General features: G+C 72.5%; 47 protein-coding genes and 3 pseudogenes (1 of these 50 only partly in view). 29 read left to right on the top strand and 21 right to left on the bottom strand.

Annotated elements, in window-relative coordinates:
- The first annotated feature begins 229 nt into the window (after positions 1-229).
- From V2W30_RS03305 to V2W30_RS03275, 7 genes are all read left to right on the top strand, one after another.
- Entirely contained in the window at positions 230-892 is a 663-nt protein-coding gene (locus tag V2W30_RS03305; protein ID WP_338693523.1) for a 4'-phosphopantetheinyl transferase family protein, read from the top strand.
- Positions 893-1,241: 349 nt separating this feature from the next.
- Positions 1,242-2,177 (top strand): 3-hydroxyacyl-CoA dehydrogenase NAD-binding domain-containing protein, encoded by a 936-nt coding sequence (locus V2W30_RS03300; protein WP_338693521.1) that lies wholly within the window; start codon positions 1,242-1,244, stop codon positions 2,175-2,177.
- Positions 2,174-3,025 (top strand): DUF1684 domain-containing protein, encoded by an 852-nt coding sequence (locus V2W30_RS03295; RefSeq protein WP_338693519.1) that lies wholly within the window; start codon positions 2,174-2,176, stop codon positions 3,023-3,025. The genes V2W30_RS03300 and V2W30_RS03295 overlap by 4 nt, the downstream gene beginning before the upstream one ends.
- Positions 3,026-3,071: 46 nt before the next feature.
- Complete coding sequence (locus tag V2W30_RS03290; RefSeq protein ID WP_338693517.1) at positions 3,072-4,646, top strand: ABC transporter substrate-binding protein; 1,575 nt, start codon at positions 3,072-3,074, stop codon at positions 4,644-4,646.
- A 3-nt stretch (positions 4,647-4,649) separates the two neighbouring features.
- Positions 4,650-5,627, top strand: a complete 978-nt coding sequence (locus V2W30_RS03285; protein WP_338693515.1) for an ABC transporter permease — start codon at positions 4,650-4,652, stop codon at positions 5,625-5,627.
- Entirely contained in the window at positions 5,624-6,505 is an 882-nt protein-coding gene (locus tag V2W30_RS03280; protein WP_338693513.1) for an ABC transporter permease, read from the top strand. The genes V2W30_RS03285 and V2W30_RS03280 overlap by 4 nt, the downstream gene beginning before the upstream one ends.
- On the top strand, positions 6,486-8,054 hold the full coding sequence (locus tag V2W30_RS03275) for an ABC transporter ATP-binding protein (protein WP_338693511.1): 1,569 nt from the start codon (positions 6,486-6,488) through the stop codon (positions 8,052-8,054). The genes V2W30_RS03280 and V2W30_RS03275 overlap by 20 nt, the downstream gene beginning before the upstream one ends.
- On the opposite strand, the gene V2W30_RS03270 is transcribed toward V2W30_RS03275, so the two are convergent.
- Positions 8,036-8,431 (bottom strand): helix-turn-helix domain-containing protein, encoded by a 396-nt coding sequence (locus V2W30_RS03270; RefSeq protein WP_338693509.1) that lies wholly within the window; start codon positions 8,429-8,431, stop codon positions 8,036-8,038. The genes V2W30_RS03275 and V2W30_RS03270 overlap by 19 nt on opposite strands.
- Positions 8,432-8,494: 63 nt before the next feature.
- On the opposite strand from V2W30_RS03270, the gene V2W30_RS03265 reads away from it, so the two are divergent.
- The 4 genes and pseudogenes from V2W30_RS03265 to V2W30_RS03255 all read left to right on the top strand — a co-directional run bounded on the left by V2W30_RS03265 (position 8,495) and on the right by V2W30_RS03255 (position 11,611).
- Positions 8,495-9,139, top strand: coding sequence for a DsbA family oxidoreductase (locus V2W30_RS03265; protein ID WP_338693507.1), 645 nt, complete (start codon positions 8,495-8,497; stop codon positions 9,137-9,139).
- Positions 9,136-10,587 carry an MFS transporter gene (locus V2W30_RS03260; protein ID WP_338693505.1) on the top strand — a complete coding sequence of 484 codons (1,452 nt, stop codon included), beginning with the start codon at positions 9,136-9,138 and terminating at the stop codon, positions 10,585-10,587. The genes V2W30_RS03265 and V2W30_RS03260 overlap by 4 nt, the downstream gene beginning before the upstream one ends.
- A gap of 202 nt (positions 10,588-10,789) precedes the next feature.
- Positions 10,790-11,011 (top strand): annotated as a pseudogene (locus tag V2W30_RS41495) (AfsR/SARP family transcriptional regulator); the annotation flags it as partial.
- 45 nt (positions 11,012-11,056) lie between these two features.
- Entirely contained in the window at positions 11,057-11,611 is a 555-nt protein-coding gene (locus V2W30_RS03255; protein WP_425244659.1) for an AfsR/SARP family transcriptional regulator, read from the top strand.
- A 16-nt stretch (positions 11,612-11,627) separates the two neighbouring features.
- Here the strand turns inward: V2W30_RS03255 and V2W30_RS03250 are convergent, their stop codons facing one another.
- Positions 11,628-12,152 (bottom strand): flavin reductase family protein, encoded by a 525-nt coding sequence (locus V2W30_RS03250; protein ID WP_425244474.1) that lies wholly within the window; start codon positions 12,150-12,152, stop codon positions 11,628-11,630.
- Entirely contained in the window at positions 12,149-13,153 is a 1,005-nt protein-coding gene (locus tag V2W30_RS03245) for a beta-ketoacyl-ACP synthase 3 (protein WP_338693502.1), read from the bottom strand. The genes V2W30_RS03250 and V2W30_RS03245 overlap by 4 nt, the downstream gene beginning before the upstream one ends.
- Positions 13,154-13,360: 207 nt before the next feature.
- Between V2W30_RS03245 and V2W30_RS03240 the strand changes: the two genes are divergently transcribed.
- Positions 13,361-13,621: an acyl carrier protein gene (locus V2W30_RS03240; protein WP_338693500.1), complete on the top strand. Its 261-nt coding sequence runs from the start codon at positions 13,361-13,363 to the stop codon at positions 13,619-13,621.
- On the opposite strand, the gene V2W30_RS03235 is transcribed toward V2W30_RS03240, so the two are convergent.
- Positions 13,585-14,661, bottom strand: coding sequence for an acyltransferase domain-containing protein (locus tag V2W30_RS03235; protein ID WP_338693499.1), 1,077 nt, complete (start codon positions 14,659-14,661; stop codon positions 13,585-13,587). The two genes, V2W30_RS03240 and V2W30_RS03235, sit on opposite strands and share 37 nt — an antisense overlap.
- Before the next feature lie 152 nt (positions 14,662-14,813).
- Between V2W30_RS03235 and V2W30_RS41490 the strand changes: the two are divergent.
- The 4 genes and pseudogenes from V2W30_RS41490 to V2W30_RS03220 all read left to right on the top strand — a co-directional run.
- Positions 14,814-15,512: pseudogene (locus V2W30_RS41490) on the top strand (AfsR/SARP family transcriptional regulator); the annotation flags it as partial.
- 211 nt (positions 15,513-15,723) lie between these two features.
- Positions 15,724-16,998, top strand: a complete 1,275-nt coding sequence (locus tag V2W30_RS03230; RefSeq protein ID WP_338693497.1) for a beta-ketoacyl-[acyl-carrier-protein] synthase family protein — start codon at positions 15,724-15,726, stop codon at positions 16,996-16,998.
- Positions 16,995-18,257: a ketosynthase chain-length factor gene (locus tag V2W30_RS03225; RefSeq protein ID WP_338693495.1), complete on the top strand. Its 1,263-nt coding sequence runs from the start codon at positions 16,995-16,997 to the stop codon at positions 18,255-18,257. Before V2W30_RS03230 ends, V2W30_RS03225 begins: the two co-directional genes overlap by 4 nt.
- Before the next feature lie 34 nt (positions 18,258-18,291).
- A complete protein-coding gene (locus V2W30_RS03220; protein ID WP_338693493.1) occupies positions 18,292-18,549 on the top strand; it encodes an acyl carrier protein in 258 nt (85 codons plus the stop codon).
- A gap of 69 nt (positions 18,550-18,618) precedes the next feature.
- On the opposite strand, the gene V2W30_RS03215 is transcribed toward V2W30_RS03220, so the two are convergent.
- The gene (locus V2W30_RS03215) at positions 18,619-19,071 is read right to left on the bottom strand and encodes a nuclear transport factor 2 family protein (protein ID WP_338693491.1); all 453 of its coding nucleotides are present in this window, start codon (positions 19,069-19,071) and stop codon (positions 18,619-18,621) included.
- Positions 19,072-19,211: 140 nt separating this feature from the next.
- Here V2W30_RS03215 and V2W30_RS03210 point away from each other — a divergent pair, with 140 nt between their 5' ends.
- The 3 genes from V2W30_RS03210 to V2W30_RS03200 are packed head-to-tail and all read left to right on the top strand — an operon-like array spanning position 19,212 to position 21,975.
- Complete coding sequence (locus tag V2W30_RS03210; RefSeq protein ID WP_338693489.1) at positions 19,212-20,036, top strand: SDR family NAD(P)-dependent oxidoreductase; 825 nt, start codon at positions 19,212-19,214, stop codon at positions 20,034-20,036.
- Positions 20,036-21,028, top strand: a complete 993-nt coding sequence (locus tag V2W30_RS03205; RefSeq protein WP_338693487.1) for an aromatase/cyclase — start codon at positions 20,036-20,038, stop codon at positions 21,026-21,028. Before V2W30_RS03210 ends, V2W30_RS03205 begins: the two co-directional genes overlap by 1 nt.
- Positions 21,025-21,975, top strand: coding sequence for an MBL fold metallo-hydrolase (locus tag V2W30_RS03200; protein ID WP_338693485.1), 951 nt, complete (start codon positions 21,025-21,027; stop codon positions 21,973-21,975). The genes V2W30_RS03205 and V2W30_RS03200 overlap by 4 nt, the downstream gene beginning before the upstream one ends.
- A 66-nt stretch (positions 21,976-22,041) precedes the next feature.
- Here the strand turns inward: V2W30_RS03200 and V2W30_RS03195 are convergent, their stop codons facing one another.
- From V2W30_RS03195 to V2W30_RS03170, 6 genes are all read right to left on the bottom strand, one after another.
- Positions 22,042-22,896 carry an NmrA family NAD(P)-binding protein gene (locus tag V2W30_RS03195; RefSeq protein ID WP_338693484.1) on the bottom strand — a complete coding sequence of 285 codons (855 nt, stop codon included), beginning with the start codon at positions 22,894-22,896 and terminating at the stop codon, positions 22,042-22,044.
- The gene (locus V2W30_RS03190; protein ID WP_338693482.1) at positions 22,893-23,738 is read right to left on the bottom strand and encodes an acyl-CoA dehydrogenase family protein; all 846 of its coding nucleotides are present in this window, start codon (positions 23,736-23,738) and stop codon (positions 22,893-22,895) included. The genes V2W30_RS03195 and V2W30_RS03190 overlap by 4 nt, the downstream gene beginning before the upstream one ends.
- Before the next feature lie 396 nt (positions 23,739-24,134).
- A complete protein-coding gene (locus V2W30_RS03185; RefSeq protein WP_338693480.1) occupies positions 24,135-24,419 on the bottom strand; it encodes an antibiotic biosynthesis monooxygenase family protein in 285 nt (94 codons plus the stop codon).
- 48 nt (positions 24,420-24,467) lie between these two features.
- Positions 24,468-25,799: an NAD(P)/FAD-dependent oxidoreductase gene (locus V2W30_RS03180; RefSeq protein ID WP_338693479.1), complete on the bottom strand. Its 1,332-nt coding sequence runs from the start codon at positions 25,797-25,799 to the stop codon at positions 24,468-24,470.
- A gap of 73 nt (positions 25,800-25,872) precedes the next feature.
- Positions 25,873-28,881, bottom strand: a complete 3,009-nt coding sequence (locus V2W30_RS03175) for an aminotransferase (RefSeq protein WP_338693478.1) — start codon at positions 28,879-28,881, stop codon at positions 25,873-25,875.
- A gap of 72 nt (positions 28,882-28,953) precedes the next feature.
- The gene (locus tag V2W30_RS03170) at positions 28,954-29,394 is read right to left on the bottom strand and encodes an Lrp/AsnC family transcriptional regulator (protein ID WP_338693476.1); all 441 of its coding nucleotides are present in this window, start codon (positions 29,392-29,394) and stop codon (positions 28,954-28,956) included.
- 378 nt (positions 29,395-29,772) lie between these two features.
- Here V2W30_RS03170 and V2W30_RS03165 point away from each other — a divergent pair.
- Positions 29,773-31,568: pseudogene (locus V2W30_RS03165) on the top strand (serine/threonine-protein kinase).
- Between the two features lie 80 nt (positions 31,569-31,648).
- Positions 31,649-31,825 (top strand): hypothetical protein, encoded by a 177-nt coding sequence (locus tag V2W30_RS03155; RefSeq protein WP_338693470.1) that lies wholly within the window; start codon positions 31,649-31,651, stop codon positions 31,823-31,825.
- Here V2W30_RS03155 and V2W30_RS41485 read toward each other — a convergent pair.
- The 5 genes from V2W30_RS41485 to V2W30_RS03130 all read right to left on the bottom strand — a co-directional run bounded on the left by V2W30_RS41485 (position 31,740) and on the right by V2W30_RS03130 (position 42,074).
- Positions 31,740-32,099, bottom strand: a complete 360-nt coding sequence (locus V2W30_RS41485; protein WP_425244473.1) for a lytic polysaccharide monooxygenase — start codon at positions 32,097-32,099, stop codon at positions 31,740-31,742. The two genes, V2W30_RS03155 and V2W30_RS41485, sit on opposite strands and share 86 nt — an antisense overlap.
- A 38-nt stretch (positions 32,100-32,137) precedes the next feature.
- The gene (locus V2W30_RS03145) at positions 32,138-35,146 is read right to left on the bottom strand and encodes a family 16 glycoside hydrolase (RefSeq protein ID WP_338693469.1); all 3,009 of its coding nucleotides are present in this window, start codon (positions 35,144-35,146) and stop codon (positions 32,138-32,140) included.
- 187 nt (positions 35,147-35,333) lie between these two features.
- Positions 35,334-36,743, bottom strand: a complete 1,410-nt coding sequence (locus V2W30_RS03140; protein ID WP_338693467.1) for a DEAD/DEAH box helicase — start codon at positions 36,741-36,743, stop codon at positions 35,334-35,336.
- Positions 36,744-36,880: 137 nt separating this feature from the next.
- Positions 36,881-39,832, bottom strand: a complete 2,952-nt coding sequence (locus V2W30_RS03135) for a CARDB domain-containing protein (RefSeq protein WP_338693466.1) — start codon at positions 39,830-39,832, stop codon at positions 36,881-36,883.
- 37 nt (positions 39,833-39,869) lie between these two features.
- Positions 39,870-42,074: a discoidin domain-containing protein gene (locus V2W30_RS03130; protein ID WP_338693464.1), complete on the bottom strand. Its 2,205-nt coding sequence runs from the start codon at positions 42,072-42,074 to the stop codon at positions 39,870-39,872.
- A 283-nt stretch (positions 42,075-42,357) separates the two neighbouring features.
- On the opposite strand from V2W30_RS03130, the gene V2W30_RS03125 reads away from it, so the two are divergent.
- The 5 genes from V2W30_RS03125 to V2W30_RS03105 all read left to right on the top strand — a co-directional run bounded on the left by V2W30_RS03125 (position 42,358) and on the right by V2W30_RS03105 (position 48,443).
- Positions 42,358-43,686, top strand: a complete 1,329-nt coding sequence (locus V2W30_RS03125) for an ABC transporter substrate-binding protein (protein ID WP_338693462.1) — start codon at positions 42,358-42,360, stop codon at positions 43,684-43,686.
- Positions 43,687-43,786: 100 nt separating this feature from the next.
- Positions 43,787-44,725 carry a sugar ABC transporter permease gene (locus V2W30_RS03120; protein ID WP_338693460.1) on the top strand — a complete coding sequence of 313 codons (939 nt, stop codon included), beginning with the start codon at positions 43,787-43,789 and terminating at the stop codon, positions 44,723-44,725.
- Positions 44,726-44,729: 4 nt separating this feature from the next.
- Positions 44,730-45,641 carry a carbohydrate ABC transporter permease gene (locus V2W30_RS03115; RefSeq protein ID WP_338693458.1) on the top strand — a complete coding sequence of 304 codons (912 nt, stop codon included), beginning with the start codon at positions 44,730-44,732 and terminating at the stop codon, positions 45,639-45,641.
- 97 nt (positions 45,642-45,738) lie between these two features.
- Positions 45,739-47,343, top strand: coding sequence for a glycoside hydrolase family 13 protein (locus V2W30_RS03110; protein ID WP_338693456.1), 1,605 nt, complete (start codon positions 45,739-45,741; stop codon positions 47,341-47,343).
- Positions 47,340-48,443, top strand: coding sequence for a LacI family DNA-binding transcriptional regulator (locus V2W30_RS03105; protein ID WP_338693455.1), 1,104 nt, complete (start codon positions 47,340-47,342; stop codon positions 48,441-48,443). Before V2W30_RS03110 ends, V2W30_RS03105 begins: the two co-directional genes overlap by 4 nt.
- A 30-nt stretch (positions 48,444-48,473) precedes the next feature.
- Here V2W30_RS03105 and V2W30_RS03100 read toward each other — a convergent pair whose 3' ends face one another.
- The 3 genes from V2W30_RS03100 to V2W30_RS03090 form a co-directional block, all read right to left on the bottom strand.
- Positions 48,474-48,758 carry a DUF4190 domain-containing protein gene (locus tag V2W30_RS03100; RefSeq protein WP_338693454.1) on the bottom strand — a complete coding sequence of 95 codons (285 nt, stop codon included), beginning with the start codon at positions 48,756-48,758 and terminating at the stop codon, positions 48,474-48,476.
- A 135-nt stretch (positions 48,759-48,893) separates the two neighbouring features.
- Complete coding sequence (locus tag V2W30_RS03095; RefSeq protein ID WP_338693453.1) at positions 48,894-50,123, bottom strand: FHA domain-containing serine/threonine-protein kinase; 1,230 nt, start codon at positions 50,121-50,123, stop codon at positions 48,894-48,896.
- Between the two features lie 7 nt (positions 50,124-50,130).
- The gene (locus V2W30_RS03090; RefSeq protein ID WP_338693452.1) at positions 50,131-50,817 is read right to left on the bottom strand and encodes a DUF7019 family protein; all 687 of its coding nucleotides are present in this window, start codon (positions 50,815-50,817) and stop codon (positions 50,131-50,133) included.
- Positions 50,818-50,995: 178 nt separating this feature from the next.
- On the opposite strand from V2W30_RS03090, the gene V2W30_RS03085 reads away from it, so the two are divergent.
- The 3 genes from V2W30_RS03085 to V2W30_RS03075 are packed head-to-tail and all read left to right on the top strand — an operon-like array spanning position 50,996 to position 55,983.
- Positions 50,996-51,583 carry a hypothetical protein gene (locus V2W30_RS03085; RefSeq protein WP_338693450.1) on the top strand — a complete coding sequence of 196 codons (588 nt, stop codon included), beginning with the start codon at positions 50,996-50,998 and terminating at the stop codon, positions 51,581-51,583.
- Complete coding sequence (locus V2W30_RS03080) at positions 51,580-55,080, top strand: protein kinase domain-containing protein (protein ID WP_338693448.1); 3,501 nt, start codon at positions 51,580-51,582, stop codon at positions 55,078-55,080. Before V2W30_RS03085 ends, V2W30_RS03080 begins: the two co-directional genes overlap by 4 nt.
- A gap of 60 nt (positions 55,081-55,140) precedes the next feature.
- Entirely contained in the window at positions 55,141-55,983 is an 843-nt protein-coding gene (locus V2W30_RS03075; protein WP_338693446.1) for a tetratricopeptide repeat protein, read from the top strand.
- Positions 55,984-55,986: 3 nt separating this feature from the next.
- On the opposite strand, the gene V2W30_RS03070 is transcribed toward V2W30_RS03075, so the two are convergent.
- Both V2W30_RS03070 and V2W30_RS03065 read right to left on the bottom strand, forming a co-directional pair.
- Complete coding sequence (locus V2W30_RS03070) at positions 55,987-56,262, bottom strand: hypothetical protein (protein WP_338693444.1); 276 nt, start codon at positions 56,260-56,262, stop codon at positions 55,987-55,989.
- A 62-nt stretch (positions 56,263-56,324) separates the two neighbouring features.
- Positions 56,325-57,671 carry the 3' portion of an MFS transporter gene (locus V2W30_RS03065; RefSeq protein WP_338693442.1) on the bottom strand. Its footprint extends 3 nt past the window's final position, so 1,347 of the gene's 1,350 nt are visible here — the last part of the coding sequence; the start codon falls outside the window, past its right edge — the gene reads right to left on this strand; its stop codon occupies positions 56,325-56,327.

Below are 57,671 nucleotides of genomic sequence, written 5' to 3'. Positions count from 1 at the left end.
CGGATCCGTGACGCACGCCGTCCCGGTCGGGCAGCTCGCGCGAAGTCAACTGGACTATGACGCCGTGCTGTTGATGCGCTGTCCGGCGGCCAGGGAGTCGCCGCGGGCGAATCGGCGCATCGGCGAAGTGGACCCCGCCGGATCGGTCGGCCGGCGGGTGACGTCATGCTGTCGACGGTCACCACGCCGTGGCGCGAGCTCGGCCACGACCCGACCAGAAGAGGTGCGCATGATCCGGGAGTTGCTGCCCCCGTGGGCCTGTGCCGCGGAGTCGTTCGGTGACGTTCAGGGCGTCCGGCTGCATGCGGAGGAGGAGGCCGCCGTCGCACGGGCGGTGCCCGCCCGGCGGAGGGAGTTCGCGACGGTGCGGCACTGCGCCCGGACCGCCCTGCGCCAACTCGGCTTCGCCGAACAGCCGTTGGTGCCCGGTGCGCACGGTGCGCCCGGCTGGCCGGACGGTGTCGTCGGCAGCATGACGCACTGTGCCGGATATCGCGCCGCGGCGGTCTGCCGGGACGGCGACGCGGCCGGGATCGGGATCGACGCCGAACCCGACGCACCGCTGCCCGCCGGAGTCCTCGACGCGGTGGCGCTGCCCGAGGAGCGCGCACACGTGAGCCGGCTGGGGCGCGGGCCGGGCTCCGACGTGAGCTGGGACCGGCTCCTGTTCAGCGCCAAGGAGGCGCTCTACAAGGCGTGGTTCCCGCTGGCGCACCGCCCGCTCGGGTTCTCCTCGGCATCGGTGGTGTTCGACCCGGAGGACCACACGTTCCAAGCCCGGGTGCGGGTGCCGGGCCCGGTCGTCGCGGACCGGGAGATCAGCGTGTTCCGGGGGCGGTGGGCTCAGGGCGCCGGACTGCTCGTCACGGCCGTCGTCGTGCCCCGGCGGTGATCGGGGGCCGGGGCCGCGGGCTCACCCGGGTCCAGGCCGAGCAGGTGCCGGATCGTCCCGAGGTCCGCGCCGGCGATCAGGGCGTGTGCGGCCCGTAGGCCCAACTCGCCGTGTCCGGAGTGCTGTTGCCGTTCCCTGGCAGGCATGGGGGAGCCCTTTCGTCGCGTAGGGGGCGGGACGGCTCGGTGGTCGCACACCGCCGGTCCCCACGGTCCGCAGCGTGCCTACAGGCCGCCTCGAATCCGTCTCGAACGAGCCGCCGCACGCCGCCCCGAGCCCGTCTCCATCCCCTCTCGAGCAGCCCTCGAGTCACGGCGCCGAGCCTGGTCCCCGGACGAGAGGAGCACCGGTGAGCGTGGAACGACAGCGGACCGCGGCGGTGATCGGCACCGGCACCATCGCACTCGGGTGGATCGCCCTGTTCGCCGCGCGCGGACTGGACGTACGGGTGAGCAGCACCCGGTCGGACGCCGAGGCGCATGTGCGGGCGGAACTGGTGCGGTACGCGGCCACCCTGCCCGAAGGGCCGCTGGATCCCGAGGAGTTGTTCGCCCGCCTGGAGTTCACGGCGAGCGTCGACGCGGCCGTCGAGGGCGCCGACGTCGTGCAGGAGAACGCCCTGGAGGACCTCGCCCTCAAGCAGAAGCTGTTCGCCCGGATCGCCGCCGCCGCCCCGCGGGACGCGCTGCTGCTCTCCTCCACCTCCACCCTGCTGCCCGACGACCTCGGAGCCGAACTCCCCACGCCCGGCCGGGTCGTCGTCGGGCACCCGTTCAACCCGCCGCACATCGTGCCCCTGGTCGAGGTCGTCGCCTCCGAGCGGGCGGAACCCGGCCTGGTCGACCGGGCCGTCGGCTTCTACCGGGAGCTCGGCAAGACCCCGGTGGTGCTGCGCCGAGCCGTCCCCGGGTTCGTGGCCAACCGGCTCCAGTCAGCGCTGCTGCGCGAGAGCATCCACCTGGTGCGCGAGGGCGTGGTCACCGTCGACGAACTGGACGCCGTGGTCACCGCGTCGATCGGGTCGCGCTGGGCCGTGGTCGGCCCCTTCCAGGCGTTCCACCTGGGCGGCGGCGCGGGCGGGCTGCGGCACTGGTTCGCCCACCTGGGAGACGGCCTCGAACGCAGCTGGGACGGCCTGGGCCGGCCGCCCGTCGACGCGGACACCGTCGCGCTGCTCCTGGAGCAGGCCGAGGCATCCTTCGGCCAGGAGTCCTACGACGCACTCGCCACCCGGCGCGACCAGGGCCAGAACGCCGTCATCGCCGCGCTCACGGAGCTGTCGTGACGGCCGGGCCGACGGCCGAGGCAGCCGGCTTCCTGGCCTCCTGGCAGGAGTGGCGGACCGCCCGGCTCGCGCAACTGCGGGAGCCGTACGGGATCCTCTCCCCGGTCGCCCTGCACTGGCTCGACGCCAAGGCGCAGCGGTTCGACGACGTCCCCGGCAGCTGGCAGGCCGACGACTCCGGCGTACGGGTGCGGGCCGCCGCCGACGAAGGGCTGCGCGTCGACGGGGTCGTCGTCGACGGCGACCGGACCGTACGGCAGGGCGGCGTCGTCCCGCCCCACGGCGGCGCGGTCCAGGTCACCTTCCGCGACCTGCGCGTCGACGTGCTCGGCTTCGAGGACGCGGACCGCCCCCGGCGGATCCGCTGGGCGATCAGGGTCCGCTCGCCCCAGGCACCCACGCTGCTCCGGTTCACCGACGTGCCCGTCCACCCGCCGCGCCCCGAGTGGGTGACCCGCGCGGTCTACGAGCCGTACAAGCACCCGCGTCGCATCGTCCTGGACACCGCGCTCGACACGGTCCGACGGGAGTTCACCCTCTCGGGGCGGCTGCGCTTCACCCTCGCGGGACGCGATCTGACCCTGGAGCCCTACGGCGGCAGGGACGGCGTCCTCAACATTCCCTTCCGGGACCTGACCAGCGGGGCGACCTCGTACGGCGCCGCCCGCGTGCTCTACGCCTGTCGGCCCGAAGGTGATCTGCTCGACGGACGGAGCGTCGTCCTCGACTTCAACCGCGCCATCAACCCGCCCTGTGCGTTCACCCCGTTCGCCACCTGCGCCCTGCCGCCCACGGGCAACACCCTGCCGATCGCCGTCGAGGCGGGGGAGCTCGCCCCGTACGGCTGAGGGCCGCCGGCGTTCCGCCGTAGGAGCCGAAGGAGTACCACCCGCGATGCACCCGCACCCCCGTTCCACCGCCGTGGCTCTCGCCCTGGTCCTCGCCGCGGGCGCGAGCGCCTGTTCGGGAGCCACGAGCGACGCCGGATACTCCGGGCCGCCCCGGTCCGGCGGCACCTTGCGACTCGCCCTGGACTTCGACCCCGTCTGCCTCGATCCGCAGCAGTCCGCGCTCGGCCAGAGCCTCAACATCGGCCGTCAGGTGGTGGATTCACTCACCGACCAGGATCCGAGGACGGGCCGGCTCGTGCCGTGGCTCGCGACGTCCTGGACCACCGACGCCAAGGCCACGCGCTTCACCTTCCGGCTGCGCGACGGCGCCACCTTCAGCGACGGCGGAGCCGTCGACGCGACCGCGGTCAAGAAGAACCTCGACGCCCTCCACGACCTCGGCGCCGCGTCCTCGCGCGGAGCCGTCTACCTGTCCGGGTACCGCAGGACCGTCGTCGAGGACGCGCACACGGCGACCGTGGTCTTCGACCGGCCCAACGCCCAGTTCCTCAGGGCGACCTCGACCACCTCGCTCGGACTGCTCTCGCCCAAGACCCTGACCCGCACGCCCCAGGAACGCTGCCGGGGCGAGATCGCCGGATCCGGGCCCTTCACCGTCGGCGCCTACCGCCCCAACACCTCGGTCACCCTCGCCCGCAGGAGCGGCTACCACTGGGGCTCGACGCGCTGGCGGCACGAGGGCGGCGCCTACCTCAAGCGGGTCGAGTACCGGATCGTGCCGGAGAGCACGACCCGCTCCGGCAGCCTCTCCGCCGGACGGCTCGACGCCGTCACACCCGTCGCCCCGCAGGACGCCGAGCGGTTCACCCAGGGCGACTTCCGGCTCCTGACACGGACCGACCCCGGTGTCGTCCTGAGTCTCTACGTGAATGCCGAGCGCCCGGAGCTGCGTGACGTCCGCGTGCGGCGCGCACTCCAGAAGGGCATCGACCGCACCGCCGTCGCCACCGCCTTCCTCGGCTCCGCGGACGCGGCCGCCACCGGCGTGCTCTCCTCCACCACCCCCGGCTACCGCGACCTCACCGCGGACCTCGCCCACGACGCGGCCGGCGCCGAGCGGCTCCTCGACGACGCGGGGTGGCACAAGGGCGGCGACGGCGTCCGCACCAGGAACGGCAAGCGCCTGGTCGTGGACGCGATCTTCGTACGGCAGCAGAGCCTGGAGCTGGTCCAGCAGCAGTACAAGGAGATCGGCGTGGAACTGAGACTGCGCCAGCTGACCATCAACCAGTTCCCGCAGACCCTGAAGTCCAAGGACTACGACCTCACCCTCCAGAACGCCGGCCGGGCCGACCCCGACGTCCTCACTACCGTCTTCGCCGACCAGAGCCCCGTCGCCGCACCAGACCTCAGGGACCGGCTGCACGCGGCGTCGGCGTCCCCCGACGAGAAGACCCGCACCGCCGACTTCACCGCCGTCCAGAGCGCTCTCGTACGGGACGGCTTCGTGCTGCCGGTCAGCGAGACCCGCACGACCGTGGCGTACACCCACCGCGTGCGAGGGCTGCGGCTCGACGCCTCGAACCGGCTCTCGCTGTACGACACCTGGCTGGCCTGAGCCATGGCCCGTGCCGTGTTCGTCCGCTACCTGGCGCGCCGTCTCGCCCGGGTCGTCCTCGTCGTGTGGGCCGCGTACACGCTCTCGTTCGCCGTGCTGTACCTGCTGCCGAGCGACCCCGTGGAGACGATGCTCGCGGGGGAGTCCGGCGCGGACGCCGCGGCGGTCGACCCCGCGCAGGTCGCCGCGCTGCGGCACCGGCTCGGGTTCGACCGGTCGGCCGCCGAACAGTACGTCTCGTCGCTCGGCCGTGCCCTCCACGGCGACCTGGGGCTCTCGGTCCGCAGCGGCGCGTCGGTCGGCCGGACCCTCTGGGAGGCGCTCCCGCCGACGCTCGCCGTCGCCGCCCTGGCCCTGCCGCTCGCCGCCACCGTCGCCATCTGCCTCGCCGTGGGCGGGAGTTGGCCGCGTTCGGCGCCGCTGCGCAGACTCGCCGGTTCGCTGCCCGCGCTCGGGGCGGGCCTGCCGAGCTTCTGGATCGGCCTGCTGCTCATGCAGTGGATCTCCTTCCGCTGGGGACTGCTCCCCGCGACCGGGGGCCAGGGGCTCGAAGGGGCGCTGCTTCCGGCCGTGACCCTGGCGCTGCCCGTCGGCTGCGTCCTCGCCCAGGTCCTCGGCCGTGGCATGCGGCACGCCCTGGCCCAGCCGTACGCCGACGCGGCGCGCGCCCGCGGCGTGGGCAGGGCCCGGCTGCACCTGGCGCACGCCCTGCGCAACGCGTCGGTCCCGGTGCTCGCGCTGCTCGGCGTGATCAGCGGACAACTGCTGTCGGGTGCCGTGCTGGTCGAGACGGTGTTCGCCCGCGACGGACTGGGGCGGGTCGCGGTGGAGGCGGTCACCGACCAGGACCTGCCCCTGGTGCAGGGCGTCGTCGTCCTGACCGCCGCGTTCACCGCGACGGCGAGCCTCCTGGTGGACCTGGTGGTGCCGCTGCTCGATCCGCGGGCGGCCGCGGCCGGAACGGGGGTGAAGCAGGGATGACAGCTGTCGTCGACCAAGAGGTGGCGGCGCCCGCGGCCGCACCCCGGAGCCGACGGGTGCCGGTGGTGCTGCGCAGACCCGGCCTCGTCCTGTCGCTGCTCGTCCTGCTCCTCGTGCTGCTGTGGGCGGTGCGCCCGGCCTGGTTCGCCGGACACGACCCGTTCGCGGCCGATCCACTGCGCCGCCTGCTGCCGCCGAGCGGCGGGCACTGGTTCGGGACCGACCATCTCGGCCGGGACGTCTTCGCGCGCGTGGTGTACGGGACCAGCGCCTCGCTGCGGGCCGCGCTGCTGGCCGTCGCGGTCGGCCTGCTGGCCGGGACGGTGCTGGGCGCGGTCGCGGGGACGGTGGGCGGATGGCTCGACGGCGTGGTGATGCGGCTGGTCGACGTCCTGCTCGCCCTGCCGGGCCTGCTGCTCTCCCTGGCCGTCGTCTCGGCCCTCGGCTTCGGCACCGTCCAGGTGGCGGTGGCGGTCGGGGTGAGCGGCGTGGCGGGCATCGCCCGGGTGGCGCGGGCCGAGGTGCTGCGCGTACGGTCCGCCGACTACGTGGCGGCGGCGCGCCTGGCCGGGGTGCGTCCGGCCGCCGTCCTGCTGCGGCACATCCTGCCCAACGCGGCCGCCCCCGTCCTGGTCCTCGCGGCACTGGAGTTCGGTACGGCCGTGCTGAACGTGGCCGCGCTCGACTTCCTGGGCTTCGGCGCACCGCCGCCCGAGCCGGAGTGGGGCGCGCTGATCGCGGCGGGCCGTGACTATCTCGCCACGGCCTGGTGGCTGACGACACTGCCGGGCCTGGTCCTCGCCGGCGTGATCCTCGCGGCGAACCGGGCGGGCCGGGCGCTGGAACGGGAGGAGAGGGATGACCACGGTGACCGGTGAACCGGTGCTCGACGTACGGGGGCTGACCGTCTCCTACGGTGCCGAACCCGCCCTGCGAGGCGTGGATCTGACGGTCGGCGCGGGGGAGGTCGTCGCCGTCGTCGGTGAATCGGGCTCGGGCAAGAGCACGCTCGCGCACGCCCTGATCGGACTGCTCCCGCCCGGCGGCCGGATCGGCTCCGGGCGAGCGCTCGTCGCGGGCCGGGACACGGCGGCCCTGTCGGAGCGGGAGCTGCGCGAACTGCGCGGCGCCGTGGTGGGGTTCGTGCCGCAGGACCCGACGGCTTCCCTCGACCCGGTCCAGCGGGTCGGCGCCCAGGTCGCGGAGGCGCTGCGCGTCCACGCACGCGCCGGGCGGGACCTCGCCCGGCGGCGGGCCGTGGAACTGATGGCCGAGGCGGGCCTGGACGACCCGGAGCGCTGCGCCCGCGCCTACCCGCACGAACTCTCCGGCGGACAGCGGCAGCGCGCCCTCGTCGCGGCCGCCCTCGCCTGCCGGCCCAAGCTGCTCATCGCCGACGAGCCCACGAGCGCCCTCGACGTCACCGTGCAGCGCCGCATCCTGGACCGCCTCGGCGAACTGGTGGCCGAACGGGGCATCGGGGTCCTGTTCATCACCCACGACCTGGCCGTCGCCGCCGGGCGCGCCGACCGGATCGCGGTGATGTCGGGCGGCCGGATCGTCGAGTGCGGCCCCGCCCGTGAGGTCCTGGAACGGCCCCGGCACGCCTACACCGCGCGCCTCGTCGCGGCCGCACGCCGCGCCCCGGGACCGGCGCACCACCGCCCGTCCGGCGACCCGGCCGCGCCGCTGCTGGTCGTCGACGCCGTGACCAAGGAGTACGGGCGGCGGCACCGAGCGGTCGACGGGGTGTCGTTCACCGTCGGGCACGGCGAGGTCTTCGGTCTCGTGGGGGAGTCGGGCAGCGGGAAGTCCACCACCGCCCGGCTGGTGACCGGCCTCGACCGGCCCCATTCGGGATCCGTCCGCCTGTCGGTGGAACGGCCGGGCGACCGCCCGCAACTGGTGCAGCAGAGTCCCTACGCCGCACTGGACCCGCGCTGGAGCGTGCGCAGAAGCGTGGAGGAACCGCTGCGCGCCCAGGGGATCGGGGACCGACGCGCACGGCGGATCCGGGTGGCGGAACTCTTCGACCAGGTGGCGCTGAGCCACACGCTCCTCGATCGCCGTCCCGCCGAACTCTCCGGCGGACAGCGGCAGCGGGTGGCCATCGCCCGCGCCCTCGCCCCCGGGCCGAGCCTGCTCGTCTGCGACGAACCGGTCTCCGCCCTCGACGTCTCCGTGCAGGCCCGCATCCTGGAGCTGCTCGCCAGGCTGCGCACGGAACTCGGGCTCGCCGTGCTGCTCATCTCGCACGATCTGGGCGTGGTGCGGGAGTGGTGCGACCGCGTGGCGGTGATGCGGGCGGGCCGCCTCGTCGAACAGGGCCCGGCGCGGCAGGTGCTGGTCGCCCCCGCGCACCCGTACACGCGAGAACTCGTCGACGCGGCGCCCGTGCTGGGCGAAGGTCAGCCCTGGGCGTCGTGATCCCGCTGCGCCGCCACGATGTCGTGCGTGTGGCCGGCGACCCAGTCGAGGAGGCCCTGCAACGGTCCGGCGAGACCGCTGCCCAGCGGCGTCAGGCGATAGGACACCTTGGGCGGCAGGGTGGGCTCCACCTCGCGGGCCACCAGGCCGTCCCGGCCGAGCACCCGTAGGTTCTGGGAGAGCATCTTCTCGCTGATGCCGCCGATGCGGTCCCGCAGCTCGTAGAAGCGCAGCGGCCCCTCGCGCAGCGAGGCGAGGATGAGCACCCCCCAGCGGCTGGTGACGTGGTCGAGGACCGTGCGACCCGGGCAGTCGCTGTTGAATACGTCACTTGCCGGGTCGAGCCCCTTGCGCGCTGCCTGCACTCCTACGTCCATGACCTGAGCTTACCCCGAGGTATGCCCTTACTCAGAGAAAGCCGAAAACCTAGAGTTAGCCCGGTGAACGAGATCACAGTGGAGATCTGGTCCGACGTCATCTGCCCCTGGTGCTTCATCGGGAAGCGGAAGTTCGAAGCAGCCCTCGCGGGCTTCGAACACCGCGACTCGGTGCGCGTGCGGTGGCGGAGCTTCGAACTCGATCCGACCACTCCGAAGGACATCGACGAGACCATCGCCCAGCGCATGCTGCGCCGCCAGGGCATCCCCCCGGAACAAGCGGCCCAGCTGCTGGCCGGCGTCACCGCGACCGCCGCCGCCGAGGGCCTCGAGTACCACCTGGACCGGGCGCGTCCGGTGAACACCTTCGACGCGCACCGCGTCGTGCACCTCGCCGCCGACCGCGGCCTCGCCGAGCCGTTCCAGGAGCGGTTGATGCGCGCCTACACCGCCGAGGGCGCCTCGCTCGCCGACCGCGACACGCTCGTACGGCTCGGCGCGGAGGCGGGCCTCGACGCCGAGGACGTGGGCAAGACGCTCGACGGCGACGACTACGCGGCCGCCGTGCGCGCGGACGAGGACCGCGCCCTTCAGCTGGGCGTGTCCGCCGTTCCGTCCTTCGTCTTCGCCGAGACGTACGTGACGTCGGGCGCCCAGCCCGTCGAGACCCTCACCGACCTCCTGCGAAGGAGCACTGTCGCCCGATGACCGCTCACGTCACCGAAACCGTCGGGACCCCCCGCTCCTCGGCACCGCCCCGGCTCGGGCTCGTCCTGGCCGTCTGCTGCCTGGCCCAGTTCCTGGTCACGCTCAGCGTCGCCGTCGTCAACGTCGCCCTGCCGGCCATCCAGAGCAGCCTGCACTTCAGCGCGAGCAGCCTCCAGTGGGTCGTGAACGCCTACACCATCACCTTCGCCGGGTTCCTGCTGCTCGGCGGCCGGATCGCCGACCTCTTCGGCCGCCGCCGCGTGTTCCTGACCGGCATCGTGCTCTTCACCCTCGCCAGCCTGGTCGGCGGCATCAGCCAGAACGCCGGTACGCTGGTCACCGCCCGTGCCGTCCAGGGCCTGGCCGCCGCCGTGATCGCGCCGACCACCCTCGCCGTCCTCGGCACCACGTTCACCGACCCGCACCAGCGCCACAAGGCGTTCGGGGCCTGGGGCGCGGTGTCCGGAGCGGGCGGCGCCTTCGGAGCGCTGGCCGGCGGCGTCCTCACCGACTGGCTCTCCTGGCGCTGGATCCTGTTCGTCAACATCCCCCTCGGCGTGGTCCTGTTCGCCGGGGTCGCCTGGGTCATCACCGAGCTGCGCCACGAGGGTTCGGGCAAGCGGCTCGACGTGCCCGGCGCGCTCGCGGTCACCGCGGGTCTCGTCGTCCTCGTCTTCGGCATCGTGCAGAGCGGACCGCACGGCTGGGACTCCGCCCGCACCCTGGTCCCGCTCGTCGCCGGACTGCTCCTCCTCGGCGCCTTCGTGGTCATCGAGGCACGGGTCGCGGCGGAGCCGCTGATGCCGCTCGACATCTTCCGCTCCCGGTCCGTCACCGCCGCCAACGTGGTCGCGGCGACCAGCGGCGCCGCCCTGTTCAGCATGTTCTACTTCCTCACGCTCTTCCTGCATCAGGTGCGTGACTACAGCCCCCTGCGCACCGGCTTCGCGTATCTGCCGCTGGCCGTCTCGATCATGGTCGCGGCGCAGTTCTCCGCTCCGCTGGTCCGCAGGGTCGGCGCACGGACCACGCTCGTGGCCGGAATGACGCTGACCGCCGGCGGGCTGCTCTGGCTCGCCGCGATCGACGAGCACGCCACCTTCGCGGCCGCGCTCCTCGGCCCCACGATCGTGCTCGGCGCCGGACAGGGCATCTCGATGTCGGCCTCCGCCATCGCCGGCGTCGCCGGGGTGCCGCCGCACCAGGCCGGTCTGGCCTCCGGACTCCTCAACGCCACACGGCAGTTGGGCGGCGCGCTCGGGCTCGCCGTACTCGCCGCGGTGGCCACCACCCGGGTCAACGGGCTGCTGGACGGGGTGCGGCCGACGGCCGACCTCGTGCGCCATGCCTACGCGTCGGGATACGCGCTGGCCTTCGCCGTCGGGGCGGGGATCGCGGCGGTCGGTGTCGTCGCCGCCTTCGCGGCTCCCGGAAAACCCCGAGACTGATTCGTCTGCGTTCCCTCGATGCGGCCCGCCGAAACACCGGCGGGCCGCATTTGGTGGTTCAGAAACAGACAAGGTCCGCTTCTCGTGACTTGAGTCACATTTAACATTTCCTCAATGAAGCGCCGCCTACTCTGCGACTGGTTGAAAGCGAGAGGTTTCCTGTGGCTTGAACGCTTGATGACGCCGTTTACGGAGGAAAGCTATGGAAATGCGACTCATGGGTCCGCTGTCGGTCAGCTGGAATGGCCGAAGTGATATCCCGTCGGCGCGTAAACCACGCAAAGTCCTGGCACTTCTGCTGCTCAACGAGGGCAAGCCGGTGACGGTCAATTCCCTTCTCACGGAATTATGGGGTGACGAACCCCCGCGCAGTGCCCTCACCACGCTCCAGACGTACGTGTTGCAGCTTCGTAAATCCCTCGCGTCCATGGGGGAGTGCTCAGTCACAGATGTCTCTCGGCGTCTCCTGATGACGTGGCCGTGCGGTTATGTATTCAACGTCGAGGAGAACAGCCGGGTAGATCTGCGGGAATTCCGCAGGATCGCCGCCGCCGGACGCGCGGCGGAGCTCGAAGGCGATATCCGTGGCGCGGTCGGTCACTTCCGCTCGGCGCTGAAGCTCTGGCGCGGCCCGCTGCTGGCCGACATCGAGCACGGCCCGCTGCTGCGTTCCGAGGCGGTACGGATGGAGGAGTGCCGGCTCGGCATGATCGAGCGCTGCGTCGAGGGCGACCTGCGGCTCGGCCGGCACCGGGAGGCGGTCAGCGAACTGTCGGCCCTGGTCTCGCAGTACCCGTACCACGAGGACCTGCACGCCCAGTTGATGATCGCGCTCTACCGCTGCGGTCGCCGACAGGACGCCCTGGCCGCCTTCCAGCGGCTGCGGGAACGCATGGTGGACGGCCTCGGCCTGGAGCCCGGCGCGCGCCTCCAGCGGCTGCAACTCGCCGTGCTCAGCGGGGAGGCGGACCTCGACGACAGCATGCCGACGCCGAGGCCCGCGCCGGTCGGAGCCCTGGCCTGAGCGGCCCGACCGGTTCTCAGGCCAGGGACCGGAAGCCCCGCTCGTAATAGACCAGGGGCGGGCCGTCGCCCAGCCGCAGCCCGGACACCCGGCCGACCAGGATCGTGTGATCCCCGGCCGGGTGCCGTGCGTCCACGGCGCAGTCCAGCTCCGCGAGCGCGCCCGCCACCACCGGCAGCCCCGCCGGCGTACGCGCCAGACCGTCGGGGGCGAACTTGTCGGCGCCCTTCGTCGCGAACCGCTGCGCCAGCGGCCGGTGTTCGGGTCCGAGCATGCTCACCGCGAAGTGGCCGCAGTCGGCGAACGCCGCGTACGAGTCGGCCGTGTTCGCCAGACAGACCAGGACCAGCGGCGGGTCCAGGGACACCGAACAGAACGAACTCGCCGTGAACCCGCGGGGTTCACCGCGCGCGCCCCGGGTCGTGACCACCACGACACCGGCCGGGAAGCGGGCCATCGCGGCCCGGAAGTCCTCGGCGGCCGGCGCCCCGGTCTCCGTGCGTACCCGCTGCGCGCGCACCGTCTCCGTACGTTCGCTCACGGCAGCGCCACCACCTGTCCGGCGAAGTTGAGGCCCGCGCCGAAGCCCATCAGCAGGGCCGTGTCGCCGGTACTCGCGGTGCCTGCCGTCAGCAGCGCCTCCAACGCCAACGGCACCGACGCCGCCGAGGTGTTGCCCGAGCGGACCACGTCCCGGGCGATCGCCGTACCGGCCCCAAGGCCGAGCCGCTCGGCCATCAGCTCGATCATCCGCAGGTTCGCCTGGTGCGGTACGAACACGTCGAGCCCGGCCGGTTCGACGCCCGCCGCCGTCAGCGCGAGGCGGGCCTGCGGCGCCACCTCCTCCATGGCCCAGCGGAACACGCGCCGCCCGTCCATCCGCATCCACGGACGCCGCCGCGGATCCGGGTCGGCGGCGAACGCGTCCCAGCTCGCGCTCATGCTCAGCGCCTGCTCGTACCGGCCCGCCGCGCCACGGACCACGGGTCCGATCCCGGGGGTCGGGGACGGGCCGACGACCGCCGCGCCGGCGCCGTCGGCGAACAGCACGGAGACGCTCCGGTCCAGGGGATCGACGATGTCCGTCATCCGTTCCGTGCCGATCACCAGCACATGCCGGGCGCTGCCCGCCGACACCGCGTCCGAGGCGATGGCCAGCGCGTGGCAGAACCCCGCGCACGCGGCCGACACATCCACCCCGGCCGCGTTCCGCGCACCGAGCGCCTCGGCCACCCGGACCGACAGCGGCGGCGTCTGCACCAGGTTCGACATGCTCGCGACCAGCACCAGATCGACCTGGTCGGGTACGGCTCCGGCGTGCGCCAGCGCCTTGCCCGCGGCGGCCACGGCCATCACCGCCAGCGTCTCGTCCGGCTGCGCGAAACGCCGTTCGCGGATGCCGCTGCGGCTCTCGATCCACTGCGGGGACGAGTCGACCCGCGCGCACATCTCGTCGTTCGACACCACCGTGCGCGGCCGGTAGCCGCCGATGCCGAGAATTCTGCTGTGGCCGCCCGCGGCGGCCCTGATCTGCTGGGACAACGTCAACTCCCGACGGAGGCAGCGGACTTGGGGTTCGGTCGATGGTTCGGTCGATGTTCGGTGGGGGTCGAGGGCAGGGTCGGATACGTCCACCAGCCTGGGGGCGGAGTCTCGATCCCGGCTCGATCCGGGCTCAAGCCGCCCCGGTGACGGTGGTCGGGTCACCCGCCGCCCCCTCCCTGAGGCCCGACTCCCAAAGGACCCGACGTGAGCGCCTTCACCCTCGACGAGTTCCGCAAGCTCGTGGACGACACCCTCGACAGCGAGGCCGCCGCCGCCCTCGACGAGACGACCCTGGACACCACGTTCACCGACCTCGGCTACGACTCGCTGACCGTGTTCGAACTCGTCACCCGCATCCAGGACGACTACCCGGTCACTATTTCCGACGAGCAGCTCGACGAGCTCAAGACCCCCTCGGCGCTGATCGCCTACGTGGCCGCCCGGCTCACCGAGGCGCGGGCGTGAACCGCCCGCGCCGCGTCCAGGGCGGCCACGTCGGCGGCCGTCCCCGTACCGTGCGACGGCAGCAGCGGCGCCACCACGACCGCACCGGAACGCACGGCGGGATGACGCCGGGCGGCCGCCGAGAGGCTGTGGTCGCAGCTCGCGTCGAGCAGGACGAGCCCGGGACCCTCGGTGTGCGCGTCGAGCAGCGCCCGCAGCGCGGGCCAGAACCGCACCGGGAGGCTCAACTGGTCACCCCAGAAGGCGGGGCGGCGCGCCTCGTCCCGCGTGAGACGGCGGGCGGTCCGGCACGAGATCAGCTCCCGCGTCGGCGCCCGCAGCTCCAGCGCGCCGAACGCGGCGGTGAACGCGTTCGCGACCGGCTCCATCGAGGGGCTGTGGAACCCGTGGTCCGAGCGGAGCGGCCGCACGGTCACCCCGGCCGCCCGCAGCCGCCGCGCGGCCTCGGCGAGAGGGCCGGAGGGACCCGAAAGGACCGTCTGCCGGGGCCCGTTGACCGCGCCCACCACCACGCCGTCGCGCGCGTGGGCGGCCAGCGCGGCGGCCGGGGCGGCGACCGCGAGCATCCCTCCCGCCGGGGCGGTCACCCGCGACCGCGCGGCCAGCAGGCCCGCGCCCTCCTCCAGGGTGAACACCCCGGCGAGGCAGGCCGCCGCGAGCTCGCCCGCGCTGTGCCCCACCAGCACGTCCACGCCGGAGCCCCAGCGGTCCACGGCACGCCCGAGCGCGTGCCCCACGGCGAACAGCAGAGGCTGCGCGGCACGCGCCTCGCCGATCGCGGAGCCGGGGGCCGCACGCAACCAGGTGGCACGCAGCGCTTCCCCTTGACCGCCGAGCCGATCCCCGGGCCGATCGCTGAGCCGACGGCCGCGCCGTTCACCGGAACGACCACCGCCCCGGCCGTCGAGCGCGTCGAAGAAGCGGAAGAAGTCGTCCATCGCGTCCGTGAACACCCGCTCCCGCCCGTACAGGCCGGCGGCCATCCGTTCGCGCTGCGCGCCCTGGCCGGGCAGCAGCAGTACGGTCCTTCGTTCGTCCATGGAGGCCTCCCGGGCTCTCGTGCTCGGCTGGAACCCCGCGACCCTCGCGAGACGGCCTCGACCGCGGGTCGAGTCCCTCTGGAATCCAGCGGGCCGAGGCAGGCGGGGGCACGTCCCCCGACCCGGCCGGGCACCGAACGGACCCGCCCGTGATGGACGTCCACGTGCTCGGACGCTTCCACGTCCTCGGCGCGCACGGCGACGGGGTGCCCGCGGCCCGCAAACCCCGGCAGGTCCTCGCCCTCCTGGTGCTCGGCGCCGGACACCCGGTCACCCCCGCGGCCCTGCTGGCGGAGCTGTGGGACGGCCATCCGCCGCGCAGCGCCGCGGCGACGCTCCAGACCTACGTGCTCCAGCTGCGCAAGGCGCTCGCCCGTGCCTGCGCCAGGCCACCGGCGGAGATCGCCCGACGCGTGCTGGTCACCGAGTACGGCGGTTACCGCTTCGAGGCCGGCGAGGGCTCCTGCGACCTGGACGGCTTCACCCGCCTGGAACGCGTCGCCCAGACCGCCGACCAGGCCGGGGACCACGCGGTGGCGACCCGGGCGGGCCGTGCCGCGCTGGCGCTCTGCGAGGGTCCGCTCTTCGGCGACGTCGAGCAGGGCAGACTGCTGCGCGCCGCCGCGGACCAGTTCGACCGGCGCCGACTGGCCCTCCAACTCCGGTGCGCCGCAGGAGAGATGGCGCTCGGCGGTCACCGCGACGCGGTCGGTGAACTCGCCGCCCTCGCCGTGGCCCGCCCCTGCGACGAGGAATTGTGCGCGCTGCTGATGACCGCCCTGCACCACTGCGGGCGCCGCTTCGACGCGCTGGCGGCCTTCGCCCGGTTGCGCACCGCCATGGCCGCCGAGTTGGGGTGGCGCCGGGCCCGGTCGTACGGCGGCTGTACCGGGCCGTACGGGCGGGCGACGCGATTCCCGTGCGCCCGCCCGCCGTACCCGGCGGCGCGGCCGCGAACGCCACCGTTCCTCGAGCCGACTTCGAGCCCGGCGCCGCAGACTTCCCGTCGCAAGCAGGCGTCACCCAGTCCGTCGTACCGCTCGCCCAAGGGGGAAAACCGCAGTGAACCGACAAGTCGCCATCACCGGGATCGGCGTGGTGGCACCGGGCGGAGTGGGCAAGAAGGCCTTCTGGGACCTGCTGGTCTCGGGCCGCACCGCCACCCGCACCCTCTCCTTCTTCGACCCCTCCCCGTTCCGCTCGCAGATCGCCGCCGAGGTCGACTTCGCGCCCGAGCGCCACGGACTCACGCCCCGCGAGATCCGCCGGCTGGACAGGGCCGCGCAGTTCGCCGTGGTCAGCGCCCGCGAGTGCCTCGCCGACAGCGGTCTGGAGTTCGCCGAACTCCGGCCGGAGCGGACCGGCGTCAGCGTCGGCAGCGCCGTCGGCGGCACCACCACGCTCGAACGCGAGTACCTCGCGCTCAGCGACAGCGGCCGCACCTGGGAACTCGACGCCGGATACATCTCCCCGCACCTGTTCGACGCGTTCGTACCCAGTTCCCTCGCGGCCGAAGTGGCCCGGGTCGTCGGCGCCGAGGGCCCGGCCGCCGTCGTCTCCACCGGCTGCACCTCCGGCCTCGACTCCCTCGGCTACGCCCGCGACCTGATCGCGGAGGGCAGCGCCGACGTCATGCTGGCCGGCGCCGCCGACACCCCCATCTCACCGATCGCCGTGGCCTGCTTCGACGCGATCAAGGCGACCTCACCGCGCAACGACGCGCCCGAGCACGCCTCGCGCCCCTTCGACCGCACCCGCAACGGCTTCGTCCTCGCGGAGGGCGCGGCCATGTTCGTCCTGGAGGAACTCGGCCACGCGAGGGCCCGCGGAGCGCACGTGTACGGGCTGATCTCCGGCTACGCCACGCGCTGCAACGCGTACCACATGACCGGGCTCAAGCCGGACGGCCGGGAGATGGCCGAGGCCATCCGCCACGCACTGGAGGAGGGCCGCACCGACCCCGCCTCCGTCGGCTACGTCAACGCGCACGGATCCGGCACCAAGCAGAACGACCGGCACGAGACGGCCGCCTTCAAGACCGCCCTCGGCGACCACGCCCGGCACGTGCCCATCAGCTCCATCAAGTCCATGATCGGCCACTCGCTGGGCGCGATCGGCTCGATCGAGATCGCGGCCTGCGCCCTCGCGCTGGAGTACGGCGCCGTGCCGCCCACCGCCAATCTGCACGAACCCGACCCCGAGTGCGACCTCGACTACGTGCCGAACGAGGCGCGCGAGGTCGCCGTCGACACCGTGCTCAGCGTCGGCAGCGGCTTCGGCGGCTTCCAGAGCGCGATGGTCCTCGCCCGTGAACCCCGTCAGGAGAGTGCGGCATGACCCTCGCACCGGCCCGGACCAGTACAACTACCCGTACCCGTACGGCGGTCGTGACCGGAATCGGTGTCGTCGCCCCCAACGGGCTCGGTGTCGAGGAGTGGTGGGCCGCCACGCTCAGCGGAGTCAGCGGCATCCGGCCCGTCGACTCCTTCGACGCCACCGGCTATCCGACCCGACTGGTGGGCCGCATCGAGGGCTTCGAGGACGCCGCGCACGTGCCGGGACGGCTGCTCCCGCAGACCGACCGGGTCACCAGGCTGGCCCTGGCCGCCACCGACTGGGCCCTCGCGGACGCGGCGGCGGAACCCGACACGATCCCCGAGTACGACAAGAGCGTGATCACCTCCAACGCCACGGGCGGCTTCGAGTTCACCCACCGCGAGATCCGCAAGCTCTGGACACAAGGACCGCAGCACGTCAGCGTGTACGAGTCCTTCGCCTGGTTCTACGCGGTCAACACCGGCCAGATCTCCATCCGCCACGGCATGCGCGGAGCCGGCGGTGTGCTCGTCTCCGAACAGGCCGGCGGCCTCGACGCGATCGGCCACGCCCGCCGCACGCTGCGCAAGGGCAGCACCTTCACGGTCACCGGCGGTGTCGAGTCGGCCCTCGACCCGTGGGGCCTGGCCGCGCACACGGCGAGCGGCCGCCTCTCGCGGGAACCCGACCCCGCCCGCGCCTACGTTCCCTTCGACACCCGGGCGAGCGGCCATGTCCCGGGGGAGGGCGGCGCGATCCTGATCCTGGAGGACGCCGCGGCCGCGGACCGGCGCGGAGCCCGGCAGGTCTACGGGGAGATCGCCGGATACGCCGCCACGTTCGACCCCGCCCCCGGCTCCGGGCGGCCACCCGGTCTCGAACGGGCCGCCCGCACCGCCCTCGCCGACGCGGGCGCGGAACCGTCCGACGTCGACGTGGTGTTCGCCGACGCCGCCGGTGATCCGGCCCTGGACCGGGCGGAGACCGCGGCCCTCACCGCGCTCTTCGGTCCGTACGGGGTGCCGGTGACCGCGCCCCGGACGATGACCGGACGGCTGGCCGCGGGAGGTCCCGCGCTGGATGTCGCGGCCGCCCTGCTGTCCGTACGCGACGGCGTCGTGCCCCCGACGATCAACGTCGCACGGCCCGGCCCCGACCACCGGATCGATCTCGTACGGGACGCGCCGCGCACCCTCGCGGTGCGCACCGCCCTCGTACTGGCGCGCGGACAGGGCGGATTCAACGCCGCCGTGGTCGTCCGCGCGCCGGAAGCCCAGTGACACCCCAAGGCCCGAAGGAGTGAGGACCCCCCACATGAGCACGATCACCCTGAACGACCTCCGGCAGATCCTCGCCGTGTGCGCCGGCGAGGACGAGGACACCGCCTTCGACGGAACCGACCTCGACACCCCGTTCACCGACCTCGGATACGACTCGCTCGCCATGCTGGAGACGGCGGCCCATGTCACCCAGCGATTCGGAGTGGAGATCGACGACACCGAGTTGTCGGATCTGCGGACCCCGCGGCAGTTCCTCGACGGCGTGAACGAGGTGCTCGCCCGAGCCGCCTGACGCGACGGCTGCACGACACGACGAAGGGGCCGACCGTGATCACGGTCGGCCCCTTCGTCACGCGTTCCGTCAGAACGACAGGTGATCCTGCGTCACCTTCCGTCGCAGCGTGCGCAGGTGACCGTCCTCGCGGACGAGCACGTCACGCACCACGCAGCTGGGCGCGATCACCGGCGTGGCCTGTCCGGGCCGGGTGATCACCACCAGGGCGTAGAACTCCGTCTGGATGCTGCCGTCGTCCTGCGGGCGTACGTCCAGCATGTTGAACCAGTGCCGTCGCTGCACGGGATCGTCGGCGAAGCGGCGCTCGTTGAAGCCGCGCACCTCCTCGGCGATCGCCTCGCGGCCCCGCGCCGGGGGCGAGTCGGGGGAGTGCTCGAACTCCCCGTCCTGGGCGAAGGTCGCGGCGAACTCCTCGGCCCGGACGGCGTCGAGGCGATGCGCCTGCCGGGCGTAGAACTGCTGGACCTCCGCGTAGAGGCCGGTGAGGGCGGCGGTCGCCGCCGGTGCGCTGGTGGTCACGGACACTCCTCGTCGCACGGTGTCCCGGCCGGTCGGCCGAACCGGATCAGCGTCGCCGAGCGGGCTCGACGCCTCCTCGAGCCCGCCTCAAGGGCGGTCGGACAGATTGACGCCATCGGACCATCGAGGGGAGCGCGGCCGTGACCGCAACGACAACGCAGACAGCCGAGGACCACGAGGCCGGAGCCGCCCGCCGCGGCACCGCCCTCGTCACCGGGGCGACCCGGGGCATCGGCCACGCCGTGGCCGCGGCCCTGGCGGGCAGCGGGCATCCGGTCTTCCTCTGCGCCCGCGACGAGGAGGCGCTGACCGCGACCGTCAAGGAACTGACCGAGCTCGGCCACGAGGCGGACGGCGCGGTCTGCGACGTCACCTCGGCCCCGGCGGTACGGGAGTTCGTGCGCGCCGCCGTCGACCGCTTCGGCCCGGTCGAGGTCCTCGTCAACAACGCGGGCCGCAGCGGCGGCGGCGTCACCGCCGACCTGCCCGACGAGCTCTGGTACGACGTGATCGACACCAACCTCAACAGCGTCTTCCTCGTGACGAAGGAGGCACTGACCACCGGCGGCATGCGCGAGCGCGACCGCGGCCGGATCATCAGCATCGCCTCCACCGGTGGGAAGCAGGGGGTGGTCTTCGGGGCGCCGTACTCGGCCTCCAAGCACGGGGTCATCGGCTTCACCAAGGCGCTGGGCCTGGAGCTCGCCCGGACCGGCATCACCGTCAACGCCGTCTGCCCCGGCTACGTCGAGACGCCGATGGCGGGCCAGGTCCGCCGGCACTACGCCGACCTGTGGGACGTACCGGAGGAGGAGGTGCTGAGCCGCTTCGAGGCGAAGATCCCGCTGGGCCGCTACAGCCGCCCCGACGAAGTGGCCGCGCTGGTCGGCTACCTGGCGTCCGACGCGGCCGCCGCCGTCACCGCGCAGGCGTGGAACGTGTGCGGCGGACTGGGGAACTACTGATGGGAGCTCCCGTGACCCCGCACACCGCCCGGCACACGGCCGTCCTCAAGGCGCCCGCGGCCCGCGCGTACGGCATCGTCGCCGACGTCCTCGACTGGCCGCTCTACTTCACCCCCTGCCTGCACGCCCAGGTACTGGAGAGCTCGCCCGACGGCGAACGCATCCGCCTGTGGGCGCTGGTCGGCCACGAGGTGCGCAGCTGGACCTCGCGGCGCACGTTCGACCCCGACGGGCTGCGCATCGGGTTCCGGCAGGAGAACAGCGCCCCGCCCCTCGCCTCGATGGGCGGCCACTGGGCGTTCGCGACCGAGCCGGCCGAGGGGACGAGTACGCTCGTCCTCGCCCACGACTGGACCCTCACCGACGACGACCCCGCATCGGCGCGCTGGGTGGCCGAAGCCCTCGACGGCAACAGCGTCACCGAGGTCGCCTCGGTCGTCGACTGGGCCGAACGCACCGACGCGGTGGGGGAGTTGGTGTTCTCCTTCACCGACGAGGTGGAGATCGACGGACCGGCCGACGAGGTGTACGCCTTCCTGCACCGGGCCGACCTCTGGCCGGACAGGCTCCCCCACGTCGCCCGCCTGGAACTCGGCACCACGCCCGCGGGCGAGGCCACGGCCGGGGCCGAGGTGCAGACGCTGGAGATGGACACCGCGGCCGCCGACGGCACGGTGCACACCACCCGCTCGGTACGGCTCTGCTTCCCCGGCGAGACCACCGCGCGGATCGTCTACAAGCAGACGACCGTGCCGCGCCCGCTGCTCGGCCACAGCGGCGAGTGGACCGTCACCGCGGGCGCGGACGGCCGCACACGGGTCATCGCACGCCACAGTGTCGCGCTCGACCCCGACGGCGTCACGGCGTTCTTCGGCGCCGGGACCGATCTCGCCGACGCCCGCGCGAAGGTGCGCGAGGCGCTGGGCGGCAACAGCCGCCGCACGCTCGCCGCGGCCCGCGCCCACGTGGAGAGCGGGAGCGGTCGCCGATGACCGAGACGCTCACCCCGCACGGCCACGGCACCCGCCCCGCCGCCCCACAGCGGATGCGGGAGATCGCCGACGGCGTCTTCGCGTACGTCCAGCCGGAGGGCGGCTGGTGCGTCAACAACGCCGGCGTCCTGGTCGGGTCCGACCGCGTCACCGTCATCGACACGGCCGCCACCGAAGCCAGGGCCCGCGCCCTGCGCCAGGCGATCGGCGACCTCACGGCCAGTCCGCCACGGGTCCTCGTCAACACGCACTTCCACGGCGACCACACCTTCGGCAACGCGGTCGTCGGCGGCTCGGACGCCGTGATCGTCGCCCACGAGCGGGCCCGTACGGAGATGGCCGCGGCCGGTCTCGGCCTCACCGGCCTGTGGCCCGACGTCGAGTGGGGCGGGATCTCCGTCACCCTGCCCCATCTCACGTACGAGGACCGCCTCGTCCTGCATCTCGACGACCGGCAGGCCGAGTTGATCCACGTCGGCCCCGCGCACACCACCAACGACACGGTCGTCTGGCTGCCGCGGGAGCGGGTGCTGTTCGCCGGTGACGTCCTCATGTCGGGGTGCACCCCGTTCGTCCTGATGGGCTCGGTCAGAGGCTCCCTGCGGGCCGTCGAACGGCTGCGCGCGCTCGACCCGCTCCTGGTGGTCGGCGGGCACGGCCCGGTCTGCGGACCGGAGGTCCTGGACGAGACGGCCGCGTATCTGCGCCGGATCCAGCGGCTCGCCGCGGACGGCGCGAAGGCCGGGCTGACGCCCCTGGAGACCGCCCGCGAAGCGGGTCCCGGCCCGTACGCGCACTGGCTGGACGCCGAACGACTCGTCGGGAACCTCCATCGGGCGTACGCCGAGCAGGCCGGAGGAGCGGACGGGGAACCTCTGGACGTCGTGTCCGTCTTCGGTGAGCTGGTGGCGTACAACGGCGGCCGTCTGCCGGCCTGTTACGCCTGACCGCGCTGGTCGACACACCACTGGGCCGCCGGCTTCGCGCCGGCGGCCCAGTGGTGTGTCCTCACGTCAGCCCAGGAACGCGTCCCGATGGTCCGTGACCCAGGTCCTGAACGACCGCGCGGGACGCCCGGTGACCTCCGCCACCGTGCCGGCCACCCCCGGCGGCCGCTCGGTGAAGTACCGCTCCACCCCCACCAGGGCCCGCGCGTACGGTTCGGGCAGATGCGCCGACGCGGCCCGGACCCACGCCTCTTCGGGCACCTGCTCCACGCGCAGCGGCCGCCCGACCGTCTCTGCGATGATCCGCGCCCTGTCGTGCATGTTGAGCAACCGCGGTCCCGACAGCGGCAGGACGCGCCCCGCCCACCGGTCGACCGCACCGCGCAACGCGACCGCGGCGACGTCGGCGATGTCCCGCGGGTCGATCAGCGCCACCGACAGCTGCGGGAACACGACCCTGACCACACCGTCGCCGCGCACGGCGGGCACCCAGTGCAGGGCGAGCGTGCTGAACGCCCCCGGCCGCAGGAACGTCGTCGGCACACCACTGGCCCGCAGCTGCCGCTCACCCTCCACATGCTTGCGGAACATCGGGTTGTCGTAGCCCGGGTCGGCGGCCGCCGACGCCGACAGCAGCACCACGTGCCGCAGCTCGGCCGCACGGCTCGCCGCGTGGGCGAACGCCGCCCCCGCGTCCGCGTCGAGCATCACGTAGGCCCGGTCGACCCCCTTCAGCGCACGGCCCAGCGCGTCGGCGTCCGCCAGATCACCCACGACCGGCTCCGCCCCGTCCGGCAGCACCGACCCCGCCCGCTCCGCGTCGCGGGTCAGCGCCCGCACCCGGGTCCCCGCGTCGAGGAGTTCCCGCACCAGGTGGCGGCCGACCGCCCCCGTCGCCCCGGTCACCAGAACCGTGTTCATCGCGCCTCGCCCTCCCGGCCGGACAGCGCCCAGGCCCCGTACGCGGCACCGCTGGACTCGAAGTCGAGCGCCACATGCGTGGCGGCGGTGTTGACATCACGCCAGAACCGCTGGACCGGGTCGGTCTCGGCCTGCCCGGAAGTGCCCCCCGCGCGGAACACGCGGTCCACGCCCGCTACGAGGAGTTCGGCGGCGAGCGCCGTGTCCCGCGCCCCGCGCACCGCGGCGGCGCCCTCGGGCACGGTCTCCGTACCGTCGGCGACCCGCGCGGTCCGCAGCAGGAGCAGCTCCGCCGCGTCCGCCTCGCCCGCCGCCCGCGCCAGCGTGGTCTGCACCGACCGCACCTCCCTGACGGCGCGCCCCCGTACATCGGTGCGCAGCGCCGTCCGCGCCGTCCACGTCCTGAGCGCGCCCCGGACGGCCCCGAGCAGCGGCGCCGCGAACGGCAGCGCGCCCACCGCGTGCATCGGCACCGTGTGGCAGCGCGCGTCGGAGGCCGGGGCGTCGCCCGCGAGGACCGCCGCACGCGCGAACGAACGGTGCTCGGGCACGAAGACGTCGGTCAGCACCATCGTGTCGCTGCCCGTGCCCCGCATCCCGACCGGGAACCAGGTCTCCTCGACCGCGAAGTCCCGTCGCGGCACCGCGAAGAAGCGCACCTGCGCCGGACCGTCCGCGTCCGCGCCGGCCACCGCGGCGCACGCGAGGACCCAGTCGGCGACGTGCACCCCGCTGATGTACGACCACGCGCCGGTCAGCCGCCACCCGCCCGCGGTGACCTCCGCCCCGCCCGACGGGATGAGCGCTCCGGCGACGAGCGTGTCGGGTCCCTCCGCCCACACCTCCTCCTGTCCGGCCTCGGGAAGGAAGGCCGCGTACCGCGCGGCGTACGCGGCGAGCGACGCGGTCCACGCCGCCGCCGCGCACCCTCCCCGACCCGTGCGACGGCCCCGGTCAGCTCGGCGAACCCGCCCTGCGCGCCTCCGTACGCCTTCGGTACGAAGTGCCGGGCGAACCCCGCATCCACCAGGGCGCCCACCACCTCCGGCGAGAGCCTCCGCGCGGTCTCGGCCGCCCGGGAGCCGCGGGCCGCGACCTCGGCGACGTGTGACGCTCGTTCACCGAGCGTCGAACTCCTGTGCTCCGACATGGTGTCTGCCACCTCCGCCGGGAGGATGACCCCGCTGTCTGGAGCCGGGCTCGACCCGTACTACAGCCCCGCGCCCCGGCCCCCGCGCTCACCCTTCGAGCAGCGTCTCGTACACGTCGGGATCCGTGCGCGCCTCGGCCCGCAGCCGCTCGAACAACTCCCGGACCCGCGGGCCGGAGGACGCCGCCGCGTGCGCCGCGGCGTCCTCCCACCGGGCCACCATCACCAGCCGCTCGGGCGTCCGCAGCGACCGGTGCAGCCGCAGCGAGTCGAAGCCCGGCTGCCTCTTCATGTGCGCGCAGATCTCGTCGAGCACCGCGAAGAGGGCCTTCTCGTCGCCGGTCAGGGTCAGTTGATTGATCATCGTCACCATGCGCTCATTCCACCGCACCCCGCTGGAATCCGGCTCGGGCGGGTGACGTCACCTCGTGGCGCGCACGTCCCGGGTGAGCCGGTCGAGCGAGACCGGTGCACCGAGAATCCGCTCGGCCGCGCGATGCCCCGACAGGAGCGCGCCGTGCACGGTGGCCGGCTCGTGCCCGTAGGTCGCCTCGCCCGCGAAATGGAGCACGCCGTCGACGGGCCCCGCCAGCGCGTCGTGGTCGTCGTGCGAGGAACCGACGGCGACGTACGAGTACGAGCCGAGGGCGAGCGGATCGCTGCCCCAGCGGGTGATCCAGTGCGCCACCGGGTCGGGGACACCGGCACCGTACAGCGCGCGCAGGGAGTCGAGGACCGAGGCGACCACCTCGTCGTCGGTCCGCCGCTCGATCTCCCGCCCCCAGGCGCCGCCGGCGAAGGTCAGCAGCATCGGCTCGCCGCTCACCACGGAGACGTCGTACCAGGAGTGCCAGGGGAAGCCGGCCCGGCCGTGCTGCCGGATCGCGTAGACGCCGTCCTGCCAGAACCGCTTCGGGAACTGGAGGAACACCTTGTTGAAGACGCCCATGCCGAGCCGGTCGATCGGCCCCGCGACGGCGTCCGGCAGCGCGGGCGTGAACGTGATCGCCCCCGCCTTGAGCACGCCCAGCGGCACCGTGACGATCACCTGGGCGGCGTCGAAGGACCCGACCTCCGTGTCGACCCGCACCCCGTCCGCCGACCTGGTGACCGCCGTCACCGTCGTTCCCGTACGCACGTCGAGGCCCTCGGCGAACGCGCGGGGCAGGGCGTCGAAGCCGCCGGGGAAGATGACCTCGTCGCCCTCGATGGCGTCCTCGTCGAGCGCGTGCGCGGCGACGTCCTCGACCTCCGCGCCGCACTGCTCCTCCGTGCGGTGACGGTAGAACGAGCGGACCCGGTCGGCGCGTTCGGGATCCCAGCCGGTCGCGGCGAGGGTGCGCTCGGCCGCGGCGGCGTAGCTCTCGTCGGGCCCGGAGTCCGCGATGGTCCGCTGGAAGAGCGCGTCCGCCGCGTCGACGTCGGCGATCCAGCGGCGGGTGGCGTCGTCGTCCAGGAGGCGCCGGGACGCGTCGTGGTCGGCGATCGGCCGCCCACCTGCCTGGAAGCTCCCCACGGTGAACTCGCGGGTCTCCATGCCGAACGCCGGGACGAGGTCCGTGAGCGGGTTGCCGGTGAGACCGTGGATCCACGAGGCGCCGCGGTCGACGGAGAACCCCGCCGTGCGGTCCGTCCACATCCGGCCGCCGACGCGCTCGCGTGCTTCGAGCACGATCACGCGGCGTCCGGCCGCGTGCAGGAGTCGGGCCGCGGTGAGGCCGGCGATGCCCGCGCCGACGACGATGGTGTCCATCAACTTCACTCTTCTCCGAGCTCTGTCACGGAAATCTTCACGGGGGAGGGGGACGGGCGTCGTACGGGTGCGGTCAGCCGGCGTGGCCGAGCTGGGTGAGGGCCAGGTCGAGGGTGTCGGCGAAGAAGTCCGCGGCCACGGTGTCGATGCACAGCGGCGGCTTGATCTTCAGGATGTTGAGGTGGTCGCCGGTGGGCTGGACGACGACGCCGAGGTCGAGCATCAGGTCGCACAGCTCGGCGGTCTCCTCCGTGGCGGGCTCCAGGGTCGCCCGGTCGCGGACGAGTTCGAGGCCGAGGTAGAGGCCCGAACCGTGCACCGCCCCGACGACGCGGTGCCGGTCCGCCAGGGCCCGGAGCCGCTCCTTGAGGTGACCACCGACGCGGACCGCGTTGCCCTGGAGATCCTCGTCGCGCAGCGCGTCCAGGACGGTGAGGCCGACCACGCTGGAGACCGGGCTGCCGCCGGTGGAGGAGAAGAAGTAGCCCTGCTCGCGGTACCGGTCGGCGATCTCCCGCGTGGTGATGACGGCGCCGAGCGGGTGTCCGTTGCCCATGGCCTTGGCGACGCAGACGATGTCGGGCACGACCCGCTGCTGCTCGAAGCCCCAGAACCAGTGCCCGAGCCGGCCGTAACCGGCCTGCACCTCGTCGGCGACGGCCAGACCGCCGTGCCGCCGCACCGCCGCGTACACCTGGTCCAGATAGCCGTCGGGCAGGGCGACCCCGCCGGCGTTGCCGTAGAAGGTCTCGCTGACGAACGCCCCGGCCGGCTGCCCGGCGGCCGCGAGACCGTCGATCACGGCGACGGCCTCCGCCGCGTAGCGCGCCGCGTCAACCCCGCGGTGGCGGCCCCGATACGGGTTGGGCGAGTCCACGGTGTGCACCCAACCCGGGCGCGTGGCCAGGGCGTTGGGGTTGTCCTGGAGGGAGGTGGAGACGGCGTCCGAGGCGTACGTCCAGCCGTGGTACGCCTCGCGCACGGCGACCACGTCGGGCCTGCCGGACGCGCCGACGGCGAGGCGCAGGCCCAGATCCACGGCCTCGGAGCCGGAGTTGACGAGGAAGACCGTGTCCAGGGGCTCGGGCAGCAGCGCGGCGAGGCGTTCGGTGAACTCCACCACCGCGGCGTAGTGGAACCGCGAGTTGGTGTTCAGCCGCCGCAACTGCCGGGTCACCGCCTGCTCGACACGAGGGTGGGCGTGGCCGAGCGGGGTGACGTTGTTGACGATGTCGAGGTAGGAGCGGCCGTCGGTGGACAGCAGGTGGTGGCGCCAGCCCCGCTCGATCCGGGGCGGCTCGGCGTAGTAGTGCTCCTGCACCGTCGCGAACACGGCATCACGTCGCTCCAGCAGGTCGGCGGTGCGTCGCGCGGGGTCCGTGGGAGCCAGGCCCAGGAGCGGGGCCGGGTCGGCGGTGAGCGGCAGCCAGCCCTCGGCGTACTCGGGACGCACCAGCGGCGGCAGGGCCGGGCTGTCGGGCGTGCGGAGCGCGACGTGGACCCGGCTCCCGGCGGGCAGGCGGACGAGGTCGTCGCCCGCCCGGACCGCCCGGCCCGCGGCGATCCCGGCGGCCGGCGGGACGGTGACGGGGAAGGACACCGTCAGCACGAAGGGCCCGCGCGCCGGCTGCTGGGCGACCTCCTCGGTGATCGCTTCGGTGAGCTCCACGCGTCCGGGCTCCGCCGTCAGGACCTGTCCCGCACCGGGGGCCTGGAGCACCGTCGCCCGGCCGAGTCGCACGTCGATGCCGGTGGGGACCGTCGCGCCGGAGCGCGTCGACAGGGCCGGGGCCAGATCCAGCCGTGCCCGCGCGTACCGGGTGGCGGTCGCGTGAGCGCCGCTCGCGAGCGCGGCGGACGACATCGTCTCCTCGGCGTCGGCGGCGAGCCAGGCTCCCGCGTCCATGGCGTCGGAGTCCGTGGACAGATCGAGTACGGCGACGCGGTCGGCCGCGATGTCGCGCAGCAGCGGGAGCGTCGGGGCAGCGGCGGCGACAGGGGTGTCGGCGAGCCCGACCGCGTTCCTGACGAGCCGGGTCATCACCGGCAGCGGCACGCGCACGGCCTGCTCGAAGATCCGCCACTCGCGGTCGAGCGCGGCGGTCGCGTAGGCGTTGTCCGCGTCGACCGCGGCCTGCTGCCGGCCGCTGACGACGAGTCCCGCGGCGCGCAGCACCACGAGCGGCCAGAGCGCGTCGGCCTCCGCGGCGGACAGCGGCCGCACGGCGTGGAAGGCGCGGACGGCGGGGAGCACGTGATGCGGTTCGACGCCGTCGTGATGGAGGACGGAGGAGAGCGTCACGGCGAGCTCGCCGATCGCCCAACTCGTCGTCAGATCACCGAAGTCGATGATTCCGTCGGGTATCGGCACGTGGCTGTCGGGACGGCGGATCAGGTTGTCGTCCGTGAGGTCCAGGTGCACGGCCTGGCGCGGCAGCGCGTCGGCGACCTCCTGGACGCGGCTCCAGGCCTCGGCGGTGGCGCCCTCGACGGCGGCCCGTCGCTCGGGCTCGTCGAGGTGCCCGGCGAGCGTCGCGACGACGCGGTCGGCGTACCGCGGGTCCCACTGGAGGACGCGGTCGAGGCCCGGATGGCCGAACTCCCGCAGGGCGGTGCTCACTTGGGCGGCGATCGTGCCCATCGCCGCGACCGTGCGGGGTGACAGGTGGCGCGGCCCGGACAGCGTGCCGCCGGGCAGGTGCCGTAGCAGACGGGCGACCGCGGGCCCACTGTCCGTGTCGACCGTGGTGCGGCGCGGGGTGCCGTCGGGGTGCCGTAGGACCGTGGCGATCCGCAGGTCGGGGTGTGCGTCGGCGATCAGGTCGGCGGCGGTGTCCTGCGCCTCGATCTCCAGGAGACCGAACGCCGGGTTGGCGATCTTCAGGACCGCGAGAACCGTCGCGTTCCCGTCCCGCAGCAGGAAGTTGGCGTCCTGCTGGCTTCCCAGCGGTTCCGCCCGCGCGCCGTCGACGCCGAGGTCCTTGCGGGCCATGGCCTCGGCCTCGGCCGGCGTGGTGCGCGGCACGGGAAGCGCGTCCTCGGCGAAGAAGTCGACCGTCGTACGGGGTTCGGGGTGCGGCATGGCGGAGTCCTCGACAGGGGGGCGCGGAGCGGGGTGGCGGGCGGGGGAGTGGGATCGGGGCGGTCGGGCGCCTCAGTCGACGTGCCACAGGAAGCGGTGGGTGTGGATCCCGAAGTACGGGAACTTCTCCACGGACGTGACGCCCTCGACGGCCCGGACGACGTCGTTGACGAAGTCGAGCAGGTCGTGCGGGCGCGCGCAGACGACCTCGACGAACAGGTCGAAGGTCCCGGCGGTCAGGACCGCGTAGACGACCTCGTCGTGCCCGGAGAGCGCGTCGGCCACCGCCCGGGGATCGCCGTCGACGCGCAGGCCGAGCAGCGCCATGGACTGATGGCCCATGGTCATCGGGTCGGTCACCCCCACCACCTGCACCGCCTTGGCGTCGATCAGGCGCTGCAACCGCAGCCGCGCGGCCGACGGGGACAGGCCCACCTTCGGCCCCAGCTCGGCGTAGGGGATCCGGCCGTCCACCTGCAACTCCCGCAGGATGGCCCGGTCGATCTCGTCCATGAAGTCCCTCTTCGCCCTTCGCCGCCGGAACAGTGATCGGTGATGCTGATGCGAGCACGATGCCGGTTCTTCACGCTCGAATCAAGAGGTTCGATGCGTGAATCGCGCGTGAAACGTCCTCGATCGCGCGGGAAGCGTCCTCGGGACAGGCGTGGAGCACGCGCCGAGCCGACGCCGTACAAAGGGCGTGCCGGACGGCGGGGAGCGGTACCGGGAATCGAGCGGCGGCCGAGGCCCGCGTTCGCGCGCTGCCCAACGGCACGTTGTAGCGCGACTGTTGCGACCGTGCCCACGGAATCGCTCCGCTGATTCGATATGTTTCCGGGGACTTCGGGGACCGGGCGGCGCATGTCGCCCTTGAGCAGGGGACGATGCGACATGGTGACACCTTCGGCGGAGCTGTTCCAGCCGCTCGGGGCCGATGATCCGCCGGTGGTGGGCGGCTACCGGCTGGCCGCCGTTCTGGGCGCCGGTGGAATGGGCAAGGTGTACCTCTCGTACACGCCGGGCGGCAGGCCCATCGCGCTGAAGGTGATCCGTCCCGAGTTCAGCCAGGACCCCGAATTCCGGCGCCGGTTCGAGCAGGAGGTCAGCTCCGCGCAGCGGGTGCAGGGGCTCTACACCGCTCCCGTCATCGACGGCGACACGAAGGGGCGCCAGCCCTGGCTGGCCACCGCGTACGTGCCGGGACCCTCGCTCGCGCACGCCGTCGCCCAGCACGGGGCGCTCCCGCTGCGCAGCGCGCTCCTGCTCACGGTCGGTGTCGCCGAGGCCCTGCACGTGATCCACGGCGCGGGCATCGTGCACCGTGATCTGAAGCCCGCCAACGTCCTGCTGGCCGGTGACGGGCCGCGGGTCATCGACTTCGGCATCGCCCGCGCGGCCGACGCGACCTCGCTGACCGGCACCGGCGTCTCCGTCGGCACACCGCACTTCATGGCCCCGGAGCAGGCGGCGGCCGGCACCATCACCCCCGCCACGGACGTGTTCGCCCTGGGCCAGATCACCGCCTTCGCCGCCATCGGCGCGCCCGCCTTCGGCGAGGGGTCCTCGCACGCGGTGCTCTACCGGATCGTCCACGAGGACCCCGACCTCAGCCAACTCCCCGACGTGCTGCGGCCGCTGGTGTCCCACTGCCTCAGTCGTGACCCCGCCGACCGGCCCAGCCTGACCGAGATCATCGAGAAGTGCCACGAGCTGTCCCCGACCCCGCTGCGGCAGGGCGAGGACTGGCTGCCGCAGACCTTCGCCGGCTCCATCACCGAGCGACTGCGTCTGCCCGCGCCCGCGCCGACCCCGCCGCCCGCCGCGACCGCGCCGACCCCGCCGCCACCGACCGCCGCGGCCACGCCCGCACCGCCCGTCGGTGCGCCCCCGCACGCCCCCACCGCTTTCGGGCCGCACACGCCCCCGCCGTCCCCGTACGCGCACACCGCGCCCTACCCTCGGCCCAGGGCCGCGCCCCGTACCCGACGCCCGTGCCCGCCCCACAGTGGAACCGCGGCTACGCGCCCCCGCACGCGCCCGGCATGCCCGCCCCCCGGCCGTGGCTCACGCCGCCCCCGCCGAAGAAGCGGACGGGGTTGATCGTCGCCGGCGCCGTCGTCGGGGTGTTCGCCGTGCTCGCGGTCATCGGCGCCCTGGCCCCCGAGGGGGACTCGGGCGACAGCCGGTCCGGATCGGGCGGCTCCAGCAGCTCGGGCGGGACGGGCGGGACGGCCAAGGGCAGCAACGGCAAACTGCCCGACCCCAAGCCCGCGAGCTACCAGGGCATCGACCTGACCGAGGACTACTACCTCAAGCTCGGCGACAGCCCGCCCAAGCCCCTCGACGGCGGCGACACCGGAGCCCAGTACATGGGCGGTGACCTGTACTACTACGACAACGGCTCGGCGACCGACGACCGGAAGATCGGCACCGACAACGGCAAGCTGGTCCTCCTCAACAACGCGCAGGAAGGCTCGCTGAAGACCTGCCGCACGGAGACCCGCTACACCGAGGAGATCAACCTCGACCAGCTCACCGCCGGATCGCAGATCTGCGTCCGCAGCGACGCGGGCCATATCGCCGTGGTCACCTACCGCGGCAAGTCCGGCGCAGGCGACCCGAGCAGGTACGTCACCGTCGACGTGACGGTCTGGCGCAACGCCGAAGAGGCCACGGAGAGCGACTGACCCGGACCGTCGCACGCCGGTGCGCGCTTGGCGCGTAATGCTCTGGCCACGTTTTCACGTGGGGCGCTACGGTTCTCCATATGTCCGCCACATATTCGCTGCGTGCCAGACGATCCGCCGATGAGCTCAATGCGCAGATCCGCCTGCTCATGCTGCGCTCCGGCGGATGGCTCAACGACGACCAGCGCCGCGAGTACGAGGTACTGGTCGCCGAATGGGCCGTCGCGGTCCGCGCCGACGCGGACGTGGTGGGCTGACCGCGACGACAGGCTCAGCCGTCGGCACCGGCCCGCCCGCGCCGGTGCCGGAGCAGCGGGGCGCCGCCGCCCGGGTGACCTCCCCGTCGCCGCGGTCGAAGACGACGTCCGAGCGGGAGAAGAAGTTCTCCGGGCTGTCCGAGCGGATCCACTGCACGAACACCATGTGCCGGCCCGTGCGCTCGGGCAGCCGCATCTCCCAGGAGTGGTGGCCCTGGGGTGCCGCGCACTCCTTCGAAACAGCCCCGCCGATGCCGCGCAGGGCCGCGCCCACGACGTCGTGGGCGCGGCCCGCAGGTCACGGCCGGACCCTCAACTCAGCGGCTCCACGCGGATGTTGCGGAACCGGACCTTGTTCCCGTGGTCCTGCAACCGGATCGCCCCGGCCGCGGGCCCCTCCGGTATGCCCGCGCCGGTCGGACCGTCGATCGCGACATCGTCGTGCACCTTCGTGCCGTTCCACACGATCGTCACCCGCGCGTCGGCCGTCTTGGCGCCGCTGTCGTCGAAGCGCGCCGCGCGGAACGTGATGTCGTACGTCTGCCAACTCTCCGGCTTCGTCGCCGCGTTGACGTCCGGTGCCTTCTTCAGATAGATCGCCCCGGCCTCGTTCGTGTCGAGGGTCGTGTCCCCGTACGAGTCGAGGATCTGTACCTCGTAGCGGTCCTGGAGGTAGATGCCGCTGTTGCCGCGGTTCTGCCCGGTCACGTCGTCGGGCAGCAGCGGGACCCGGAACTCCACGTGCAGCGTGAAGTCCCCGTACGCCTCCTTCGTGCGGATGTCGCCGCAGCACACCTCCATCGACTGCTCGGCGGTGAGCGGCCATGCGAGGCGCCGCCCGTCGGTGTGCTGCCACTGCGCCTGGGAGGCGGCGGTGCCGTCGAAGAGGGTGACCGGAGCGCCGTGCGGGCGCACGGTGATCAGGTCGAGGTTGACGTGCCCGGTGTCACCGGCGTCGAAGCGATAGGAGAGCGTGTTGCGGCCCGCCTTGAGCGTGACCCGTTCGGACCGCGTCGACCAGGCGTCCCACGTGCCCGTCGAGGCGAGCTTCGTCTGTCGCAGCTTCTCCCCATTGGCGTACAGGGAAAGGGACTTGGTGCCCTGGAACGGGTTGGGGCCGTTCGAGTAGCGCAGGTTCACGTCGTAGTCACCGGCCTCGGGGACCGTGACGTCGAAGGTCGTCGCGGCCTTGCCCTCGGTGTTGTACCGGTCGACGAAACCGCTGCCCGAGTAGCCGGGGTGGTCGGTGTTGATGCCGGCCGTCCCGGTCAGGCGGGCCTCCTCCGCCTCGTAGAGGGTGGCGGGCGGCGGCTGCTTGCCCGGCAGCGCGTTGAGCGTGTACCAGGCCTCCGTGCTCCACAGTGTCTCGCCGGACGCGGACGCGAAGGGGCGCGGGGAGCGCACGTGCACGACGCGGTCGGGCTTGAGGCCGTCGAGCCGCAGCCGCACGGTGCGGCCGTCGTCGGCGAGCGTCGCCGAGCGGACGGCCAGCTTCTCCTCGCCGATCTTCGGCCCGCCGTAGTCCGACGTCGGCGTGTACCGCCACTGCTCGGCCTCGTAGCGCTCGGCCAGCTTCTCGGCGGTGGCCTGCGACAGCGGCTGCGTGTACTCCAGGTCGAAGCCGCCGGGGACCGCGCGCATCTCCTTGACGTCGAAGGTGTTGCCGCCGTTCGGTGTCAGCTTCTGGAGGCCGAACTTCAGCTTCCCTTCCTGGCCCCAGTTCCCGTCGGCACCGAGCCCGCCCGCGTAGATCGCGCCGTCGGGCCCCATCGTGATCCGGTTGACGCCGGCTTCCAGGCCCTGTGTGTAGCGGAACACGGCGCCCTGGTACTGGCCTTTCACCTTCTCCAGGTAACCGCGTTGCAGTCCGCCGTACGTGACGTCGCCGAAGAGCATCTGTCCGGCGAAGCGGCCCTCCTTCAAGTACAGCGGTGTGCTCGGGGAGTTGGCGATCTCGTTCTGCGGCAGCCACAGCACCGGCCGGGTCACCGGCCGGTCGTCGAACGGGCCCGACGGCTCGGTGTAGTGGTTGAAGAAGCGGTCCTGCTTGATCTGGACGAGCTTCGACGCGGGCAGCCAGCCGCCCTGGTTGTCGGTGGTGAAGATGTCACCGTCCGGGCCCCAGCCGATCCCGTTCGGCGTGCGCAGCCCTCCGGCCACCGCGTGGATCTTCCCCGTCTTCCTGCTGACCTTGTACGTGGTGCCGCGCCCCGGCGCGGGCTGCGGGGTGGTGGTCGCGCCGCCGTAGTCGATGGCGACGGACAGGTTCACGTAGAAGTAGCCGTCCTTGTAGAGCAGCCCGAACGCGAACTCGTGGAAGTTGCCGCCGTACGGCCAGGTGGCGACCGTGCGGTACTCGTCGGTGACCAGGTCCTTGTCGGTGTCGACGAGTCGGGTCAGCTCGTGTTTCTGCGACACGTACAGCGAACCGTCGACGTACTTGATGCCCATCGGTTCGCGCAGCCCGCTCGCGACCCTCTTCACGGTCACCTTGTCGCGGCTGGTGTCACCGGTGACGTGGTCGAGGACGTACACCTCGCCGTCCTTGTTCTGCGACCCGCCCCACGTGCTGAGCGCGAGGCGCCCGTCGGGCAGCCAGTCCATCCCGGTGACCTGGGGCTCGAAGCCGTCGGGCCGCAGGTCGGTGAGGTCGAGGTCGGGGCGTACGCCGTCGAGCGGCAGGCCGTCGCCGGGGCTGTCCGCGCCCGACTCGCACTCCTTGCGGCCCGGCGCGGTCACCCGGACCACGCCCGCGTCGGTGCTCAGCGCCTCGCGCGGCACGACGCCGAAGTCGCTCGCGCCCGGCGGCTTCCACGCCAGCGTGAGCTGCTGTCCGCCGGTCCGCTCGAAGTAGTCGACGCGGAACGGGTGGGAACCGGCGGTGAGCTGGACGGAACCGTCCTTGGGCTCGGCGCCGTGCAGGCCGTCGTGGTCGATGACCTCGCGGTCGTCGATGGTCAGCCGTGAGCCGTCGTCGCTGGTGAGCCGGAAGGTGTAGCTTCCGTCGCTCGGGATCACCAGGTAACCGGACGCCTCGGCCGCGAAGTTGTCGGCGAATCCGCCGAAGTCGCCGGTCGTGGACCAGTCCACGGTCGGCATCAACGCGTCGTGGTTCGGGGTCTGTCGCGGTTTGAGCGTGCAGAGCTTGCTGAGCGGGACCTGGGTGTCGAAGACGCGCAGGGTGACGCCCGGCTCCTGCGGCGGGATGTCGTCGGGCGCGGCGGCGGACGGGGGAGCGGTCATGATTCCCCCGGCGAGGAACCCTCCGACGAGCAGGGTGGCGAGCCGTCTTCGGGCATGCGGGAACAGCCGTGGATGCATCGGTCCTCCTGGACGGGACCGGAGGCCGCCGGATTGCACCCCGGTCTGGCTGGTACGCCTACGGTTGCGCCGTCACGCTAGAAGACTTCTGCCGATCCCGTCCATACTTTGTCATCGATGAGTTCAAAGTCGGGAACGCACTCAACCCCCGTGGAGGCCACGGGGGTTGGGATCACCTGGGCTTCGGTCAGCGGCCGCGGCGGCGCATCTGCGCGGCCTTGCGGGCCTCGGCGAGCTTGCGTGCCTCACCGGCCTTGCGGGACGTCCCGCCGCTCTTGCCGCCACCACTGCTCTTGCCGCCGCCGCTGCCTCCCGCGGCCGGGGTGGCCTTGCTGGTGCCGAGGCCGCGGAACGGAGCGTTGGTGTTCTTCGGCTTCGCCGCGCTCGGGTCGCTGTCGAGCGGCTTGCCGGACGGCTGCCTCGCCCCGGTGATCCGGCTCAGCTCCGCCTCGCCCGAGCGCACCTTGGTGACCTTCGGCGCGATCCCGGCGTCGGTGAGCACCTGGCTCGTCTCCCGGCGCTGCCCCGACAGGACCAGGGTGACGACCCGGCCGGACTCGCCGGCACGCGCGGTACGGCCCGCGCGGTGCAGATAGTCCTTGGGGTCGGTGGGCGGGTCGACGTTCACCACGAGGTCCAGGTCGTCGACGTGCAGACCGCGCGCCGCGACGTTCGTCGCCACCAGCGCGGTCACCCCGCCGCTCTTGAACTGCGCCAGGGTCCGGCTCCGCTGCGGCTGCGACTTGCCGCTGTGCAGCGCCGCGGCGTGCACGCCGTTGGCCCGCAGGTGCCGGGTGAGCAGGTCCACGCTGTGCTTCGTGTCGAGGAACATCAGGACCCGGCCGTCGCGGGCGGCGATCTCCGTCGCGACGGCGTACCGGTCGGGCCCGTGCACGACCAGGACGTGGTGGTCCATCGTCGTGACGGCGCCCGCGGACGGGTCGACCTCGTGCACGACGGGGTCGTGGAGGTAGCGCTGCACGAGCTCGTCGACGTCACGGTCGAGGGTCGCCGAGAACAGCATCCGCTGGCCGCCGGCGCGCACCTGGTCGAGCGCCTCGGTGACCTGCGGCAGGAACCCCATGTCGCACATCTGGTCGGCCTCGTCGAGCACGGTGATCCGCACCCGGTCCAGGCGGCAGGCCTTGCGCTCGATCAGGTCGTGCAGCCGTCCCGGTGTGGCCACGACGACCTCGGCGCCCTCCCGCAGCGCCGCGATCTGGCGGGCGATCGAGATCCCGCCGACGACCGTGGCCGTCCGCAGGCCCAGCGCATGGGCGTACGGGGTGAGCGCCTCGGTGACCTGCTGGGCCAGCTCGCGCGTCGGCACCAGGACCAGCGCGAGGGGCTGCTTCGCCTCCGCGCGGCGGCCGGCCGTGCGGGCGAGCAGCGGCAGGCCGAACGCGAGGGTCTTGCCCGAGCCGGTGCGCCCGCGCCCCAGGACGTCGCGCCCCGCGAGGGCGCTGGGGACCGTGGCCGCCTGGATCGGGAAGGGCTCCCGTACGTCCTGCTCGTCCAGGGTGTGCAGAAGAGCGGCCGGCAGATCGAGTTCGGCGAAGGTGGTGACGGTCGGCACCGCCGGGTTCGAGGAGTCCATGAGGAGCCTTCCGCGTAGGAGACGTACCGAGGAAGGCCCGGCAGGAACGCAAAGTACTGAGATTAACACCGAGCGGCCGCTCAGGCCTGCCGCCCGGACCCCCACCGGGGGTCCGGGCGGCCTCGTGAGCGCGTCTCCTATCGGTTGGCGGCGCCGTTGATCACGAACTGCGACCCGGGTTCGACCAGGACGTCTCCGTCCCGCGAGTCACTGATCGTGACGTTCGAGAGCGTCGCGCTGCCGCGCGCCCCGCCCATGGCGAGGATGCCGGAGCCGTTGACGGACCGGGAGATCGTCACGTTGGTGATCTTCGCGTCCGGGATCGCTCCGCCGCCCGTCTTGAACTGGATGCCGTCGTACGTCGAGTCGTGGATGTCGGTGTCACGGATGGTGACCCCGGGGATGTCCGGGCCCTGCGCGAACAGCGTGATCGCGCCGAACTCCTGGTCCTCGTTCCAGAACGCGCCGCCGGTGCGGTACAGACCGTTGTTCGCGATCAGGGTCTGCCCGGAGAACGGGATCGGGTCGTGGTCGGTGGCCAGCATGATGCCCGGGTAGTTCATGGTGTCGTAGACCAGATTGTTCTCGATCTTGTTGCCGTAGCCGCCGTACACCGCGATGCCGTTGGCGCGCCACGGCAGCTGCACGGTGTTGTTGCGGAAGGCGTTGTCGTGGCCGACGTCGACCGAGGTGTCCTTGACGTACTTGTTGGCCCAGACGGCGAGCGCGTCGTCACCGGTGTTGCGGAACGAGGAGTTGAAGACGGTCGAGTTGCGGGTGCCGTTGGTGAAGTTGATGCCGTCCGCGTAGGTGTTGCGGATGCGCATGCCGGTGAACTCCAGGCCGTCGCCGGGGCCCCAGAGCTCGGGGATGTTGCTGTAGTCGCGGCCGACCCAGGTGCCGACGTTGGCGTGCTCGATCCACACGTTGCTGATCTTGGTGTTCTTGCCGAAGCGGCCGTTGAGCCCGACCCCGCCCTCCGCGTTGCCGTCGCCGCCGCGGATGGTGCCCGAGCCGAAGATCGCGATGTCGGAGATCTTGGTGTTGTCGTCGATGTCGAAGCCGAAGTTGCCCTCGTGCGGATGGTTGATGCCGCCCGCGTTCTGCGGCGCGATCAGCGAGTACAGCTGGGAGTGCCACATGCCGGCGCCGCGGATCGTCACGTCGCGGATGCCGACCTGGTTGTACTGGCCGCGGTCGAGCGGGTCGTCGGTGAGGATCTTCTTCTCCTGGCGCCACTGCCCGGCCGGGATCCACACGCAGGCGATCTCGCCCTTCTGGTCGGCGGTGACGGCCTTCTGGATCGCGGCCGCGTCGTCGATCCCGTCGTTGGGGACGGCGCCGTACGCCGTGATCGACGTGCACTCGGCCGGCTTGCTCGCCGCGGGCGCCACCTGCTCCAGGTCGATCAGGTCGACGACGTAGTACGCGGCGTCGTCACCGGCGTCGCGCTGCAACCGGAACGTCGTGCCCTGCGGGTAGGTCCGCGTGAGCAGCGCGTGCGTCTCGTCGAAGAGGCGGCGGGCGTCGCCGCCCGGGGTGTTGGTCAGGCCCTCGGGCTGGTCCGTGGTCCCGTACAGCCAGCTGTGCTTGGAGGACAGCGTCAGCTTCTGCACGAAGGTGCCGTCGGCGTACAGGCTGAGGGTCTTCTCCTGACCGCCGCCGCCCGGCGCGTCCGGGAGGGAGTTGCGCACGACGATCGAGTTGCTCGCGTTCTTCGAGGTGAACTCCACGTACTGGCCGGTGGAGTTGAGGCGAACGGCCTGCCGGCCGGAGGACTCGGTGGCGAAGTTCGTGTGCCCGAACGTGCGCGCGGCGTCGCTCTTGAGGAGGGTGCCGTCGTAGCGGCCGTCCTCCGCCTCGTACTCCGTGTACGGCACCGCCGCGCCGCGGCCGACCACGATCGAGCGTGCGAAGACGTTGTTGTTCTCGTTCGTCTCGCTCACCACGTTCGTGGCGTCGGCGGTCGCGGTGAGGGTGGCGCCGCCGCTGGTCGCGGTCCAGCCACCGGAGAGGTCGACGGTGGCGGTCTCGCCCGCGGCGACGGCGGGCGCCGTGCCGTTCAGGGTCGTGGCGCCGACCGTCAGCCGGGTCACGGTGCCCGCGGCGGCCGTGCTGGTGCCGCGGTTGTGGACCTTCACCGCGAACGTGACATTCGCGCCGACGGCGGGACTGGCCGGATTGGAGGTGATGCCCGTGACCTCCAGGTCGGGGCCCGGACTCTGACTGACCGTCAACTTCGTGTCGGCGGCCTTGCTGTTGTTGTCCTCGGCGAGTTCCCTGATCGTGTCGGCCGGGTCCACCAGGGCCGAGAGGGTGTAGCTGCCCTGCGCCCGCCTGCCGATGTCGACCGTGACCGTGGCCGAGGCGCCGGCGTCGAGCGCACCCACCGCTGCGGAGCCCGCGACGGTGCCGCCCAAACTGACGTCGAGCGTCGTCGCGGCGGACGGCGCGGTCCCGTTGTTGCGCACCGTGGCCTTCACCTTCACGGCGTCGCTCTCGCTGGGCTGTGCGGGCTCCCAGCTCAGCGCGGACACCGTCAGGTCGGGGGCCGGCGCCGCGGTGCCGTTGACCTGGAGCTCGGCGATCTGGCCCCCGTATCCGGAGCTGTTGGCGGAGAACTTCAACTGGACGTCGGCGTAGCTCCCGGAGACCGGGATCGTCACCGTGTTCTGGTTGGCGCCGGGGTCGAACGTGTAGTCCGCGCGCGCCTTCACCGTGCCGAAGGTGTTCCCCGACGCCTTGCGGCCCAGCACCTCGATGCTCTGGGTGCGGGTGGACCAGGCCGGGTCCGGGTTGAGCTTGAGGACGAGCGAGGTGAGATCGGCGTCGGCGCCGAGCTTCACGGTGAGCGTCGACGGACTGCCGCCCGCCTCCCAGTACGTGCTCGTGCTCCCGTCGTTGGCGTTCGTCGCGACGTAGTTCTGGATCGTCGACGACGCCTCGATGGGCTTGTTCAGGGCCAGGTTCGTGGCCGCCTGGGCGATCGGTGCCGGGGCCGCCACGGCGGCGGGCAGGAACCCGGCGGTGGCGAGTGCGGCGCCCAGCCAGACGGCGAGGAGCCGTCGGGCGCGTGGTCTGCGTCTCACGGATGTCCTTTCATGGTGCGCGGGTGGGGGAGGCGGCTCAGCCGAGGTACGCCTCGACCTCGCTGAACTGGGCAGCGGGCCAGGCCGAGTTGGCGGTCACGCGCACCCGCAGGTACCGGGTCGCGGGCGCGCTGTCGGGCAGGGTGACGGTCACGGTGTTGCCGCTCGCCGGGTCGAAGCGGTAGTCCTTCGAGGCGGCCAGGGTGGTGAACGACGAGTCGTCGGTGCCGCCCTGGAGGGAGAGCGTCTGCGTCCGGGCCTCCCAGGCCGCCGACGGCGGCAGCTTCAGGACGACGCGGCGCACGGCCTTCGACGCGCCGAGGTCGACCGTGATCGCCTGCGGGAAGGCGTTGTTGGTGGACTCCCAGTAGCTGCCGGCGTCACCGTCGACCGCCTTGCCGGGCGTGTAGACATCGGTCGCACCGGTCGCGGTCGCCGTACGGCCCTTGGCGAGGTTCACGGTCGGATCGGGGCCGGGGTCGGGGTTCCCGCCGCCCGGCCGGGGCCAGCTCGCGCAGTCGGCCCAGACGGTGTCCCAGCCCGCGTTGCCGCCGCCGTCGGTGAGGGTGAAGGTGCCGGATCCCGACGGATAGGGGCAGTTGTAGACACCGGCCGCGCCGACGCCCGTGGCCTTGACGTCGCTGAACTTCACGGCGCCGGGTGTCTCGGCCTGGACGACGACCGTGCCGACGCGGTCGACGGTCGACCCGCTGACGGTGACGTTCCTGACGGCCTTGCCGGTGCCGCCGCCGGACACGAACTCGTAGGCGCTGTAGGGGCTGTCCTTGATGGTGGTGTCCGTGATGTTCACGGTGGCGTCGATGGCGCTGTCGTACGCGTCGACGCGCAGCGCGCCCATCGGATGGTTCCAGTTGGGGTTCATCGCGCCGGTCCGCACGAGTGTGTTGCCGGAGACCGTGATGGTGCCGGCGAGCGGCAGGAACGGGTCGAGGAACTTCTGGTTGGAGATCGCGATGCCGCTGCCCAGGGCGTTGGTGTCCTGCACCAGGTTGTCCCTGACGGTGATGTCGCGGCCGCCGTAGATCGCGATGCCGTTGGCGAGGTTGGGCTGCGAGATCGTGTTGTTCGCGAACGTCGAGTCGCTGTTGGTGGTGTTGAGGGACCACATGGCGAGCGAGTCGTCGCCCTGGTTGCGCAGGAAGTTGTTCCGTACGGTGACGCCCCTGGCCGTGCCGTTGAGGTTGAGGCCGTCGGCCGTGGTGTCGAGGATGCGGTTGTTCTCGACGACGAGGTTGTCGTTGTTGCCGGTCAGCCACAGGCCGACCTTCAGGTGTTGCAGCCACATCCCCGAGACCGAGGAGCCGGGGCCCAGCGAGCCGTTGACGAAGTTGTCCGGGTTGTTGTCGACGCGCTCGGTGACCTCGCCGATGACCGCGAAGTCCTTGAGGTGGACCCGTCCCGCGGAGCTCGACTGGTTGATGAACCGCGAGGAGCGCACCACCGAGTGCCAGCTTCCGGCGCCCTGGATCGTCACGTTCTCCACGCCGCTCAGCTCGGAGCCCAGCGTGAAGTCGCCCGGCGGGATCCACACCGTGCCGCCGCTGCTCCGGGCGGTGGCGATCGCGTCGCGGAAGGCCTGCGTGGAGTCCTGTCGGCCGGTGGGGTCGGCGCCCTTGTCGACGACGGAGACGGACCCCGAGGGCCGCGCGGCCGGGGCGGCCACCTGCTCGAAGTCGGCCACGTCGACGGTGACTTGCGTGGATGCCGCCTCGAATCTCACCTTGTCGCCGGCCTGGAGGTCGCGGCCGAGCAGGAGGCGGGCGTTGTCGAAGAAGTGATGCGTCTTGGCGCCCGCGATCCACGGGGTGTCGACATAGCTGTACTTGGAGGTGACGGCGAGGGATCGGTCGAGCCTGGTGCCGTTCACGTAGACGGTGAGCGTGCCGCTCTGTCCGTCAGGCACGTTGGCCGCGACGTTCACGGCGTTCGCGGCCGCGGTCAGGGTGAACTCGACGCTCCGGCCCGCGTCCAGGCGGACGGCCTGCCGTCCCGACGCCTCGGAGGCGAGGGTGCCCTGGGTCTGGTCGGGGCCGATCTTCTGCCCGGTGGTGGTGGCGGACTCCGCCTCCACGGAGGTGAAGGGGAGGCTCGCGCCGGACGGTGCGGCGGCCGCGGGCGCCGCGGCGCCGACGACGGTGCCCACGAGCGCGACGGCGAGGGCGAGGACGTACGAACTGCGCGGAAGCGCGGGAAATGACGTGCGCATGACACTGCGATTCATCTGCGGGTGCACCTTCCTGGTGGGGGAGGGGGTGGTGGTGACAGCCGCTCGGCGGGGCTCACTCAAGCATTGCCACCAGATGAGCACAAGATGTCGGGCATGCATCGCAATTAATTGACAGACTTGCGCAAGATCTCAGTAGGGCTGGCGCGGACCGCTGAACCGTCGTGATGCAGTCGTAATCTTGCAATCTTGGATCGGAATCTTGCGTACTTCTGCACGCCGTCCTAATGTGACGCACCGATCAGGGCAGTGCTTGGGCGTCACCCCCAGAGGAGCCGTAATGAAGCCCCGTAACCTCGCGATCCTTCTCGCGACAGGTCTCGCATTCACCGCCACCGCCTGCGGGGGTGACTCGTCCGGCGATGCCGGCGGAGACGTCACGATCACCGTGGCGTGCCAGCCGGCCAAGACCGCGCCGAAGACGCGCAAGGCGTGGGACGACGATGTCGCCACGTTCGAGAAGGCGCACCCGGGCGTGCGGGTCAAGAGCACCGACCAGCAGCCGTGCTTCGACCCGAAGACCTTCGCCGCGAAGCTGGCCGGCGGCCAGATGGAGACCGTCTTCGTGGTGCCGGTCACCAACTACGCCGACGTCATCGCCAAGCGGCAGGCCAAGGACATCACCGGCCAGACGAAGCTGGTGAAGAACTACGGCGACATCAAGCAGGACGTCCGCGACATGGTCACCAAGGACGGCAAGGTCTACGGCATCCCCAACGTCAGCTACAGCGTGGGCCTCGTCTACAACCGCAAGCTGTTCAAGCAGGCCGGACTCGACCCGGACACCCCGCCCGCCACGTGGGACGAGGTGCGCGCGGCGGCCAAGAAGGTCGCGGGCCTCGGCGACGGCTACGTCGGCTACGGCGAGTACGGCGGCGGCAACGTCGGCGGCTGGCACTTCGCGCAGTCCCTGTTCAGCCGCGGCGGCGAGATGGTCACCGACCACAAGGCCGCGTTCAACAGCCCCGAGGGCAAAGCCGTGTTGCAGACCCTGCACGACATGCGGTGGAAGGACGACAGCACCGGCAGCAAGGTGCTCATCGGCTGGGAGTCGCTGATGCAGCAGATGGCCGCGGGGAAGACGGGCATGATGCTCGGCGCCCCGGACGTCGTCACCGACGTCGTCCAGAAGTTCCAGGGCAAGGCCGAGGACTACGGGATCACGGCGATACCCGACGGCAAGGCGTCGCTCACCGGCGGCGAGGCCTACATGATCAACCCGAAGGCGAACGCCGCCCAGACCAAGGCGGCGCTGCAATGGATCGACTTCGAGTTCAACACCCCCGGCAAGGGCCGCCTCGACTTCGCCCGGGGCAAGGCCAACGGCGAGGCCGTCGGCGTCCCGAACAACGACTACATGGGTGACTCCGCGACCGGCAAGGCCATCATCGAGGGCCGCAAGGCGAACGCCGCCCTCCCGGTCGAGAACTACGAGCCCTACGTCGCCGCCACCGGCATCACGCCCAAGCTGGAGCCCGAGAAGGCCCAGGAGCTGTACGCCGTCCTGGACGTGGCCATGTCCGCGGTCCTGACCAGGGAGAACGCCGACATCGACAAGCTGCTCTCGGACGCCGAGTCCAAGGCCAACTCGATTCTGGCCAAGAGCTGACGCCTGCTTGTCACGGCAACGGCCCTCGGGGTGCCGCTCGCGCACGGACGCGGCACCCCGCGTCGGCACCGACGTCGGTGGCCGGGAACGGGAGATCACGATGGAAACACTCACCAAGGAGCCGACGCGGCAGGCCGCGCCGCCCCGCGGGCCACGGCCGCCGACCAAGCGCCGCCGCGGCGCACGGCGGAACCTGATCGCCTACGGGTTCCTGTGCGCCGCGCTGTTCTGCTTCGCCATGTTCGCCTGGTGGCCGATCATCAGGGAGGTCGTCCTCAGCTTCCAGCAGACCAACCTGGTCGACGACCCCGAGTGGGTGGGCCTGGACAACTTCCGTACGGTCGTGGACGATCCGGCGTTCGGCCAGGCCTGGCGCAACACCCTCGTCTTCACGCTGCTCGCGCTGCTCTGCGGCTACGTGGTGCCGTTCGCCGTCGCGATCGTCCTGAACGAACTCCGGCACGCCCGCGCCTACCTGAGGTTCGTCGTCTACCTCCCGGTGATGCTGCCGCCGATCGTCTCCGTGCTGCTGTTCCGCTGGTTCTACGATCCCGGACCCGGCCTGTTCAACCAGGCACTGGACCTCGTCGGCCTGCCGACCCTGTCCTGGCTCGACTCCACCAGCACCGCGCTGATCTCCCTCGTGATCGTCTCGACGTGGATGAACCTCGGCTCCGGCGTGCTGATCTACCTGGCCGCGTTGCAGAACATCCCCGGCGACCTGTACGAGGCCGCCGAACTCGACGGCGCCGGGATCCTGAAGCGGATCTGGCACGTCACCATCCCGCAGACCCGGCTGATCCTGCTGCTGATGTTGATGCTCCAGATCGTCGCCACGATGCAGGTCTTCATCGAGCCGTTCATGCTCACCGGCGGCGGCCCGGAGAACGCGACGGTCACCGTCGTCTACCTCATGTACCAGTACGCCTTCGTCTACGGCGGCAACTACGGGGCCGGCAGCGCGCTCGGCCTGATGCTGATGGTCGTCCTGCTGGCGGTCGCCGCGGTCCAGCTCCGGCTGACCCGAGAGGAGAACTAGGGCCATGCCGCACACGAAACGCCGGGGCGCCTGGGCCGACGGCCACGCCCGCACCATCGTCTCGCCGCTGGAGCTGAAGTCCCGCTGGGGCAGGAAGATCTACTGGACGCTGCTCGCGACCGTACTGATCGGCTTCACCCTGATCTTCGTCTTCCCCCTCTACTGGATGGTCACCGGGGCGATGAAGACGGGCGAGGAGATCGCCCAGATGCCGCCCACCCTGTTCCCCGAGTCACCCGACTTCTCGGTGTTCACCGACGCCTGGGAACTCTTCGACATCGGGACCCTGCTGAAGAACACGCTGTTCTACGCGGTCGGCGCCTGGCTGTTCGCCCTCGCCGTGGACGTGTCCGCCGCCTACGCGCTGTCCAAGCTCCGGCCGATGTTCGGCAACGTGATCCTGGCCGGCATGCTCGCCACGCTGATGATCCCGCCGATCGTCGTGATGATCCCCGCGTACATCACCGTGACCGACGTGCCGATCTTCGGCTGGCACCTGCTCAACTCGCCCTGGGCGATCTGGTTCCCGGTGGCCGCGAACGGCTTCAACATCTTCCTCCTGAAGCGCTTCTTCGACTCCATCCCGAACGAGATCCTCGAAGCGGCCGAGATCGACGGCGTGCCCCCGTGGCGTGTCCTCGTGTCGATCATCTTGCCGATCTCCCGGCCGATCCTCGGCGTGGTCTCCATCTTCACGGTCGTCCTGGTCTTCAAGGACTTCGTCTGGCCGCTGCTCGTCCTGCCCGACAGCGACAAGATGACCCTCAGCGTCGGCCTGTCCCAGACCGCGGGCGCCGTGACGCAGAACCAGATCATGGCCGGGCTCGTGATCGCCAGCGTCCCGATGATCATCGTGTTCCTCTTCTTCCAGCGCAGCATCATGGCGGGCCTCACCGCCGGCAGCCTCAAGGGCTGACGCCGCGCCACCACCACGAAACGCTCCGCCGCCGGCGCATCTGCCCATGCCCCCGTCCGGCCGGCGGCGGAGTCCCACCTGCCCGAAAGGACCTCACGTGGCAGCCCTTCCCTCCCACCGCACCGACGACTGGTGGCGCGACGCCGTCATCTACCAGGTGTATCCACGCAGCTTCGCGGACGGAGACGGCGACGGCACCGGGGACCTGGCGGGCGTCCGCGCCCACCTGTCGTATCTGCGCGAACTCGGCGTCGACGCCGTGTGGTTCACCCCCTGGTACGTGTCCCCGCTGGTCGACGGCGGCTACGACGTGGCCGACTACCGCACCATCGACCCCGCCTTCGGCACCCTCGAAGAGGCCGAGAAACTGATCTCCGAGGCCGCCGAGTTCGGGATCCGGGTCGTCGTCGACATCGTCCCGAACCATGTGTCCGACCAGCACGCCTGGTTCCGGGCCGCGCTGGCGGCCGGACCCGGCAGCCCCGAGCGGGAGCTGTTCCACTTCAGGCCCGGCCGCGGCGAGCACGGCGAACTCCCGCCGAACAACTGGCCGTCCCAGTTCGCCGGGGCCACCTGGACCCGCGTCCCCGACGGCGAGTGGTACCTGCACCTGTTCACCCCCGAGCAGCCCGACCTCAACTGGGCCCACCCCGCCGTGCGCAAGGAACACGAGGACGTGCTCCGCTTCTGGTTCGAGCGCGGTGTCGCGGGCGTGCGCATCGACTCCGCCGCCCTGCTCGCCAAGCACCCGGGGCTCCCCGACTTCGAGGAGGGCGTCGACCCGCACCCGTACATCGACCAGGACGAGATCCACGACATCTACCGCTCGTGGCGGGCCATCGCCGACGAGTACGGGGGCGTGTTCGTCGGCGAGGTGTGGCTGCCCGACGCCGAACGCTTCGCCCGGTACCTGCGCCCCGACGAACTGCACACCGCCTTCAACTTCAACTTCCTCGCCTGCCCCTGGGACGCCGGACGGCTGCGCCGCACCATCGACGACACCCTCGCCGAGCACGCCCCCGTCCAGGCCCCGGCGACCTGGGTCCTGTGCAACCACGACGTGACCCGCACCGTGACCCGCTACGGCCGCGCCGACACCGGCTTCGACTTCGCGGCGAAGGCCTTCGGCACCCCCACCGACCTGGACCTCGGCACCCGGCGCGCCCGCGCCGCCGCCCTGCTCACACTGGCCCTGCCGGGCTCGGTCTACCTCTACCAGGGTGAGGAGCTAGGCCTGCCCGAGGCGGACATCCCGCGCGACCGCATCGAGGACCCGATGCACTTCCGCTCCGGCGGCACCGACCCGGGGCGCGACGGCTGCCGGGTGCCGCTGCCCTGGACCGCCGACGCACCCCACTTCGGCTTCGGCTCCCGCGGCGAGCCGTGGCTGCCGCAGCCCGACGACTGGGGCCGCTACGCCGTCGACGAGCAGCTCGCGACCCCCGACTCCATGCTCGCCCTCTACCGCACGGCCCTGCTGCTGCGCCGCTCCGTGGCCGGCTTCGGGGACGGGCCGATGACCTGGCTCCCCTCGGACGACGCGGTGCTCGCGTTCGCCCGGCCGCACGGCCTCGTCTGCGTCGTCAACCTCGCTGCCGAGCCCGCCGCGCTCCCGCCGTACGAGAGGCTGATCCTCAGCAGCGGACCGCTCGACGGGCAGGGAAGACTGCCCAGTGACACGGCGGTCTGGCTCCAGACGTGAGCGCACGGCAGAAACTCGCTCACGTCGCGAAGAAGGCCGGGGTGAGCGAGGCGACGGTCAGCCGGGTCCTCAACGAACGCCCCGGCGTCTCGGAGGCCACCCGGCAGTCGGTGCTCACCGCACTGGACGTGCTCGGCTACGAACGCCCGACCCAACTGCGTGGCGAACGCTCACGCCTCGTCGGCCTCGTGCTGCCGGAGCTGCAGAACCCGATCTTCCCGGCGTTCGCCGAGGTCATCGGCGGCGCGCTCGCACAGCAGGGGCTGACACCCCTGCTGTGCACACAGACCAAGGGAGGTGTCTCCGAGGCGGACTACATGGACCTGCTGCTCCAGCAGCAGGTGTCCGGAGTGGTCTTCGCCGGCGGTCTCTTCGCGGAGGCCGACGCCCCGCACGAGCACTACCGCAGGCTCGCGGAGCGGAAGATCCCCGCCGTGTTCGTCAACGCGTCGCTCGCCGGCCTCGACTTCCCCTGCGTCGCCTGCGACGACGCGGTCGCCGTCGAACAGGCCTGGCGCCATCTGGCCTCGCTGGGGCACGAGCGGATCGGCCTGCTGCTGGGGCCCGGCGACCACGTGCCCTCGCGCCGCAAGCTCGCGGCCGCCCGGATCGTGGCGCGGACCATGGGCACGGAGGTGGACGACGCCCTCGTCGAACGGTCGATCTTCTCGCTGGAGGGCGGCCAGGCCTCCGCAACCCGCCTCCTGGAGCGCGGCGTCACCGGCATCGTCTGCGCGAGCGACCCGCTCGCCCTGGGAGCCATCAGGGCGGCCCGCCGCCGCGGCCTGTCCGTACCCGAGGATCTGTCGGTCGTCGGGTTCGACGACTCCGCGTTCATGACGTGCACGGATCCGCCGCTGTCGACGGTGCGCCAGCCCATCGAGGCGATGGGGCGCGCCGCGGTCGAGCTGCTCAGCGCCCAGATCCAGGGCACGCCGACGCACCGCGGCGAGCTGCTCTTCGAGCCCGAACTCGTCGTCCGCGGCTCGACGGGCGTGTGCCCACGCCCCGGCCCCGGAGAGGGCTCGGAACGTGGGCGACAGAACGGTGGGAGGCCGGGGGGAATTCCCCTGCCGGTACGCCTGGAGAAATTCGATTAACGGCCGCGCGAAATACGAAGGGACGTCGGATCAGCCGCCGACATACCAGCTGAACCCGCCCGAAGAAGCCGCGACGGCTATCAGGACGATGAAGATGATGATGTCGATGACACCCAGAATGACACCCGCCTTCGCCATCCCGCCGCCCCCCTTGGCCCCGGACTGCCGCATGCCCACCGCGCCGAAGATGACGGCGAGCGGACCCAGGACGATGGGGAGGAACAGAAGGCCGATGATCCCGCAGGCCAGTCCGGCGATGGCGAGACCATTGGAACCCGACCGCGAAGAGGCGGCCGGAGAGGTGCTGTGACTCATTGCGCGCTCCTTTTCCTCTTTTCCGGCCCATCGGGTTCCCCGGCGTGACGTGAACACTCCGAATGCGCGCGACATTAAGCGGAACGCTCCCTTTCTGTCAGGGAGATGAGTTCCGCCGAGCGAGCGGTATTCCGGTCAGCCCGTCTCCTCCAGAGCGCGGGCGAACTCCCGTGCCGTCGGGGTTCGCTCGTCGTCGGGCGCGTCGTCCCCCAGGATGTCGTCGAGCAGCGCGGCGAGCCGCGGCGGCAGTGTCGCGTCGTGCTTGGCGATCGGGACGACCGGCTCGCGCAGCACCGCGAGGACCGGGTCGACGTCGCGCGGGAAGTGACGGGGCGTCGCGCGGGTCAGCATCCAGTAGAGGCAGGCCGCCGCCGCCCACACGTCGACGGCGGGCCGGGCGTACCGGTAGTCGACCGCCTGGGAGCGCGGCATGAACGCGGCGCTGCCGCCCAGCGCGTCGGTGTGCGTGTGCCCCGACAGGCCCGCCCGGTCGAAGGCCTTGGCGAGCCCGAAGTCCGCGATCTTCACGACCATGTCCCGGCCGGTCCCGGACAGGAGCAGGTTCGCCGGCTTGATGTCCCGGTGCACGAGCCCCCGTACGGGCGTCAACGTGCCGTCGGCGTCCCGCACCGCGGGCAGCGGGGCGTCGTGCGCGTACGCCAGGCCGTCGAGGACCTGGAGCGTCAGCGGCACCGCCACGTCCGGCGGCAGCGGCGCGGACCGGGACATCACCAGGCCGCCCAGATCGCCCCCGTCACAGAACTCGCAGACCAGATAGAGGAGTTCGGCGCTCGACCCGGCGTCACGGAACCGCACGACGTGGGGGTGGCGCAGCGCCCGGGTCGCCTCGATCTCGCGGAGGAAGCCGCTCACCGCCTCGGGGGTGGCCCACTCGGGCCGCAGGATCTTCAGCGCGAGATCCTCTTCCGCGCCGGAGCGCCGCGCCAGATGGACGGTGCCCTGCGCGCCCTGGCCCAGTTCCCGCAGCAGCGTGTAGCCGGGGATGCGGCCTCCGTCGAGGCCGGACGGTGCCGTGGAGACGCGCAGCCGCAGCTGGCCGGCCCGCACCTCGTCCCCGTCGACGAGCTCCGTCGCCGGACCGTCGCCGCCGTCGCCGCCGGGACCGGGCAGCAGGACGCCGTTGACGTACGTGCCGTTGCGGCTGCCCAGGTCGCGTACCCGTACCGTCGGCGGCGCGAGGTCGAACGCGCAGTGATGGCGCGAGACGCGCCGCTCCGTCCCCGGCGCCCGGATCGCGCAGTCCGCGGCGCGCCCCACGACCACCGTCTCCGTCTCGCGGAACGTGTAACTCCGGGCGCCGGTGCCGTCGTTCGGCACCGCGTCGATGCGGATCTCCGTGCCCACGGCGGCCTCAGTCGACCTGGGCGACGTACAGGGGCGAGCCGAGGAGCACCGACGCGTCCACGGCCGGATCGGGGTGCGGGCCGTGCAGCAGCCGCTTGGCCAGGAACTCCACCGTCTGCGCGGGACCCAGCAGCGCCTCCACGCCGCGGTACACGGCTGCCAGGTCCGCCGCGTCCCCGCCGGGCGACAGCTCCGGATCCTCCTGGTCGAGCAGGGCTCGGACGTGCGGGTTCAGTTGCAGTCCGCCGAGCAGCGAGGGCAGCAGCGAGCGGGCGAGGGCCGGGGCGCCCTCGGCGTCGGGGGCCGCGCCCAGCGTGTGCGCGCGGGAACCGCCCAGGCCGACGACGGTGCGCCCGGTCGTGCCGCCGAAGTACACCAGCGAGGTGTCCTCGCCGCTCGCCAACACGCCCCAGCGCATCGACAGCCGACCCCGGAAGAAGGACTGCGGCTGATCCGGTGTGCCGAGGTCGCCGCGCTTCTCCAGGCCGCGCACGACCGCGTCCAGGCGCCGCACCCGGTCGTCGGAGGGCGCGCTCTCCCGCGTGTGCCGGAAGGCCACCACCTGCGCGTTCACCCCGATCTCGCCGGTCCGCCTGCGGCCGAAGCCGGGGGCCACCTGCGGCAGCAGCATGTCGACCTTGCTGTCGCTGATGTAGAGATAGTTCCGGTACTTTCGGCCGGCTCGAAAGGCCAAGGCTCACCCCCGCTGTTCGTGGACGCCGCAGCACCCGGGGCGCGGCGGCACGCACGCCAATTATGCGCCTTCCACCGGTGTCGTCCGTTCAACTCGGGCCCGCCGGCGCCGCCTTGAGGCAGATGCGGAGTTGGCGCGATCGTCCGCGTCGCCCGGCGGGCACTGTTTCAATGCACACATGACGTCTTCCTCCCTCGTCACGTTCGACACGGCCGGCTTCGAACCCTGCGGCCGGGGCCAGTGGTTCGTGCCGCGGCATCCGTACGTCGTCGTCCTCACCGCCCACGACGCGCTGCCGCCCAGTGCCGCGTGGCTGGACGAACTCGACGTGATGCGCGGGGAGTTGGCGAGGCGGTACGCCGCGAAGGGGCAGCTGATCGAGGCGGACTCGGTGTCGGTGGGCGCGGTGCGCGCCCTGTACACGCTCGTCAAGGAGCCGATTCCGGGCCGAGAGCACGGGTTCAGGTTCCGGGCGTCCTTCCTGCTCGCCAAGCGGGCCAGGACCGTCGTCCTGCGGGGCCAGTTCGACGAGTGGGACATCACCGGCATGCGCGAGAGCCTCGTCCTGCTGCGCCGCGGCGTGTCGCTCGACGACGACCCCAGGCACCCCTACGCCCCGGAGCTGCGCTTCCACCCCAGCGACGACGCGGCCTGGGACTTCCTGCTCCCCGAGCACCCCCTGACGACGGCCCGCACCTGGGCCCGCACCGTGCGCGAGAGCGCCGTCGTGGACCCGGACTTTGCCGCCGAACCGGACTACGCGTGAGCGCGCCCCCGGCACCACCCGCCCCATGGGCCCCGGGGGAGGTCCTCGACGACCGCTACCGGGTGACGCGCGTCCTCGGCCGCGGCGGCATGGGCGTCGTCCACCAGGTACGGCACCTGGCCTGGGACGTCGACCTCGCCGTCAAGAGCCCCCGCCCCGAACGCTGGACCGAGAAGGGACGCGAGCAGTTCGTCGCCGAGGCCGAGACATGGGTCTCCCTCGGCCTGCACCCGCACGTCTGCACCTGCCACTACGTCCGCACGCTCGACGGCGTCCCGCGCGTCTTCGCCGAGTACGTGCACGGCGGCAGTCTCGGCGACTGGATCCGCGACCGCAGGCTCTATCGCGGGGACGCGCGGGACGCGCTGGCGCGCGTCCTCGACGTCGCCGTGCAGTGCGCCTGGGGCCTCGCCCACGCGCACAGCCACGGACTCGTCCACCAGGACGTGAAACCGGCGAACGTCCTGATCGGGACGGCGGGGGAGCACGGCATCACGGCGAAGGTCACCGACTTCGGGCTCGCCCGCGCCCGCGCCGCCGCCTTCGACGAGTCCACGGACGACGCCGCGCCGGACGACGAGAGCGTCCTCGTCTCCTTCGGCGGACTCACCCGGGCGTACGCCTCGCCCGAGCAGTTCGACCGCGCGCCGCTCGGCCGCCGCACCGACGTCTACAGCTACGCGGTGTCGCTCCTGGAGATGTTCACCGGCGCCCTGACCTGGCGCGTCGGCGTGGCCGCCGCGGAAGCCCTCGACGCGTACCTGGCACAGCCCGCCCGGCGCCCGGCCGGCGACGGCGGCCCGCCGCCCCTGCCCCTGGGCGTCGCCGGTCTCCTGACGCGCTGCCTGCGCCACGCCCCGAGATCCAGACCCGGGTCCATGGCGGCGATCGCCGACGAACTGATCCGCGTGTACGAACAAGAGCTCGGCCGGCCCTACCACCGCACCGCACCCACGGTGTCCGAGCTGCTCGCCGACGAGTACAACAACCGGGCCCTCTCCCTCCTCGACCTCGGCCGCGACGCCGAGGCGTCCGACGCCTTCGCCGCCGCCCTCACGGCGGACCCGCGCCACGCCCCGGCCACGTACAACGCCGGTCTCGCGCGCTGGCGGCGCGGGGAGATCACCGACGAGGACCTGCTCACCGCCCTCACCACGGTGCGCGGCGACACCGGCGACTCCTGGGAGGCCAGGCTCGCGCTCGCCCAGGTCCATCTGGAGCGCGGCGACGTCTCCGCCGCCCGTGCCCTGCTGGAGGGCCTCGCGCGCGAGCGACCCGGCGAACCCGAACCGCGCACGGCGCTCGCGGCCGTCGCCGCCGGGCGGCCCGCGGCCGCGGAGTGCACCGGGATCACCACCGTGCCCTGGTACGTCTACGAAGCACGGACCGTCTCCATGTTCCGCAGCACCGAGCGGGAACCGGCGCCGCCGCCCCGCATCGACATCCGGCTCACCGCGGACGGCGGCCGGGCCCTCGTCGTCTGCGACGGCGCGGTCAGGCTGTGGGACACGCGCGGCGGACGGTGCCTGCTGACCCTCGACCGGGACCGCGCCGCGCACGCCGCCGACCTGAGCCCCGACGGACGGTTCGCGGTGGCGGCGGGCACCGAGGACATCGTGCGGCTGTGGAGCCTCATCGACGGCACCTGCCTCCAGACCTTCACGCCGCAGTACCTGAAGGGCACCACGGCCATCACCGCCACCCGCCTCGCGGTGGGCGGCCGACTGGTGGCCGGCGCGACCAACGACGGACAGGTGCTGTTCTGGGACACCCGCACCGGACGGGTGCGGCAGACCTTCGAAGGCTTCCGACACCGCGCGGCACACGTCGAGTTGACCGCCGACGGGCGGCGCGCGCTCACCGGCGTGCACGAGGACGGATCCGTCCGGCTGTGGGACGTCCACACACGCGAACTCCTGCGGACCCTGCCCGGGTACGAAGGCCAGTTCCCCGTCGACTGCCTGCGCCTGAGCGACGACGGGCGTCGCGCGGTGCTCGTCGGCAACCGTTGGCCGCTCGCCCTGTGGGACCTCGACACCGGCGAACGGCTGCGCACGCTCCCCGACGGCACCCGTGGCACGCAGGTCCTGTCGCTCAGCAGAGACCACCGCCGGGCGCTGTGCGCGGGCCGGGACGCCGCGCTGCGGCTCTGGGACCTCGACACCGGACGCTGCCTGCGCACGTTCCACGGACACACGGCCCCGGAGGACCCCGTGGGGCACCGCGCCGTCCTCGATCTGCGGATCACCGACAGCGGCCGGCACGCCGTGTCCGCCGGCCAGGACGACACCGCGCGCCGCTGGCGACTGCCCGCCGACCACCTCGCACCGCCCCTGCTCAGCAGACCCCGCCGCGCGGCGGAACTGAGCCGTACGGACGCCCGGGTCGCCGCGCTCGTCGCCGACGCCGACCGTGCCGTACGGGAGAGTCGTCCCGCGCGGGCCCGCGAACTCCTCGTCCGCGCACGGTCGTTGCCCGGCCACGAGCGGTCCCCGCTGGTCCTGGCCGCCTGGCGCGCACTCGGCCGGCAGACCGTCCGTACGGGGCTGCGCGGCGGCTGGGCGTCGCGCGTCGTCGCGGAGTACGACCGCCCCGTCGAGCACGCCGCCCTGTCCGCCGACGGCAGGACCGCGGCGATCGCTCCCGAGCACGGGGCCGGGATCCACCTGTGGGACGTCTCCACCGGCACCCGTACGCGGGTCATCGACACCCCGCGCGACCGGACCTCCCGCGGTGTCCTCGCGCTCTCGGCGGACGGTCTGCGCGTCATGGTGTCCAGTCCGACCGGCGTGCTGGACGCCTGGTCCGCCGAGACGGGGGAGCGCGTCGGCCGCGCCGAGGTGCCACGGGGAGCCCTCGGTACCCGGTTCAGCGCCGACGGCCGTCTCGCCCTGTTCACCTCCGGCGACGAGTCCCTGCAACTGTGGGACCTGGACGGCGGCCGGCACGTCAGGACGCTCGCCGAGGGCGGGCACCATCCGCACACGCCGTGCGGCCTCTGGCTCGACCCGGAGGGCCGCCTCGCCGCGTCGAGTCCGGGCGACCGGACGATCCGGCTGTGGGATCTCGCCACCGGCGCGTGCGTGCGCACGTTCCACGGGCACCGGCGTACGGCCGGCTCCGTCCACGTCAGCCCGGACCTGCGGCTCCTGCTCTCCTGCGGCAGCTACGACGACCGCGCGGTCCGGCTGTGGGACGCCGCGACCGGGGCGCCGCTGGGCGTGTTCGACACAGCGGGGGACGGCGTGGCCCGGCCCCACGAGAGCAGATCGGTACGGCTCACCGCGGACGGCCGGTTCGCCCTCTCGGCGGGCGAGGACTCCTCGGTCGCCGTCTGGGACGCCCGCACCGGACATCGCCAACACGACCTGACGGAACATCAGAGCGGCCTGCGACTGGGCACGTTGAGCGCCGACGGCTGGTACGCGCTGTCCAGCGGCGCCGACGGCAAGGTCAGACTCTGGGAACTCGACTGGGACCTGAGCGCCCACCCCTGACCGGCACGGCACCCGCACGAAGCACCGCACATCGAGGACGACCACGGGGAGAGCGACCACATGGCAATCGACGCGCACCGCGGACGGACACCTTCGGAGGCACTGCTGCGCACGGTCGTGGAACTGACCGGCGACCCGGGACTCGACACCCGCGAGGCAGGACTGCGGTACGCCGCGCGATCCGGTGACGCCGACGACCAGATACGGCTCGGCGGCCATCTCCTCGAACGGGGCGACCTGCGGGAGGCCGCGACCTGGTTCTACCGGGCCGCCGAGCAGGGCTCCGCCATGGCCATGCACAACGTGGCCGTCATCCACATCCGGATGAGCGACGAGGACGAGGCGGCCGAGTGGTACCGACGGGCCGCGGAGCTCGGGTACGTCCCGTCGATGGTCGCCATGGGGTCCTGGATGCTGCGCAGCGGCGCCTCGGAGGCGGAGGCCGAACGCTGGTTCGCCCGCGCCGCCGAACAGGGCGACGTGGAGGGCATGTTCGGCGCGGGTGTCATCGCCTGGGTGGCGGGCCGGGCCAAGGACGCCGAGCGGTGGCTGCGCCCGGCCGCCGAGCAGGGCAACGCACAGGCGATGCACCCCCTCGGCCACCTGATGGAGGACGCGGGGCGCCTCCCGGAGGCCGAGCGCTGGTTCCACCGTGCCGCGGACGGCGGCGTGGGCCACGCCATGAACGACCTCGCCGTGATCCTCGACCGGGACGGCCGGCTCCAGGAGGCGGAGCGCTGGTACCGCACCGCCGCGGAGAACGACGTCGACCCGGCGTTCTACGGCCTCGGTGACCTGCTGGAGCGCACCGGTCGCGCCCGCGAGGCCGCGCTCTGGTTCCGCCGCGCCGCCGACCGGGGCGACGACAAGGCCCGGGTCCGCGCCGCCCGTCTGGGCGGCTGACCGTCAACCGCCCGAGCCGCCCCACCCGCGCGGCCGCGTCTCCGTACAGCACCCCGAGTCGTACGTGAGGGTCACGTAGGCGGCGTGGTCGGCGGCCGAGTCGCGGATCCACAGGTGGAAGGTGTGCTCCTCGCCGTCGGCGGTGCGCAGGTCGAGGACACCGCCGGTGAGCCCGCGCGACAGATGCGCCTCGACGATCTCGTCGAGGGCGAACACCGTGCCCTGGATCGTGACCGTCCGCTCGGTCTCGGTCGTGCCGTCAGCCATGTTCTCGCTCATGTGCCGCACCCCCGTGTCGTCCGTGACCGCCCCCCATGGTGACCGACCCGGCCGCCGGTGGGTCAGGGGTGTGCCGCGTGGAGCGCGTCAGGTGTGTGCCCGTGGCGGTGTCGCCAGCCGTCGCCCACGCGCACCGCGTCCCGCACATGGGGATGGTCGGCGGTGAGCCCGGCGTGCTCGTGCTCGACCTCGACCTCGACGTCCGGGGCGGGCGCGGGCCACAGGCGTACCGCCGCGACGGCCGCGCCCAGCGCCACGCCGCCCAGAGAGGCCACCGCCCACAGCAGCCCGGCCGTCGCACCGAGCCATCCGGCCAGCGGATAGGTGAGCAGCCAGCACGCGTGGGACAGCGAGAACTGCGCCGCGAACGCCGCCGTGCGCTCCCGCTCCGGCGCCGACCGCCGCACGAGGCGCCCCGCGGGGGTGAGCACCATCGAGCACGCCGCCCCGAAGGCGGCCCAGACGGAAAGGAGCGCGGGCAGCCGCCAACTCCCTTCGTCGGCGGCCGTGATGAACCCGAGCGCGCCGAAGACGACCCCGAGGAGCAGTGCCCCGCGCAGCATCACCGGCCGGTCGCCGATCCGCTCCAGGACGCGCGGCAGCGCCGACGCCACCGCCATCGATCCGGCTCCGTAGGCGCCGAGTGCCCACGGCACCGCTCCGGCGGACAGGCCGAGGAAGTCCCGTACGTACACGACGGAGTTGACCGTCACCATCGCGCTCGCCGCCGCCACGGCCAGGTTCAGCGCGAGCAGCGACCGCAGTTGCGGCACGGCGAGGAAGAGCCGGGTGCCCGCCGTCGCCCGCGCGTGGCCGCCCGCGTCGCGCGGTGGCGCGGGCGCGGCCCTCGGCAGTGCGGCCGACGCCACGAGCGCGGCCGACCCGAGGAAGCCGACCAGTGTCCCCGTGAACAGCCGGTCGTACGTGAGCACGGTCAGCAGCGCGGCGGCGAGCGCCGGGCTGAACAGGCTCTCCAGGTCGTACGCGAGCCGTGACAGGGACAGGGCCCGTGTGTAGTCCCGCTCGTCCGGCAGCACGTCGGGGATCAGGGCCTGGAACGTCGGCGTGAAGACCGCCGACGCGGACTGGAGCAGGAAGACGAGCACGTACACCTGCCACACCTGGCCGACGAACGGCAGCGCCGCGGCGACACAGGCCCGGACCAGATCCGCCCCGACCATCAGGGCCCGGCGCGGCAGCCGGTCCGCGAACGCCCCGACGGCCGGGGCGATCAGCACGTACGCCGTCATCTTGATCGCCAGCGCCGTGCCCAGGACGGCACCGGCGGACGGGCCCGCGAGGTCGTACGCGAGCAGGCCGAGGGCGACGGTGGCGAGGCCCGTGCCGACCAGGGCGACGACCTGCGCGCCGAACAGGCGACGGTAGACGGGGTGGCGCAGAGCGGTGAG

It is taken from the genome of Streptomyces sp. Q6 (genome assembly GCF_036967205.1).
GTDB classification, from domain to species: Bacteria; Actinomycetota; Actinomycetes; order Streptomycetales; family Streptomycetaceae; genus Streptomyces; species Streptomyces citrinus.
The sequence above is the reverse complement of the archived record's forward strand: the minus strand, read 5'-3'. Positions and strand labels throughout refer to the sequence as shown.

Bases quoted from the DNA above. Each gene is read 5' to 3' on its own strand.
- V2W30_RS03305 (WP_338693523.1), top strand. From the start codon at position 230: ATGATCCGGGAGTTGCTGCCCCCGTGGGCCTGTGCCGCGGAGTCGTTC.
- V2W30_RS03290 (WP_338693517.1), top strand. From the start codon at position 3,072: ATGCACCCGCACCCCCGTTCCACCGCCGTGGCTCTCGCCCTGGTCCTC.
- V2W30_RS03285 (WP_338693515.1), top strand. From the start codon at position 4,650: ATGGCCCGTGCCGTGTTCGTCCGCTACCTGGCGCGCCGTCTCGCCCGG.
- V2W30_RS03280 (WP_338693513.1), top strand. From the start codon at position 5,624: ATGACAGCTGTCGTCGACCAAGAGGTGGCGGCGCCCGCGGCCGCACCC.
- V2W30_RS03275 (WP_338693511.1), top strand. From the start codon at position 6,486: ATGACCACGGTGACCGGTGAACCGGTGCTCGACGTACGGGGGCTGACC.
- V2W30_RS03270 (WP_338693509.1), bottom strand. From the start codon at position 8,431: ATGGACGTAGGAGTGCAGGCAGCGCGCAAGGGGCTCGACCCGGCAAGT.
- V2W30_RS03260 (WP_338693505.1), top strand. From the start codon at position 9,136: ATGACCGCTCACGTCACCGAAACCGTCGGGACCCCCCGCTCCTCGGCA.
- V2W30_RS03255 (WP_425244659.1), top strand. From the start codon at position 11,057: ATGACGTGGCCGTGCGGTTATGTATTCAACGTCGAGGAGAACAGCCGG.
- V2W30_RS03235 (WP_338693499.1), bottom strand. From the start codon at position 14,661: ATGGACGAACGAAGGACCGTACTGCTGCTGCCCGGCCAGGGCGCGCAG.
- V2W30_RS03225 (WP_338693495.1), top strand. From the start codon at position 16,995: ATGACCCTCGCACCGGCCCGGACCAGTACAACTACCCGTACCCGTACG.
- V2W30_RS03220 (WP_338693493.1), top strand. From the start codon at position 18,292: ATGAGCACGATCACCCTGAACGACCTCCGGCAGATCCTCGCCGTGTGC.
- V2W30_RS03205 (WP_338693487.1), top strand. From the start codon at position 20,036: ATGGGAGCTCCCGTGACCCCGCACACCGCCCGGCACACGGCCGTCCTC.
- V2W30_RS03200 (WP_338693485.1), top strand. From the start codon at position 21,025: ATGACCGAGACGCTCACCCCGCACGGCCACGGCACCCGCCCCGCCGCC.
- V2W30_RS03195 (WP_338693484.1), bottom strand. From the start codon at position 22,896: ATGAACACGGTTCTGGTGACCGGGGCGACGGGGGCGGTCGGCCGCCAC.
- V2W30_RS03185 (WP_338693480.1), bottom strand. From the start codon at position 24,419: ATGGTGACGATGATCAATCAACTGACCCTGACCGGCGACGAGAAGGCC.
- V2W30_RS03180 (WP_338693479.1), bottom strand. From the start codon at position 25,799: ATGGACACCATCGTCGTCGGCGCGGGCATCGCCGGCCTCACCGCGGCC.
- V2W30_RS03175 (WP_338693478.1), bottom strand. From the start codon at position 28,881: ATGCCGCACCCCGAACCCCGTACGACGGTCGACTTCTTCGCCGAGGAC.
- V2W30_RS03170 (WP_338693476.1), bottom strand. From the start codon at position 29,394: ATGGACGAGATCGACCGGGCCATCCTGCGGGAGTTGCAGGTGGACGGC.
- V2W30_RS03155 (WP_338693470.1), top strand. From the start codon at position 31,649: ATGTCCGCCACATATTCGCTGCGTGCCAGACGATCCGCCGATGAGCTC.
- V2W30_RS03145 (WP_338693469.1), bottom strand. From the start codon at position 35,146: ATGCATCCACGGCTGTTCCCGCATGCCCGAAGACGGCTCGCCACCCTG.
- V2W30_RS03140 (WP_338693467.1), bottom strand. From the start codon at position 36,743: ATGGACTCCTCGAACCCGGCGGTGCCGACCGTCACCACCTTCGCCGAA.
- V2W30_RS03130 (WP_338693464.1), bottom strand. From the start codon at position 42,074: ATGAATCGCAGTGTCATGCGCACGTCATTTCCCGCGCTTCCGCGCAGT.
- V2W30_RS03125 (WP_338693462.1), top strand. From the start codon at position 42,358: ATGAAGCCCCGTAACCTCGCGATCCTTCTCGCGACAGGTCTCGCATTC.
- V2W30_RS03120 (WP_338693460.1), top strand. From the start codon at position 43,787: ATGGAAACACTCACCAAGGAGCCGACGCGGCAGGCCGCGCCGCCCCGC.
- V2W30_RS03115 (WP_338693458.1), top strand. From the start codon at position 44,730: ATGCCGCACACGAAACGCCGGGGCGCCTGGGCCGACGGCCACGCCCGC.
- V2W30_RS03100 (WP_338693454.1), bottom strand. From the start codon at position 48,758: ATGAGTCACAGCACCTCTCCGGCCGCCTCTTCGCGGTCGGGTTCCAAT.
- V2W30_RS03085 (WP_338693450.1), top strand. From the start codon at position 50,996: ATGACGTCTTCCTCCCTCGTCACGTTCGACACGGCCGGCTTCGAACCC.
- V2W30_RS03075 (WP_338693446.1), top strand. From the start codon at position 55,141: ATGGCAATCGACGCGCACCGCGGACGGACACCTTCGGAGGCACTGCTG.
- V2W30_RS03070 (WP_338693444.1), bottom strand. From the start codon at position 56,262: ATGAGCGAGAACATGGCTGACGGCACGACCGAGACCGAGCGGACGGTC.